The sequence below is a fragment of the Streptomyces beigongshangae genome, assembly GCF_019710745.1.
GTDB classification, from domain to species: domain Bacteria; phylum Actinomycetota; class Actinomycetes; order Streptomycetales; family Streptomycetaceae; genus Streptomyces; species Streptomyces beigongshangae.
The window spans coordinates 1-56,817 of record NZ_JAHKJW010000005.1 but is presented as its reverse complement, the minus strand read 5'-3'; the positions used below and the strand labels follow the sequence as shown (position 1 = coordinate 56,817).

General features: G+C 71.8%; 46 protein-coding genes, 9 tRNA genes and 1 riboswitch (1 of these 56 only partly in view). Of the genes, 26 read left to right on the top strand and 29 right to left on the bottom strand.

Annotation, left to right across the window (positions count from 1 at the left end; all coding sequences use genetic code 11):
* Both KM933_RS05380 and KM933_RS05375 read left to right on the top strand, forming a co-directional pair.
* On the top strand, positions 1-1,541 hold the 3' portion of the coding sequence (locus KM933_RS05380; RefSeq protein WP_260333086.1) for a N,N-dimethylformamidase beta subunit family domain-containing protein. Its footprint begins 46 nt before the window's first position; the window shows 1,541 of its 1,587 coding nt (coding positions 47-1,587); the start codon falls outside the window, past its left edge; its stop codon occupies positions 1,539-1,541.
* A 163-nt stretch (positions 1,542-1,704) separates the two neighbouring features.
* Entirely contained in the window at positions 1,705-2,604 is a 900-nt protein-coding gene (locus KM933_RS05375) for a phosphoribosylaminoimidazolesuccinocarboxamide synthase (protein ID WP_221348661.1), read from the top strand.
* A gap of 90 nt (positions 2,605-2,694) precedes the next feature.
* Here the strand turns inward: KM933_RS05375 and KM933_RS05370 are convergent.
* From KM933_RS05370 to KM933_RS05335, 8 genes are all read right to left on the bottom strand, one after another.
* A tRNA-Gly gene (locus tag KM933_RS05370) sits at positions 2,695-2,767 on the bottom strand.
* A 23-nt stretch (positions 2,768-2,790) separates the two neighbouring features.
* Positions 2,791-3,411, bottom strand: a complete 621-nt coding sequence (locus tag KM933_RS05365; RefSeq protein ID WP_221348659.1) for a response regulator transcription factor — start codon at positions 3,409-3,411, stop codon at positions 2,791-2,793.
* Between the two features lie 16 nt (positions 3,412-3,427).
* Positions 3,428-4,708: a sensor histidine kinase gene (locus tag KM933_RS05360; RefSeq protein ID WP_221348658.1), complete on the bottom strand. Its 1,281-nt coding sequence runs from the start codon at positions 4,706-4,708 to the stop codon at positions 3,428-3,430.
* 89 nt (positions 4,709-4,797) lie between these two features.
* Positions 4,798-5,610: an ABC transporter permease gene (locus KM933_RS05355; RefSeq protein WP_221348656.1), complete on the bottom strand. Its 813-nt coding sequence runs from the start codon at positions 5,608-5,610 to the stop codon at positions 4,798-4,800.
* Positions 5,607-6,647 (bottom strand): ABC transporter ATP-binding protein, encoded by a 1,041-nt coding sequence (locus KM933_RS05350; protein ID WP_221348654.1) that lies wholly within the window; start codon positions 6,645-6,647, stop codon positions 5,607-5,609. Before KM933_RS05350 ends, KM933_RS05355 begins: the two co-directional genes overlap by 4 nt.
* Positions 6,648-6,835: 188 nt before the next feature.
* Positions 6,836-6,911, bottom strand: a tRNA-Gly gene (locus tag KM933_RS05345).
* A 79-nt stretch (positions 6,912-6,990) separates the two neighbouring features.
* Positions 6,991-7,062, bottom strand: a tRNA-Gly gene (locus KM933_RS05340).
* 316 nt (positions 7,063-7,378) lie between these two features.
* Positions 7,379-7,696 (bottom strand): histone-like nucleoid-structuring protein Lsr2, encoded by a 318-nt coding sequence (locus tag KM933_RS05335; RefSeq protein WP_221348652.1) that lies wholly within the window; start codon positions 7,694-7,696, stop codon positions 7,379-7,381.
* Between the two features lie 382 nt (positions 7,697-8,078).
* Here KM933_RS05335 and purS point away from each other — a divergent pair, with 382 nt between their 5' ends.
* The 7 genes from purS to purM all read left to right on the top strand — a co-directional run bounded on the left by purS (position 8,079) and on the right by purM (position 15,942).
* Positions 8,079-8,342 (top strand): phosphoribosylformylglycinamidine synthase subunit PurS, encoded by a 264-nt coding sequence (gene purS, locus KM933_RS05330; RefSeq protein ID WP_005482678.1) that lies wholly within the window; start codon positions 8,079-8,081, stop codon positions 8,340-8,342.
* Entirely contained in the window at positions 8,339-9,043 is a 705-nt protein-coding gene (purQ, locus tag KM933_RS05325) for a phosphoribosylformylglycinamidine synthase subunit PurQ (protein WP_221348650.1), read from the top strand. The genes purS and purQ overlap by 4 nt, the downstream gene beginning before the upstream one ends.
* On the top strand, positions 9,040-11,298 hold the full coding sequence (gene purL, locus KM933_RS05320; RefSeq protein WP_221348648.1) for a phosphoribosylformylglycinamidine synthase subunit PurL: 2,259 nt from the start codon (positions 9,040-9,042) through the stop codon (positions 11,296-11,298). The genes purQ and purL overlap by 4 nt, the downstream gene beginning before the upstream one ends.
* A 121-nt stretch (positions 11,299-11,419) precedes the next feature.
* Entirely contained in the window at positions 11,420-12,217 is a 798-nt protein-coding gene (locus KM933_RS05315; protein ID WP_221348646.1) for a maleylpyruvate isomerase family mycothiol-dependent enzyme, read from the top strand.
* Positions 12,218-12,302: 85 nt separating this feature from the next.
* Positions 12,303-13,199, top strand: a complete 897-nt coding sequence (locus KM933_RS05310) for an META domain-containing protein (protein WP_221348644.1) — start codon at positions 12,303-12,305, stop codon at positions 13,197-13,199.
* A gap of 83 nt (positions 13,200-13,282) precedes the next feature.
* Entirely contained in the window at positions 13,283-14,809 is a 1,527-nt protein-coding gene (gene purF, locus KM933_RS05305; protein WP_221348642.1) for an amidophosphoribosyltransferase, read from the top strand.
* Positions 14,810-14,868: 59 nt separating this feature from the next.
* Complete coding sequence (gene purM, locus KM933_RS05300) at positions 14,869-15,942, top strand: phosphoribosylformylglycinamidine cyclo-ligase (protein WP_221348640.1); 1,074 nt, start codon at positions 14,869-14,871, stop codon at positions 15,940-15,942.
* Positions 15,943-16,132: 190 nt separating this feature from the next.
* On the opposite strand, the gene KM933_RS05295 is transcribed toward purM, so the two are convergent.
* Positions 16,133-16,384, bottom strand: a complete 252-nt coding sequence (locus KM933_RS05295; RefSeq protein WP_149512621.1) for a DUF3073 domain-containing protein — start codon at positions 16,382-16,384, stop codon at positions 16,133-16,135.
* A 357-nt stretch (positions 16,385-16,741) separates the two neighbouring features.
* The gene (locus KM933_RS05290; RefSeq protein ID WP_221348638.1) at positions 16,742-17,833 is read right to left on the bottom strand and encodes a Leu/Phe/Val dehydrogenase; all 1,092 of its coding nucleotides are present in this window, start codon (positions 17,831-17,833) and stop codon (positions 16,742-16,744) included.
* Positions 17,834-18,064: 231 nt separating this feature from the next.
* On the opposite strand from KM933_RS05290, the gene KM933_RS05285 reads away from it, so the two are divergent.
* Together KM933_RS05285 and bldC are read left to right on the top strand one after the other, a co-directional pair.
* Positions 18,065-18,931 carry a DUF8083 family protein gene (locus KM933_RS05285; RefSeq protein WP_221348636.1) on the top strand — a complete coding sequence of 289 codons (867 nt, stop codon included), beginning with the start codon at positions 18,065-18,067 and terminating at the stop codon, positions 18,929-18,931.
* A 520-nt stretch (positions 18,932-19,451) separates the two neighbouring features.
* Positions 19,452-19,658, top strand: a complete 207-nt coding sequence (bldC, locus tag KM933_RS05280; RefSeq protein WP_003949541.1) for a developmental transcriptional regulator BldC — start codon at positions 19,452-19,454, stop codon at positions 19,656-19,658.
* Positions 19,659-20,138: 480 nt separating this feature from the next.
* Here bldC and KM933_RS05275 read toward each other — a convergent pair whose 3' ends face one another.
* From KM933_RS05275 to hrpA, 3 genes are all read right to left on the bottom strand, one after another.
* Complete coding sequence (locus tag KM933_RS05275) at positions 20,139-20,360, bottom strand: DUF6274 family protein (protein WP_221348634.1); 222 nt, start codon at positions 20,358-20,360, stop codon at positions 20,139-20,141.
* A 285-nt stretch (positions 20,361-20,645) separates the two neighbouring features.
* Positions 20,646-20,720: transfer RNA gene (locus tag KM933_RS05270), tRNA-Asp, on the bottom strand.
* A 93-nt stretch (positions 20,721-20,813) separates the two neighbouring features.
* Positions 20,814-24,821, bottom strand: coding sequence for an ATP-dependent RNA helicase HrpA (gene hrpA, locus KM933_RS05265; protein WP_221348632.1), 4,008 nt, complete (start codon positions 24,819-24,821; stop codon positions 20,814-20,816).
* Between the two features lie 238 nt (positions 24,822-25,059).
* On the opposite strand from hrpA, the gene KM933_RS05260 reads away from it, so the two are divergent.
* A complete protein-coding gene (locus KM933_RS05260; protein WP_221348973.1) occupies positions 25,060-26,124 on the top strand; it encodes an ABC-2 transporter permease in 1,065 nt (354 codons plus the stop codon).
* Between the two features lie 218 nt (positions 26,125-26,342).
* On the opposite strand, the gene KM933_RS05255 is transcribed toward KM933_RS05260, so the two are convergent.
* The 4 genes from KM933_RS05255 to KM933_RS05240 all read right to left on the bottom strand — a co-directional run bounded on the left by KM933_RS05255 (position 26,343) and on the right by KM933_RS05240 (position 28,275).
* Positions 26,343-26,419: transfer RNA gene (locus KM933_RS05255), tRNA-Phe, on the bottom strand.
* Positions 26,420-26,443: 24 nt separating this feature from the next.
* Positions 26,444-26,518 (bottom strand) — tRNA-Asp (locus KM933_RS05250).
* Positions 26,519-26,568: 50 nt separating this feature from the next.
* Positions 26,569-26,641 (bottom strand) — tRNA-Glu (locus tag KM933_RS05245).
* Positions 26,642-26,721: 80 nt separating this feature from the next.
* The gene (locus KM933_RS05240; RefSeq protein ID WP_221348630.1) at positions 26,722-28,275 is read right to left on the bottom strand and encodes a metallophosphoesterase; all 1,554 of its coding nucleotides are present in this window, start codon (positions 28,273-28,275) and stop codon (positions 26,722-26,724) included.
* Positions 28,276-28,434: 159 nt separating this feature from the next.
* Here KM933_RS05240 and KM933_RS05235 point away from each other — a divergent pair, with 159 nt between their 5' ends.
* From KM933_RS05235 to KM933_RS05215, 5 genes are all read left to right on the top strand, one after another.
* A complete protein-coding gene (locus KM933_RS05235; protein ID WP_010352080.1) occupies positions 28,435-28,785 on the top strand; it encodes a metallopeptidase family protein in 351 nt (116 codons plus the stop codon).
* A gap of 195 nt (positions 28,786-28,980) precedes the next feature.
* On the top strand, positions 28,981-29,511 hold the full coding sequence (locus tag KM933_RS05230; RefSeq protein ID WP_221348628.1) for a hypothetical protein: 531 nt from the start codon (positions 28,981-28,983) through the stop codon (positions 29,509-29,511).
* A 252-nt stretch (positions 29,512-29,763) separates the two neighbouring features.
* The gene (locus tag KM933_RS05225) at positions 29,764-32,235 is read left to right on the top strand and encodes a DEAD/DEAH box helicase (protein ID WP_221348626.1); all 2,472 of its coding nucleotides are present in this window, start codon (positions 29,764-29,766) and stop codon (positions 32,233-32,235) included.
* A gap of 197 nt (positions 32,236-32,432) precedes the next feature.
* Positions 32,433-33,968 (top strand): amino acid permease, encoded by a 1,536-nt coding sequence (locus KM933_RS05220; RefSeq protein WP_221348624.1) that lies wholly within the window; start codon positions 32,433-32,435, stop codon positions 33,966-33,968.
* A 133-nt stretch (positions 33,969-34,101) separates the two neighbouring features.
* Positions 34,102-34,174, top strand: a tRNA-Lys gene (locus tag KM933_RS05215).
* A gap of 133 nt (positions 34,175-34,307) precedes the next feature.
* Here KM933_RS05215 and KM933_RS05210 read toward each other — a convergent pair.
* The 3 genes from KM933_RS05210 to KM933_RS40200 form a co-directional block, all read right to left on the bottom strand.
* Positions 34,308-34,517 carry a hypothetical protein gene (locus KM933_RS05210; protein WP_221348622.1) on the bottom strand — a complete coding sequence of 70 codons (210 nt, stop codon included), beginning with the start codon at positions 34,515-34,517 and terminating at the stop codon, positions 34,308-34,310.
* Positions 34,518-34,658: 141 nt separating this feature from the next.
* On the bottom strand, positions 34,659-35,108 hold the full coding sequence (locus tag KM933_RS05205) for a hypothetical protein (protein ID WP_221348620.1): 450 nt from the start codon (positions 35,106-35,108) through the stop codon (positions 34,659-34,661).
* Positions 35,109-35,130: 22 nt separating this feature from the next.
* Entirely contained in the window at positions 35,131-35,385 is a 255-nt protein-coding gene (locus KM933_RS40200) for a GntR family transcriptional regulator (protein WP_308013267.1), read from the bottom strand.
* Here KM933_RS40200 and KM933_RS39015 point away from each other — a divergent pair.
* Positions 35,348-35,530, top strand: coding sequence for a hypothetical protein (locus tag KM933_RS39015; protein WP_260333155.1), 183 nt, complete (start codon positions 35,348-35,350; stop codon positions 35,528-35,530). The two genes, KM933_RS40200 and KM933_RS39015, sit on opposite strands and share 38 nt — an antisense overlap.
* Positions 35,531-35,658: 128 nt before the next feature.
* Here the strand turns inward: KM933_RS39015 and KM933_RS05195 are convergent, their stop codons facing one another.
* The 3 genes from KM933_RS05195 to KM933_RS05185 form a co-directional block, all read right to left on the bottom strand.
* Positions 35,659-36,090, bottom strand: a complete 432-nt coding sequence (locus KM933_RS05195; RefSeq protein ID WP_221348618.1) for a RipA family octameric membrane protein — start codon at positions 36,088-36,090, stop codon at positions 35,659-35,661.
* Between the two features lie 72 nt (positions 36,091-36,162).
* A complete protein-coding gene (locus KM933_RS05190) occupies positions 36,163-36,792 on the bottom strand; it encodes a GTP cyclohydrolase II (RefSeq protein ID WP_221348616.1) in 630 nt (209 codons plus the stop codon).
* 172 nt (positions 36,793-36,964) lie between these two features.
* Positions 36,965-37,504, bottom strand: a complete 540-nt coding sequence (locus KM933_RS05185) for a MarR family winged helix-turn-helix transcriptional regulator (protein WP_221348614.1) — start codon at positions 37,502-37,504, stop codon at positions 36,965-36,967.
* Positions 37,505-37,593: 89 nt separating this feature from the next.
* On the opposite strand from KM933_RS05185, the gene KM933_RS05180 reads away from it, so the two are divergent.
* The 3 genes from KM933_RS05180 (at position 37,594) to KM933_RS05170 (ending at position 40,432) form a co-directional block, all read left to right on the top strand.
* Positions 37,594-38,733 (top strand): dihydrofolate reductase family protein, encoded by a 1,140-nt coding sequence (locus tag KM933_RS05180; RefSeq protein ID WP_221348612.1) that lies wholly within the window; start codon positions 37,594-37,596, stop codon positions 38,731-38,733.
* Between the two features lie 101 nt (positions 38,734-38,834).
* Positions 38,835-38,908, top strand: a tRNA-Met gene (locus KM933_RS05175).
* 305 nt (positions 38,909-39,213) lie between these two features.
* Positions 39,214-39,371, top strand: a riboswitch (cyclic di-AMP (ydaO/yuaA leader).
* 11 nt (positions 39,372-39,382) lie between these two features.
* A complete protein-coding gene (locus tag KM933_RS05170) occupies positions 39,383-40,432 on the top strand; it encodes a M23 family metallopeptidase (RefSeq protein ID WP_221348610.1) in 1,050 nt (349 codons plus the stop codon).
* 138 nt (positions 40,433-40,570) lie between these two features.
* Here KM933_RS05170 and KM933_RS05165 read toward each other — a convergent pair whose 3' ends face one another.
* From KM933_RS05165 to KM933_RS05150, 4 genes are all read right to left on the bottom strand, one after another.
* Positions 40,571-41,920 carry a PrsW family intramembrane metalloprotease gene (locus tag KM933_RS05165; RefSeq protein ID WP_221348608.1) on the bottom strand — a complete coding sequence of 450 codons (1,350 nt, stop codon included), beginning with the start codon at positions 41,918-41,920 and terminating at the stop codon, positions 40,571-40,573.
* Positions 41,921-41,977: 57 nt separating this feature from the next.
* Positions 41,978-42,808 (bottom strand): tRNA (guanosine(46)-N7)-methyltransferase TrmB, encoded by an 831-nt coding sequence (gene trmB / locus KM933_RS05160; protein WP_221348606.1) that lies wholly within the window; start codon positions 42,806-42,808, stop codon positions 41,978-41,980.
* A 91-nt stretch (positions 42,809-42,899) separates the two neighbouring features.
* Positions 42,900-44,114, bottom strand: coding sequence for an L-2-hydroxyglutarate oxidase (gene lhgO, locus KM933_RS05155; protein ID WP_221348971.1), 1,215 nt, complete (start codon positions 44,112-44,114; stop codon positions 42,900-42,902).
* A 282-nt stretch (positions 44,115-44,396) separates the two neighbouring features.
* Complete coding sequence (locus KM933_RS05150; protein WP_221348604.1) at positions 44,397-45,821, bottom strand: NsdA family TPR-like regulatory protein; 1,425 nt, start codon at positions 45,819-45,821, stop codon at positions 44,397-44,399.
* Between the two features lie 777 nt (positions 45,822-46,598).
* Between KM933_RS05150 and KM933_RS05145 the strand changes: the two genes are divergently transcribed.
* Complete coding sequence (locus KM933_RS05145; protein WP_221348602.1) at positions 46,599-48,689, top strand: asparagine synthase-related protein; 2,091 nt, start codon at positions 46,599-46,601, stop codon at positions 48,687-48,689.
* A gap of 314 nt (positions 48,690-49,003) precedes the next feature.
* Here the strand turns inward: KM933_RS05145 and KM933_RS05140 are convergent, their stop codons facing one another.
* On the bottom strand, positions 49,004-49,849 hold the full coding sequence (locus KM933_RS05140; protein ID WP_221348600.1) for a TetR/AcrR family transcriptional regulator: 846 nt from the start codon (positions 49,847-49,849) through the stop codon (positions 49,004-49,006).
* A gap of 388 nt (positions 49,850-50,237) precedes the next feature.
* Here KM933_RS05140 and KM933_RS05135 point away from each other — a divergent pair, with 388 nt between their 5' ends.
* The 3 genes from KM933_RS05135 to KM933_RS05125 all read left to right on the top strand — a co-directional run bounded on the left by KM933_RS05135 (position 50,238) and on the right by KM933_RS05125 (position 54,343).
* Complete coding sequence (locus tag KM933_RS05135; protein ID WP_221348598.1) at positions 50,238-51,602, top strand: NAD(P)/FAD-dependent oxidoreductase; 1,365 nt, start codon at positions 50,238-50,240, stop codon at positions 51,600-51,602.
* A 124-nt stretch (positions 51,603-51,726) separates the two neighbouring features.
* Positions 51,727-53,451 (top strand): ATP-binding SpoIIE family protein phosphatase, encoded by a 1,725-nt coding sequence (locus KM933_RS05130; protein ID WP_221348596.1) that lies wholly within the window; start codon positions 51,727-51,729, stop codon positions 53,449-53,451.
* A gap of 55 nt (positions 53,452-53,506) precedes the next feature.
* Complete coding sequence (locus KM933_RS05125) at positions 53,507-54,343, top strand: class I SAM-dependent methyltransferase (RefSeq protein ID WP_260333085.1); 837 nt, start codon at positions 53,507-53,509, stop codon at positions 54,341-54,343.
* A 99-nt stretch (positions 54,344-54,442) separates the two neighbouring features.
* On the opposite strand, the gene KM933_RS05120 is transcribed toward KM933_RS05125, so the two are convergent.
* Complete coding sequence (locus tag KM933_RS05120) at positions 54,443-55,714, bottom strand: MFS transporter (protein WP_221348966.1); 1,272 nt, start codon at positions 55,712-55,714, stop codon at positions 54,443-54,445.
* Positions 55,715-55,861: 147 nt separating this feature from the next.
* Here KM933_RS05120 and KM933_RS05115 point away from each other — a divergent pair, with 147 nt between their 5' ends.
* Positions 55,862-56,407, top strand: coding sequence for a MarR family winged helix-turn-helix transcriptional regulator (locus KM933_RS05115; RefSeq protein WP_221348594.1), 546 nt, complete (start codon positions 55,862-55,864; stop codon positions 56,405-56,407).
* Positions 56,408-56,817: the final 410 nt, after the last annotated feature.

Sequence of the window (56,817 nt, the reverse complement as noted above, 5' to 3'; positions counted from 1 at the left end):
GGCGGTCGGAACAGCCGGGGCCGTCGGAGCAGATCCGCCGGTGGGAGTCGGGAGCGCTGGCACACGCCGTCACGGATCCCTTCGGACAGGGTCCCCTCCCCTGGCTGCGCGGCAGCGAGCACTACTTCGACGACACCGGCCACGTCGTCCCCTGGTACGTCGATCCCGCCCCGCCCCCCGCCGCGACCACCACCGCGAACCGCCGCCGCGGCACCGGCGGCCCGGCCGTGCCCGCCCCCCGCGCCGGCGACGGCCGCCCCCGCTCCGCCGACGACGTCCGCCGGCAGATCAAGGGCTTCGCCTCCACCGGCGCCGTCGCCCCCGGCGAGGCCGTCGACTTCCACATCACCGTGGACCCGCCCCAGCGGTTCGGCGTCGACGTCTACCGCATCGGCCACTACGGGGGCGACGGCGCCAGCAAGATCACCACCAGCCCGTGCCTCTCCGGGATCGTCCAGCCGCCCCCGCTCACCGCGGAGCGCACGGTCTCCTGCCACCACTGGTGGCTCTCGTGGCGGCTGCAGATCCCCTCGTACTGGAGCGTCGGCGCGTACGTCGCCGTGCTCACCACCAGCGACGGGCACCGCTCCCACATCCCGTTCACGGTCCGCGACGACCACCCGGCCGACCTGCTGCTCCTCCTGCCGGACATCACCTGGCAGGCGTACAACCTCTACCCGGAGGACGGCCGTACGGGCGCGAGCCTCTACCACGCCTGGGACGAGAACGGCCGGCTGCTCGGCGAGGCCGACGCCGCGACGACGGTCTCCTTCGACCGGCCCTACGCGGGCGCGGGCCTGCCGCTGCACGTGGGTCACGCCTACGACTTCATCCGCTGGGCCGAGCGCTACGGCTACGACCTCGCGTACGCCGACGCCCGCGACCTGCACGCCGGCCGCGTCGACCCCACGCGCTACCGCGGCCTGGTCTTCCCGGGGCACGACGAGTACTGGTCCCCGGCCATGCGCCGTGCCGTGGACGTCGCCCGCGAGCAGGGCACCTCGCTCGTCTTCCTCTCCGCCAACACCATGTACTGGCAGGCGGAGCTGGCGCCCTCCGCGTCCGGCGTCCCCGACCGGCTGCTCACCTGCCTGAAGCGCCGCGGACCCGGAAAACCCGCCCTGTGGCGCGAGATCGACCGCCCGGAGCAGGAGGTGCTGGGCATCCAGTACGCGGGGCGGGTCCCCGAGGCCCGGCCGCTCATCGTCCGCAACGCCGACCACTGGCTGTGGGAGTCGACCGGGGCGTACGAGGGCGACGAGCTGGCGGGCCTGGTCGCGGGCGAGGCCGACCGCTACTTCCCGCGTGCCGCGCTCCCCGAGCACCAGGGCCGCATCCTGCTCTCCCACTCGCCGTACCGCGACGTTGAGGGAACGGTCCGCCACCAGGAGACGTCCCTGTACCGCGCGCACTCCGGTGCCCTCGTCTTCGCGTCCGGCACCTTCGCCTGGTCCCCCGCCCTGGACCGCCCGGGGCATGTGAACACCCGGGTCCAGCGCGCCACGGCCAACCTCCTCGACCGCATCTGCAAACGGGACTGAGGACCTGCGGCCGGGGCCGGGCCCGACGGCCGGAACCGACGGCCGGGTCCAGCGGCCGCAGCTCCGCGCCATCCCCGTCCGACCTCTGACCCGACCCCTGACCAGGCGCCGGTCTCCCGTACGGGAGAATCGAGCCATTCACCCAGAACCACGGGGAGGAACCGTGTCCGGATTCGTCGAAAAGCCCGAGGCCCCGGAGGTCCCGGGTCTGGTGCACCTGCACACCGGCAAGGTGCGCGACCTGTACCAGAACGAGGCGGGCGACCTCGTGATGGTCGCCAGCGACCGCATCTCCGCGTACGACTGGGTACTGCCCACCGAGATCCCCGACAAGGGCCGTGTCCTGACGCAGCTCTCGCTCTGGTGGTTCGACAAGATCGCCGACCTGCTGCCGAACCACGTCCTCGGCACCGAACCGCCGCCCGGCGCCCCCGCCGAGTGGCAGGGCCGCACCCTGGTCTGCAAGTCCCTGCGGATGGTCCCGGTCGAGTGCGTCGCCCGCGGCTATCTCACCGGCTCGGGCCTCGCGGAGTACAAGGAGACCCGTACCGTCTGCGGTCTCGGCCTCCCCGAAGGGCTGACCGACGGCTCGGAGCTGCCCGGCCCGATCTTCACCCCGGCCACCAAGGCCGCCGTCGGGGAGCACGACGAGAACGTCGCGTACGAGGAGGTCGCCCGCCAGGTCGGCGCCGAGACCGCGGCCCAGCTGCGGCAGGCGACGCTCGCCGTCTACAACCGGGGCCGTGACATCGCGCACGACCGGGGGATCATCCTGGCGGACACGAAGTTCGAGTTCGGCTTCGACGGCGAGACGCTGGTCGTCGCCGACGAGGTGCTGACTCCGGACTCGTCCCGCTTCTGGCCCGCCGACCAGTGGGAGCCGGGCCGCGCGCAGCCCTCGTTCGACAAGCAGTTCGTACGCGACTGGCTGACCTCCGCCGAGTCCGGCTGGGACCGCGGGAGCGAGCAGCCGCCGCCCGCCCTGCCCCAGCGGGTGGTGGACGCGACCCGCGCCAGGTACGTGGAGGCGTACGAGCGCCTGACGGGCACGACCTGGAGCTGAGCGCCCGCGGCCGCCGCACCGGCGGCCGCCACCGCCCGCAGCCAACGAGGAACCCCCGGTCGATGACCGGGGGTTCCTGTTCCTGCTCCGAGCGGACGACCAGGTTCGAACTGGCGACCTCAACCTTGGCAAGGTTGCGCTCTACCAACTGAGCTACGTCCGCGCTGCGCCGTGGCGCGAGAGCAACTATACCCAACCTCGCTCGCGTGCGAGACGCACCGCCGAATGACGGTTCTCGACCCCGAGTTTGGACACGGCCGACGACAGGTAGTTCCGTACGGTGCCCTGCGACAGCGCGGCCCGCTCCGCGATCTCCGCGACGGGCGCTCCGTCGGCGGCCAGCTCCAGGACCTCGGCCTCGCGCGTGGTCAGCGGCGAGTCCCCGGCGGAGATGGCGTCGGCGGCCAACTCGGGATCGACGTAGCGGTTTCCGGCGTGCACGGTACGGATGATCTCCGCGAGCCGCTGGGCGCTGACGGTCTTCGGGACGAAGCCGCGCACGCCCGCCGCCAGGGCCCGCTTGAGGTGTCCGGGGCGCCCGTGGCTGGTCACGATCAGCACCCGGCAGGCGGGCAGTTCGGTCCGCAGGGATGTGGCCACCCTCACACCGTCGGCGCCGGGCATCTGGAGATCGAGCACGGCCACCTCGGGTTCGTGCGCCCGTGCCATCGCGAGCGCCTCGGGCCCGTCGGCCGCCTGTGCCACCACGAGCAGGTCCTCCTCCAGTCCCAGCAGCGCGGCGAGCGCCCCCCGGATGAGGTGCTCGTCGTCGGCGAGCAGCAGCCGGATGGGTCGTACGGACGTCATGAAGCGACCTCTTCACTCACGGGGCGGGGACGGGAAGACGAGGGGACGGGGAGGGTGCGGGGGCGGACGGCGGCAGCGGCACCTCGGCCACGACCCGGAACAGGTCGCCGTCGACGGGGCCGGCCTCCAGCGTCCCGGCCACGGCGGCCAGCCGCTCCCGCAGTCCGGCGAGACCGGATCCGCCGGGTCCGCGGACCTGTCCGCCCGCCGGGGCACCGGAGGAGGCGTCCCCGGGGCGCTCCGCGCCGTCGTTCTCGACCGTGAGGACCACGTGGTCGCCCATCGGTTCCAGGGCCACGCGGCACCGCCGGGCGTCCCCGTGCCGCAGGACGTTCGTGGTGGCCTCCCGTACGACCCAGCCCAGCGCCGACTGGACCGCCGGGGGCAGGCCCGTCGCGGAGCCGCTCACCGTGCAGTCGACCCCGGCCGCGGTCAGGACGCCCTGCGCACCGGCGAGTTCGGCGCCGAGGTCGGCCTCCCGGTAGCCGCGTACGACTTCGCGGACCTCCCGCTGCGTCTCGTGGGCGATGCGCTGCACCTCGGTCATCTGGTCCACGGCCTCGGGGCGTTCGCGCCGTGCGAGCTGCACGGCGAGCTCGCTCTTCAGGGCGATCACCGCGAGGTTGCGGCCCACGACGTCGTGCAGGTCGCGCCCGAAGCGCAGCCGCTCCTCGGCGACGGCGAGCCGGGTACGGGTCTCGCGGGCCGCGTCGAGCTCGAACACGGCGTCGAGCAGCCAGACGGAGAAGATGGAGGTGAAGGCGAGGAAACCGCCGCCGAGCAGCACCGCGAACGCCGTACCCAGCGCGGCCGGACCGGCGAGACCGAGGACGAACGCCACGCCTCCCGCACCCGCGGCGAAACCCGCCACGACCGCGAGCACGCGCTGTCGGTCGCGTATGCCGAGCGCGATGGTGCCGGCGCCGAAGGCCAGCATGCCCACGTGGAGCGAGACCGCCGCCGAGAGGGCGTCGTCGGACCCGCGCCGTGCGAGTCCGACCGCGGCGGCCCCGAGCAGCCCCGAGACCACCCCGAGCGTGACGAGCAGGCGTACGGGCTGGTCACGGATGCCCCTGTGCCAGTCGAGGGCCCGGGACGCGGTCACCCCGCACAGCACGGCGTGCCCGCACAGCGGCAGGAACAGCCAGAGGGGGAACCGGCCCTCCACGTGCCGGAAGGCGGGAAGGCCGATCGCGGTGACCTCCACCACCCCGAAGAAGTGGAAGGACCAGCGGGTGTACGCCTCGACCTTCGCCGGCGTGCTCTTGCCCCGCCACCAGACACTCGGCCTGCGCATCCCCGGACTCCTCGTTCCCGTCGCCGACCGTCCTGCCGCCGACTGTCCTGCCGTCGGCCGTTCCCGCCGCCGGCCGCTTCCGTCCGAGGTCAGCGCCTCGGCTCCCAGCGGAACCACTTGCGTACAGCAAACACCGCGATCACGATCCAGGCCACCGCCGTCGCGACGGCGCCCAGGGCCTCGTACCCGGAGAGGTTCCCGGTCCAGCCACCGCGTATGAGGGTGATCACCGGGGACAGCGGCAGCAGCTCGCAGACGGAGGCGAGCCGGTCCGGCATGACCTCGAAGGGGACGACGGTGCCGGAAGCCATCATCGACACGAGCAGCAGGGGCATCGCCGCGACCTGGGCGCCCTCCACGCTCCTGCTGAAGCTCGCGGTCACCGCCGCGAGCGCCGGCCACATCGCGAGCCCCAGCAGCAGCCCCAGCACGGCGAGGAGGGGCGCCTCGGGCGTCCCGACGTCCATGAGCGCGGCGCAGACGGCCGTCAGCACCAGGCACTGCACCAGGCCGATGAGGACCGACGGCAGGGCGGCGCCCGTCAGGATCTCCGCGTCCCGCAGCTCGCCGGTGCGGAGCCGCTTGAGGACGAGCTCCTCGCGTCGGGCGGCGTAGACGCTCACCAGGGAGCTGTAGACGGCGAAGAGCAGGGAGAAGCCGATGGCGGAGGGCAGGATCACCGAGCCGACCGAGAGCCCGGTGGCCTTCAGGTCCATGTCCTCGACGGTCGAGCGGAAGCTGATCGGCAGGACCAGCGGCACGAACACCGCCGCGAAGAAGGTGGCCCTGCTGCGTGCGATCAGGGTGAGTTCGGCCCGGGCGAGCGAGGTCATCCGCCCGGCCGCGGTCACCGTGGGCCCCGCGGGGGCGAGGGGGGCGGGGGCAGCGGTTTCTGTGCTCATGCCACGTGCTCCTTCTTCGAGTGCTTCGGGTTCCGGCCGTCCTTGCCGTTCCTGCCGTCCCCACCGCTCTCGGAGCCGCCCGGGCGGGGCGGCTGCTCCGCCCGGGCGTCCCGCTCGGACACATCGCGCGCGATGCGCAGGAACGCCTCCTCCAGGGACCCGGACCGCACGTCGAGCCCCCGCAGCTCGACACCGGCCCGCTCGGCCCACACCAGCAGCCCGGTGGCGGCCCGCTGGAGCTCGTTCGTCCGCAGCCGGAGCACCCGCCCGACGACCTCGTGCCCGGTGACACCGAGGGAGTCGAGCGGCGGCAGGTCGCCGGGGAAGTAGCCGGCGGGCAGTTCGAAGGAGATCCGCGACGGCTGGGAGGCGGTCACCTCCGCCGGGGTGCCGGAGACCGCGATCTGCCCGGCGTGCAGGATCGCGAGCCGGTCGGCCAGGCCCTCCGCCTCCTCCAGGTAGTGGGTGGTGAGCAGCACGGTCGTGCCCGCCGCACGCAGTTCGCGCACCAACTCCCAGGTCTCCTGGCGCCCTTCGACGTCGAGGCCGGTGGTCGGCTCGTCCAGGAAGAGCACCTCGGGCCGCCCGAGCAGCGCGAGTGCCAGGTCCAGGCGGCGCTTCTCGCCCCCGGACAGCTGCTTGACCCGTACGCCGGCCCTGCGGGTGAGGCCGACCAGCGACAGCGCCTCGCTCTCGGGGCGGGCTCCGCTCGTGCAGCCGGCCCACATCCGTACCGTCTCCGAGACGGTCAGCTCGGACGGGAAGCCGCCCTCCTGGAGCATGAGGCCGATGCGCGGCCGCACCACGGAGCGCTCGGTGTACGGGTCGTGCCCGAGGACGCGCACCCGGCCGCCGGCGGGCGGCGCGAGGCCCTCGATGAGTTCGACGGTGGAGGTCTTGCCGGCGCCGTTGGTGCCGAGCAGCGCGAAGAGTTCGCCGCGGCCGACCTCGAAGGACACTCCCCGGACGGCTTCGTAGCCGCCGCGGTAGACGCGTCGCAGGTCTGTGACCTCAATCACGGGCTCATCCGTGTTCATGACTGCGTTCGTGACCGTGTTCATGACTCAAGCGTCCCGGCGGCGGGCGCCGTCCGGCAGTGCGAGCTGTCACTGGTGCACATGACAAATGTCAGACGGGCCGGACGGCCGGGAGCCGAGGCATGCCGGGTGCGCATACGAGAAAGGCCCCGGTCACTCGACCGGAGCCTTTGCTCACCTTCACTTACTGGAGCGGACGACCAGGTTCGAACTGGCGACCTCAACCTTGGCAAGGTTGCGCTCTACCAACTGAGCTACGTCCGCATTGCCTCCGACCGGCTTTCACCGATCGGCGCGAGCATCAGCCTACCTGATCCGAAGAGCGATCAGACCGGCGATGCGGAGCGGGTGACAGGAATTGCACACTGCGCCTTCCCCCTGGAAGGGGGATGTTCTACTACTGAACTACACCCGCGTGGCTCCGGAGCCGGGCCTTTCGGCCTTGCCCCTCGGCGTGCTCCAGACTCTAGCTGATCGACGGGGGTGCAACGCAAGTCGGCTCCCCCGGGCCTCCAATGACCGCTTTTCCAGGCCCGCCCCTCCAGGCCCGCCCCTCCAGGCCCGCCCCTGAAGAGGACGCCCCTTCAGGGGCGCGGGGAACTGCGCGCCCGGCCCCCACCGACCCGAGGCCGACGCACGACCCCTTGCCCTCCCCCAGGGGGAGGCCCCCAGGGGGAGGCCCCCAGGGGGAGGCCCCCCGGGCGGTGAGGCCCGAAGGGCCGGACCCCCACTCACTGAGCCGCGGCGAACGCCTCGTACACCTTCTTGGGAATCCGCCCCCGCGCCGGCACCTCCAGCCGGTTCGACTGCGCCCAGGCCCGCACGGCCGAGGGATCCGGCGCGACCGCCGTCTCCCGGTAGGCCCTGCCGGACCGCGACCGCTTGCGGCCCGCCTCCACGTAGGGCTCCAGGGCCCTGCGCAGCTTCTCGGCGTTGGCCGGATTGAGGTCGATCTCGTACGACGTGCCGTCCAGGCCGAAGGCGATCGTCTCCGTCGCTTTCGAGCCGTCGATGTCGTCGAAGAGAGTGACTACGACACGCTGCGCCACGAATATCGGTCCCTTCGTGCGGCGTCTCTCCGGCGACGCGCGATGACGTGCGGAGATGCCGACTGTCCGACTGCTTTTATGGGTGATTGCTGGGTGCTTGATGGTTGATCGGGCAAAGTATCTGCTATTGCCAATTCATTTGTACAGTGCCCGGCAATCCCTTGGGAAGCCCGACTAAATCCCCCGGAGCACACCCGGGGCAATAGCGGGCCGGGTGCTGATCCGAATCTTTCCCAGGATTTTTCGCGAAGGCGGGCCGACCATAGCCCCTCGATGCGTAATCGTGATGGCCGTCACGTAGATTCCTACGAATCTACCCGCGTAGAAATTTTGTACGGGTAGTCTGAAGGGACCTGCTCAGCACCACACACCGGGAGTGCCAGTGGCACGCGTCGTAGTCGACGTCATGCTCAAGCCGGAGATCCTCGACCCCCAGGGCCAGGCGGTGCAGCGTGCACTGCCGCGTCTCGGTTTCGAAGGCGTCTCCGACGTACGTCAGGGAAAGCGATTCGAACTGGAAGTTGACGGACCGGTGGACGACGCCGCGCTCGCCCGCATCCACGAACTCGCCGAATCCTTCCTCGCCAACACCGTGATCGAGGACTTCACCGTCAAGGTCGAGGAAGTCGCGGAGGCCGGGAAGTGACCGCTCGTATTGGCGTCGTCACTTTCCCGGGAAGCCTCGACGACCGGGACACCCGGCGTGCGATCAAGCTCGCCGGCGCCGAGCCCGTCGCCCTCTGGCACAAGGACAAGGACCTCCGGCAGGTCGACGCGGTGGTGCTGTGCGGCGGATTCTCGTACGGCGACTATCTGCGTGCCGGTGCCATCGCGCGCTTCTCGCCGGTGATGGAGACCCTCATCGAGCAGGCGAAGTCGGGAATGCCGGTGCTCGGCATCTGCAACGGCTTCCAGATCCTCACCGAGGCCCACCTCCTTCCCGGCGGGATGCTCGGCAACGACCACCTCCACTTCATCTGCCGCGACCAGAAGCTGAGGGTGGAGAACGCGTCGACCGCCTGGACCGCCGACTACGAGGCCGGCCAGGAGATCCACATCCCGCTGAAGAACATGGACGGGCGGTACGTCGCCGACGAGCGCACCCTCGACATGCTGGAGGCGGAGGGCCGGGTCGCCTTCCGCTACGTGACCGGCGGCGACGCGGCCGAGGGCCACGGCAACCCCAACGGCTCCCTGCGGGACATCGCCGGCATCTCGAACGAGGCGGGCAACGTCGTCGGCCTGATGCCGCACCCGGAGCACGCCGTCGAGCCCCTCGTCGGGTCCGGCCGCACGGACGGCCTCCCCTTCTTCACGTCGATCCTCAAGAAGCTGGTCACCGCATGAGCCGCACTCCTCTGGACACGGTCGAGCACGCGGCCGAGACGCCCGACGTCGACCTCCCCTGGGCCGAACTGGGCCTGAAGAAGGACGAGTACGAGCGGGTCGTGGAGATCCTCGGCCGCCGGCCCACCGGCGCCGAGCTCGCCATGTACTCCGTCATGTGGTCCGAGCACTGCTCGTACAAGTCCTCCAAGGTGCACCTGCGCCAGTTCGGCGAGAAGGCCCCGCAGTCCGACGCCCTGCTGGTCGGCATCGGCGAGAACGCCGGCGTCGTGGACGTCGGCCAGGGCTACGCGGTCACCTTCAAGGTCGAGTCGCACAACCACCCGTCGTACGTCGAGCCCTACCAGGGCGCGGCCACCGGCGTCGGCGGCATCGTGCGCGACATCATCGCGATGGGCGCCCGCCCGGTCGCGGTCGTGGACCCGCTGCGCTTCGGCGCGGCCGACCACCCCGACACCAAGCGCGTGCTGCCCGGTGTCGTCGCCGGCATCGGCGGCTACGGCAACTGCCTGGGCCTGCCCAACATCGGCGGCGAGGTCGTCTTCGACGCCTGCTACCAGGGCAACCCGCTGGTCAACGCCGGTGCCATCGGTGTCATGCGGCACGAGGACATCCACCTCGCGAAGGCGTCCGGCGCCGGCAACAAGGTCATCCTCTACGGGGCCCGCACGGGCGGCGACGGCATCGGCGGCGCATCCATCCTGGCCTCCGAGACCTTCGACGACGCCAAGCCCTCCAAGCGCCCCGCCGTCCAGGTCGGCGACCCCTTCCAGGAGAAGCTCCTCATCGAGTGCACCCTGGAGGCGTTCGCCGAGAAGCTGGTCGTCGGCATCCAGGACCTGGGAGCCGCGGGCCTGTCCTGCGCGACCAGCGAGCTCGCCTCCAACGGCTCCGGCGGCATGCGCGTCACGCTGGACGACGTACCGCTGCGCGACTCCACGCTCTCGCCCGAGGAGATCCTCATGAGCGAGTCGCAGGAACGGATGTGCGCGGTCGTCGAACCGTCGAAGGTCGACCGCTTCCTGGAGATCTGCGACAAGTGGGACGTCATCGCCACCGTCATCGGTGAGGTGACCGACGGCGACCGCCTGGAGATCTACTGGCACGGCGGCAAGATCGTCGACGTCGACCCGCGCACGGTCGCGCACGACGGCCCGGTCTACGAGCGCCCGTACGCCCGCCCGGAGTGGCAGGACGCGCTCCAGGCGGACGACGCGAACAAGCTGCCCAGGCCCGCCACCCCGGAAGAACTGCGCGACCAGGTCCTCCGGCTGGTCTCCTCGCCGAACCAGGCGTCCAAGTCCTGGATCACCTCCCAGTACGACCGCTTCGTGCAGGGCAACACGGTGCTGGCGCAGCCCGAGGACTCGGGCATGATCCGCATCGACGAGGAGTCGGGCCTCGGGGTCGCCATCGCCACGGACGGCAACGGCCGGTACGCCAAGCTGGACCCGTACCACGGCGCCCAGCTGGCCCTGGCCGAGGCGTACCGGAACGTCGCGACGACCGGCGCCAGGCCGCTCGCCGTCTCCGACTGCCTGAACTTCGGCTCGCCCGAGGACCCGGCCGTCATGTGGCAGTTCGCGGAGGCGGTCCGCGGTCTGGCCGACGCCTGCCAGCAGCTGGGCACCCCGGTGACCGGCGGCAACGTCTCGCTCTACAACCAGACCGGCGAGGCGGCCATCCACCCGACCCCGGTGGTGGCCGTGCTGGGCGTCATCGACGACGTCGCCCGCCGCACCCCGGTCGCCTTCAGGGAGGAGGGCCAGCTCCTCTACCTGCTCGGCGACACCCGTGAGGAGTTCGGCGGTTCGGCCTGGTCGCAGGTCGTCCACGACCACCTCGGCGGACTGCCGCCGGCCGTGGACCTGGAGCGGGAACGCCTGCTGGCCGAGATCCTGATCTCCGCCTCCCGCGACGGCATGGTCGACGCCGCGCACGACCTGTCCGACGGCGGTCTGGTCCAGGCCGTCGTCGAGTCGGCCCTGCTCGGTGGCAAGGGCGCACGGCTGGTCGTGCCCGACGGGCTCGACGCCTTCACGTTCCTCTTCTCCGAGTCCGCGGGCCGCGCCGTCGTCGCGGTCCCGCGCTCCGAGGAACTGCGCTTCACCGACATGTGCGGGGCGCGGGGGCTGCCCGTCACCCGCATCGGTGTCGTCGACGGCGACGCGGTGGAGGTGCAGGGCGAGTTCACACTCCCCCTGACCGAACTGCGCGCGGCCCACGAGGCCACGATCCCGGCGCTCCTGGCGTAGCGTGCGCCCCCACCGGGCGGAGGTTCGACCTCCGCCCGGCGGGGAACCGCGCGCTCAGCCCTCACCGGGCCGCACCCGACGTACGAGCGCGACCCCGCGGGGACATCGCTACGCTCACCCCATGCCCCCGGCCAGGAAACGCCCCCGCACCTACGACCCGGTCAGGACCCGCACCGCGGTCCTCGCCCAGTTCGGGAACGTACGGGCGGCCGTACGCACCCTGACCCCCGAGCAGCTCGCCGCGCCGACCGCCCTCGGCGACTGGACCGTACGGGAGCTGGCCGCGCACCTCACCATGGCGCTGGAGGCCGTCAGCCGCGGCCTGGACGGGGACGAGCCCGCCGGACCCGCGCTGCCCCTGCTCGACTGGCCGTCGGCCACGGCACCGCGGGCGGCCGAGGTCGACGACGACGTACGGACGCTCGCCGCCGCCGAGCCGGACCTCGACGCGCTGTACGGACGCACGGAGGCCCGCTTCACCGAGCGCCTGCCGGACGCCCCGGGCGGCCGGCTGCTGGCGACCCGCGTGGGAGCCATGACCCTGGCCGACTACCTGGTCACCCGCACCGTGGAGCTGGTCGTCCACACCGACGACCTCAACGCGGCCGTGCCGGGCCTCGACGTCCCGTACGACCGCCAGGCCCTCGCCGCCTGCACCCGCCTCCTCGCCGACGCGCTCGCCGCGAAGGCGCCCGGTGCCTCCACCGAGGTGCGCGTACCGCCGTACGCGGTCGTGCAGTGCGTGGAGGGCCCGCGCCACACGCGCGGCACCCCGCCCAACGTCGTCGAGACGGATCCGCTGACCTGGCTCCGCCTGGCGAGCGGCCGTACGCGGTGGCGGGCGGCCCTGGACGACGCGAAGGTCAGCGCGAGCGGGGAACGCGCCGACCTGGGCGGACTGCTTCCGCTCATGCGCTGACCCGACGGCGGACGCGAAGGACCGCCGTCGGGCGGCCGTTACGCGGTGGGGGAACCAATCACCCCACCCGTCCCGTCAAAGCGGCATGCACACGCAGCGACGCACTTTCAGCGCCTTCAGCGCCCTCGGTACCCGGGCCGGCCTCAGCGCCCTGGCGGTCACCGGACTGCTCGCCACGGCCGCCTGCGGCACCGGGAGCGGGGACGAGGAATCCGGTTCCCGTTCCGTCGGCACCCGGCAGGCGGCCGCCGAGATCACCGGCAAGCAGTGGAACGTGGACAGCGTGACCGTCGGCGGCGAGAAACACGCGGCCCCGGCCGGAGCGCACATCGAGTTCGCCGAGGACGGCACGGTGGGCGGCAACTACGGCTGCAACCACTTCGGGGCGAGCGCCGAGATCGAGGGCGACACGATCACCGTCGGCGACGACACCTTCAAGACCGAGATGGCCTGCACGGCGAAGGGGGCGATGGACTTCGAGTCGCAGCTCGGCGACGTCATCTCCGGCAGCACCATCAGGGCCGAGGTCGACGACGACGGACTGACGCTCACCACCGAGGACGGCCACACCGTGGAACTCACCGCCGAGAAGCCGGCCGCCCTCCACGGAACGAAGTGGAACGTCACCGGCACGGTGAAGGGCGACGCCGAGGGAGGCACGGAGGGAGGCACGGAGGGCGGCTCCGCCGTCGCCCTGCCCACCGGGGCCGAGGGCAGGGTCCACCTGACCTTCGACGGGAAGGGCACCGTCACCGGTCAGCTCGGCTGCAACCGGGTCACGGCGAAGGCCACCGTCGGCGACGGCGTTATCACCCTGGGCACCCCCGGCACCACCCGGAAGATGTGCTCCGACTCACTCATGGACACCGAACGCACCCTGCTGAAGCTCTTCGGCGGCACGGTGAAGTATCGGCTGAAGGGCAGCGACCTCACGCTGACCAGCGAAAACGGAGCGGGTCTGGAAGCCGTCGCCGCGAAGTGACCCCCGGCGGGCGGCGTCCGTCGGCGCCGCCCGGGCCCTTCCCCAATTCGGACCAGTGGTCGATCTCGCCTACACTCGGTTGCGTGCCACGTGGTGACGGTCGACTCAGTCATGATCTGCTCCCCGGCGAGAAAGGACCCCAGGACGCTTGCGGCGTCTTCGGAGTCTGGGCTCCCGGTGAAGAGGTCGCCAAGCTCACTTACTTCGGGCTCTACGCCCTCCAGCATCGAGGCCAGGAATCCGCGGGGATCGCGGTGAGCAACGGCTCCCAGATCCTCGTCTTCAGAGACATGGGCCTCGTGTCCCAGGTCTTCGACGAGGCATCCCTCGGCTCCCTGCTCGGTCATATCGCGGTCGGTCACGCCCGCTACTCGACCACCGGCGCCTCCACCTGGGAGAACGCCCAGCCGACCTTCCGTGCCACCGGGCACGGCTCGATCGCGCTCGGTCACAACGGCAACCTGGTCAACACGGCGGAGCTCGCCGGGATGGTCGCCGACCTCCCCAAGCAGGAGGGCCGCACCCCGCGGGTCGCGGCGACCAACGACACCGACCTGCTCACGGCCCTGCTGGCCTCCCAGGTCGACGACGACGGCAAGGCGCTGACCGTGGAGGAGGCGTCCGCCAAGGTCCTCCCGCAGGTCAGGGGCGCCTTCTCGCTCGTCTTCATGGACGAGCACACCCTCTACGCCGCCCGTGACCCGCAGGGCATCCGCCCGCTGGTCCTCGGCCGCCTGGAGCGCGGCTGGGTCGTCGCCTCCGAGTCCGCCGCCCTCGACATCTGCGGCGCGTCCTACGTCCGCGAGATCGAGCCGGGCGAGTTCGTCGCCATCGACGAGAACGGCCTGCGCACCTCGCGATTCGCGGAAGCGAAGCCCAAGGGCTGTGTCTTCGAGTACGTGTACCTGGCCCGCCCGGACACCGACATCGCCGGCCGGAACGTGTACCTCTCCCGCGTGGAGATGGGCCGTCGCCTCGCGAAGGAGGCCCCGGTCGAGGCCGATCTGGTCATAGCGACCCCGGAGTCCGGCACGCCCGCCGCGATCGGGTACGCGGAGGCGTCCGGCATCCCGTTCGGCGCCGGTCTGGTGAAGAACGCGTACGTCGGCCGGACCTTCATCCAGCCCTCGCAGACCATCCGCCAGCTGGGCATCCGGCTGAAGCTGAACCCGCTCAAGGAAGTCATCAAGGGCAAGCGCCTGGTCGTCGTCGACGACTCGATCGTGCGCGGCAACACCCAGCGCGCCCTGGTCCGCATGCTCCGCGAGGCGGGCGCGGCGGAGATCCACATCCGGATCTCCTCGCCCCCCGTGAAGTGGCCCTGCTTCTTCGGCATCGACTTCGCGACCCGCGCCGAGCTGATCGCCAACGGCATGACCATCGAGGAGATCGGCACCTCGCTCGGCGCCGACTCCCTCTCGTACATCTCCATCGACGGCATGATCGAGGCCACCACCATCGACAAGCCGAACCTCTGCCGCGCCTGCTTCGACGGCGAGTACCCGATGGACCTCCCGGACCCCGAGCTGCTGGGCAAGCAGCTCCTGGAGACCGAGCTGGCCGCGGGTCCCGCGGCCACGGCCGCGGCCGACGCGATCCGCCGCCCGTAAGACCCCGCAGCAACAGACCCCGCAGCAACACCGCTGTACGACACGAAAGTCCTCACCTCATGTCTGAGACAACCGGTGCCAGCTACGCAGCCGCGGGCGTCGACATCGAAGCGGGCGACCGCGCCGTCGAACTGATGAAGGAGTGGGTGAAGAAGACGCAGCGCGCTGAAGTCGCGGGCCTTGGCGGCCTGGGCGGTTTCGCCGGCCTCTTCGACGCCTCCGCCCTCAAGCGGTACGAGCGCCCGCTGCTCGCCTCCGCCACGGACGGCGTGGGCACGAAGGTCGACCTGGCCCGGCGGCTGGGCGTGTACGACACCATCGGCCACGACCTGGTCGCGATGGTCATGGACGACATCGTGGTGTGCGGCGCCGAGCCGCTCTTCATGACCGACTACATCTGTGTCGGCAAGGTCCACCCGGAGCGCGTGGCCGCCATCGTGAAGGGCATCGCCGAAGGCTGTGTCCTGGCGGGCTGCGCCCTGGTGGGCGGCGAGACGGCCGAACACCCCGGTCTGCTGGGCCCGGACGACTTCGACGTCGCCGGCGCCGGTACGGGCGTCGTGGAGGCCGACCGGCTCCTGGGCGCGGACCGTATCCGTACGGGTGACGCGGTGATCGCCATGGCGTCCTCCGGTCTTCACTCGAACGGGTACTCGCTCGTCCGGCACGTCCTCTTCGACCGCGCGGGGCTGAAGCTCGACCAGCACGTCGCGGAGTTCGGGCGGACGCTCGGCGAGGAACTCCTGGAGCCCACGAAGATCTACTCGCTGGACTGCCTGGCGCTGACCCGTACGACCGACGTGCACGCGTACTCGCACATCACGGGCGGCGGTCTCGCGGCCAACCTGGCCCGGGTGGTCCCGGACCACCTCCACGCGACCGTCGACCGCGCCACCTGGACCCCGGCCCCGGTCTTCGACCTCGTCGGCACCACGGGCCGGGTGGAGCGCCTGGAGCTGGAAAAGACCCTCAACATGGGCGTGGGCATGATCGCGATCGTCCCGGCGGACTCCACGGACACGGCCCTGGCCACACTGGCGGACCGCGGCGTGGAGGCATGGGTGGCAGGAGAGATCACGGACCGCGGCACCCACGGGACGGGCGCGACCCTGACCGGCGACTACGCGGCCTAGGAGGACGCCCGCCCCGTCAGGAGGGCGGGGCCCCGTCAGGGGCGCGGGGGACTGCGCGACCCGCCCGCGCCCGACCGGACCGCAGCAAGTAAGCCGGCGCTCCCCGCGGAGCGGCATGCACAAAACCCGGTCCGGCAAAAAACCCCGGACCGGGTGAAGCGCAGCTAGAACGACGAGCGCAGCTGGTGCGTCAAGCCCCGCGGCGTTGCGACGCAGGACCGGACTCGTCGTCCTCGTCCTCGTCGTCGTTGTAGAGATCCGCGTACTGGGCGTACGGGTCGTCTTCCTCGTCGTCGTCCTCGAACGGCTCGCCATTCGGCGGCTGTTGCGAAGTCGAAGCGCCCAGCTCATTGGCCAGACGCGACAGATCTGTCCCGCCGCTGCTGTACTTCAGCTGGCGGGCGACCTTCGTCTGCTTGGCCTTTGCCCGGCCGCGCCCCATGGCTCGACCCCCTTGGATATGGGGCTCGACGGCCCCAGAGTCTTGACACGCGTTCATGATCTGGAACGGACTCTCCGTGGAGAGACCGGTCCGTAGGGCTTCCACGGTACCTGAGCCCACGCCCATACGGTACGTCGCCCGCAGGACGTGCGTGTGCCCAGGACCTGCGAGGTGCCCTGTCCCCGCTGGTCAACCGCGATTTTAGCCTCTTCTGGGCGGGCGACCCGCCGACGGACGTGAGAGTTCTCTCCCACGCCCGCCGACAGGTACCCCGCGAGGCCGCGCGAACGCCTCCGGGACTCCTCCCGGACCCCTCCGGGAGGAGTCCGGACGAAGCCCGGCCCGGCCTTCCGGACGTCAGGCGCGGCGGGCCTCCGCCATGCGGTGCTCGGCGATCCGGTCGGCCGCGGCGGCCGGCGGAATCCCGTCCTCCTTCGCACGAGCGAATATGGCCAGCGTGGTGTCGAAGATCTTCGCGGCCTTCTCCCTGCACCGGTCGAAGTCGAAGCCGTGGAGCTCGTCGGCGACCTGGATGACACCGCCCGCGTTCACCACGTAGTCCGGCGCGTAGAGGATCCCGCGGTCGGCCAGGTCCTTCTCCACGCCCGGGTGCGCCAGCTGGTTGTTGGCGGCGCCGCAGACGATCCCCGCGGTCAGCTCCGCCACGGAGTCGTCGTTCAGGGCGCCGCCGAGCGCGCAGGGGGCGTAGACGTCGAGTCCCTCGGTCCGGATCAGCCGCTCGGTGTCGGCGGCGACCTCCACGGAGGGGTACCTGTCGACGATGCGGCCCACGGCGTCCTGGCGCACGTCCGCGATCACGACCCGGGCGCCGTCCTCCAGCAGGTGCTCCACCAGGTGGCGGCCCACCTTGCCGACGCCCGCGATCCCGACCGCGCGGCCGCGCAACGAGGGATCGCCCCACAGGTGCTGCGCGGAGGCCCGCATGCCCTGGAAGACCCCGAAGGCGGTGAGGACGGAGGAGTCGCCCGCGCCGCCGTTCTCGGGGGAGCGCCCGGTCGTCCAGCGGCACTCGCGCGCCACGACGTCCATGTCGGCCACGTAGGTGCCGACGTCGCACGCGGTCACGTACCGCCCGCCCAGGGAGGCCACGAAACGGCCGTAGGCGAGGAGCAGTTCCTCGGTCTTGACCTGCTCGGGGTCACCGATGATCACGGCCTTGCCGCCGCCGTGGTCGAGACCGGCCATGGCGTTCTTGTACGACATCCCGCGCGAGAGGTTCAGCGCGTCCGCGACGGCCGCCTCCTCGCTCGCGTACGGGTAGAAGCGGGTGCCGCCGAGGGCGGGGCCCAGGGCGGTCGAGTGGAGGGCGATGACGGCCTTGAGGCCGGTGGCGCGGTCCTGGCAGAGCACGACCTGCTCATGGCCTCCCTGGTCCGACCGGAACAGGGTGTGCAGCACGTCGTCGGGGCTGCCGGTTACGTCGGTCACGGTGGTGACTCCCAGGTAAAGAGCGGCGGGCGGGGCGGCCCTCGTACGGGTGGCGGGGGTCCGTGTGGCACGAGATTAGGGCCTGCGCGCGACCGCCATCGGCGCAGTGGTCGGGATCACCCCCTCCCGGAGTACGGTCGCGGGGGGCGTGGGACGATTTGCCGTGATTTCCCGCGCGCCCGCGGGCGTGGCCCGCGGTTTTCCACCGGACCGGCTGGGGAGGGAGCAAGCGTGCCCAAGGTGTCCTCGTTGATCGTCCCGTACGCGTCCTACCTCCGGGTGTACGAGCCCCTCGCGGCCTTCCCGGAGCCGGAGCGCGGCCACTGGGCCCGCTACGCGCGCCGGTCCGGCCGTCCCTCGTACCAGGACGAGCTGCGCCGTTCGCTGGCCGACCTGCTGCCCGTGCCGCCGGTCCCGGTGCCGGTGCACGAGAGCGGCGACGCGTTCGTCACGGAGGTGGACGGCGTGCTGTGCGTGTGTCCCTGGCGGACCCGGCTGCGCGGCTGGGAGGCACTGGGCGACCTCGCGCAGGAGCTGCCGGCGCCCGTCCTGGACGCGGCGCTGCCGGAGCTCGTGCGCCGTCAGGCGGCCCAGGACTACGAGCGCTGGCTGAGCCGCAACCCCGACGCCCGGCCCTGGATCCGCACCTCGACGTGGCAGGTTCCGCTGAACTGGTTCGTGCTCGTCTCGGACGAGGAGCGGGAGTTCGACAAGGGGGCGGGCTCCGGGGGCGGTTCACGGGCCGGGGAGGACGCTCCCGTGCTCCGCTACCGCACGCCGATGGTGCAGGCGCGGCGGCGGGTGGCGCGGGCCCTGCGGACGCTGCGGGACACCCTCGACGAGGGGCCGCTCATCGACGGCCTGGTGGACGTGGGCCGTTGGCTGGAGGAGTTCCACCCGCGCTCGCTCGTGGAACTGGACTACGGCGGCCTCGTGCACGTCCTGCCCGTCGGGGAGCTCGACGGCGACCACTCCGCCGCGGACGTCGCCGCGGGCATCGAGGCGCTGCGCACGGGCGACGGGGCCGGCGCGGGCGAGGCGTACGGCCGGCTCGTGGAACGCTGGCGGTCGGTCAGGGACCGCCGCTCGGCGAACTGAGGCCGTACACACCGCCCTTGGGACGCCGCACGCCCCGTTCTTGAGATGATGACTCCGCTGCGTCATGCCGTGCCCAGGACGTAAGTCCCGATCCGGGTCGTACGGGGTAAGCGTGACGGACAGCACTAACACGGACCTTGCGCCCAACGCCCCTCCTCATGCCAAAATAGGACAAGGAGTCCGGGGAGGGCTCCCTCTGCCTGCGTATGGGTGGAATCTCGGCATTGCGTGCTTTAGGGGGTCTCGTGACTCCTGAACGCCAGTGTGACTGATCGTCACAGTGGCGTGACTGTCCGCTATGGCATGGTCCATCGGCTTCCGTCGCTGATGAACACCTGGGAGGGCAATTCCATCGGTTTGGCCGACGTGGCTGGACGGATGGTGTAGTTGTAGTGCCGAGGACAAGCCGTTCGTCCTATAACCGACTCGACCCGCATCCGCCATTTCGGGCAACGCGGGTCAAGGTGCAGAATTTAGAGGAAAGAACCGAGAAGGTTCGGTTCTCCCGAGGAGGCCGCTCATGACCGCTCGCACCCCTGATGCCGAGCCGCTGCTGACCCCGGCTGAGGTCGCCACGATGTTCCGCGTGGACCCGAAGACGGTCACGCGGTGGGCGAAGGCCGGCAAGCTCACGTCGATCCGCACGCTCGGCGGGCATCGCCGTTACCGCGAAGCCGAGGTCCGCGCTCTGCTTGCGGGCATCCCGCAGCAGCGCAGCGAAGCCTGAACAACAACTCCATAGCTCCATAGCAGGGCATTCCGGCGGTTCCCCCAACTTGTCGGCAGGCCCTGGCCCAAGCTTCACGCGACGCGGATCCCGCCCCAACGGGGTCCACGCCCGACCGGGAACCATCAGCGCCATGGGTGCGTCGTGGATCGCGCCGGACTCCGCCGAGTCCGGCGCGATCTTTTTTGTGCGCTGGTCATCGGGTGTGCGTGCCTGGTGTGCACCTACCGGACCGGTCTGTGAGCGGTCTTGCCGCAGTCCGGGCGGAGCTGTCGGATCGGCTGGGGGACACTCCGGGGCAGAGTGCAATTGCACATATTAAATTGACCTGTTGTAGGTGGGGGGTAAATTCCGCAGGTTTGAAAACTTATGCGGTGACACCCGTCACATGTCCCGGTCCTTGTTGCCCGTGGTGCACCTGCGCTAAGGGAGACCGATCATCTGGGCTGTCCCGAGGGGGAGTTGGCGTGGGCGGGCCGCTCACGCCGGGGCGGGGCTGCCGTCCTCCGGGACGCCTTCGGCGCCCTGTGCGCCCTCTGTGCCTCCCGTGCCTCCCGTTCCCCGGGTGTCCTCCGAGGCCGAGGCCAGGCGCAGGAGGCGGTGGCAGACGGGGCAGTGCTTCGTTCTGTGGGGATGGCCGGAGGCGGCCGACAGGTGGGCGCGGAGGAGTGCTCGCGTCTCATGCCGGGCTGTCGCCGCCATGGTCACCTCCGGTGAGGGCTGGAGTCCTGTTCTTGTTTCTGAGTACGTGCGGAATGTGACGGCGTCAAGACCGTGTGTTGCCGGGCGGGGTTCAGGGGGTCCGTGGTGCGGATGTTGCTCGGTCACGGCCCGGAGAGGGCAGGTCGCGCCGTCCTCCGCGCCTCTTGTGAGCCATGCCGTTCGCCGCGCGTCCGCAGGACCCGAGCCCGGAGGGCCCGAGCCCGCGCGGGCGCATGCAGAAGGCCCCGCATCCTGGTGGATACGGGGCCTTCTGTTCTTCTTCTGCGGTCCTGACGGGATTTGAACCCGCGGCCTCCACCTTGACAGGGTGGCGAGCACTCCAAACTGCTCCACAGGACCTTGTTTCGCAGTGCGATCTTGCGTTGCGCTGCGAGACAGGACTCTACAGGAGGGTTGGCCCCCTGGGCGAACTCACCCGGTGTGCGGACGCCGTCACGGTGCGGCCGCGTCGATCGCCTTCACGATGCGCTTGTCGGAGACGGGGTACGCCGTGCCCAGCGCGTGCGCGAAGTAGCTGACCCGCAGCTCCTCGATCATCCAGCGGATGTCCAGGACGGAGGAGGGGACGGGCCGGCCCTGCGGCAGCTGCTCAAGCAGCCAGGCGTACTCGTCCTGCATCTCGTGGACCTTCTCCATGCGGCTGGTGTCCCGCTGGGCGTTGGCCGGCATCTGCTGGAGCCGGCGGTCCGCCGCGACCAGGTAGCGCATCAGGTCCGGCAGCCGCCGCAGGCCCGTCGCCGTGACGAAGCCGGGCCGTACGAGGGCGTCCAGCTGCGTCCGTACGTCCGCCAGGTTCGCGAGCAGCACAGGACTCCGTACGCCCTTCAGGCGGCGCTCGCAGGCGTGCCAGGCGGCCAGCACCTGTTCGACCTGACCGACCGTGCGGACCGTCGTGTCGACGATCTCCGCGCGCACCCTCTCGTACAGCTTCCGGTACGACTCCTCGTCCCAGGCCGGGCCCCCGAAATCACCGATCAGCTTGTCCGCGGCGGCCGTGGCGCAGTCGTCGAACAGGGCCTGGACCGACCCGTGCGGGTTCGCGGACAGGGCGAGCTTCTGGGCGTTCGTCAGCTTGTCCGACGCGAACTTCGCCGGATTCACCGGGATGTTGCGCAGGATGAGCCGCCGGGTGCCCTTCCACATCGCCTGCTGCTGTTCGGCCTCGGTGTCGAAGAGGCGTACGGAGACGGTGTCCGCCTCCGGTCCGTCGTCCACGAGGGCCGGGTACGCCTTCACCGGCTGGCCGGCCCGGCGCGTCTCGAAGACGCGGGTCAGGGAGCCGATGGTCCAGTCGGTCAGCCCCGAACGCTCCAGGGACTCCCCGCCGTGGCGCTCGGCGGTCGCCGCGGCGGCCTGCGAGATCGCCTGGCGCGCCTTCGGCCTCAGCCGCAGTTTCAGGGCTTCCAGGTCCTTGTCCTCGGCCAGCTTGCGGCGCCGCTCGTCGACGATCCGGAAGGTGATCTTCAGGTGGTCGTCGAGCCGCGACCAGTCGAAGTCGTCCGCGGTGAGCGGTACTCCGACCATGCGCTTCAGCTCGCGCGCCATCGCCGCCGTCAGGGGCTCCTGCAACGGCACCGTTTGCGCGAGGAACCGTTGCGCGAAGTCGGGCGCGGGCACGTAGTTGCGGCGGATCGGCTTCGGCAGGGAGCGGATCAGCTCGGTGACGACCTGCTCGCGCAGCCCCGGGATCTGCCACTCGAAGCCCTCGTCGGTGACCTGGTTCAGCACCTGGAGCGGGATGTGGACGGTCACGCCGTCCGCGTCGGCGCCCGGCTCGAACTGGTACGTGACCCGGAACTTCAGCCGCCCCTGCCGCCAGGCGTCCGGATAGTCGTCCTTGGTGACCGCCCCGGCCGACTCCCGGATGAGCATCGAGCGCTCGAAGTCGAGGAGCTCGGGCTCCTCCTTGCGCTTGTGCTTCCACCAGGAGTCGAAGTGGGCGCCGGAGACGACGTGTGCGGGCACCCGCTCCTCGTAGAAGTCGAAGAGCGTGTCGTCGTCGACCAGGATGTCCCGGCGCCTCGCCCGGTGCTCCAGCTCCTCGACCTCGGTCAGGAGCCGGCGGTTGTCGGCGAAGAACTTGTGGTGCGTACGCCAGTCGCCCTCGACCAGGGCGTTGCGGATGAACAGCTCGCGGCTGGTCTCCGGGTCGATGCGCCCGTAGTTGACCTTCCGCTGCACGACGATCGGCACGCCGTACAGCGTGACCTTCTCGTACGCCATCACCGCCGCCTGGTCCTTCTCCCAGTGCGGTTCGCTGTACGTGCGCTTCAGCAGGTGCTCCGCCAGCGGCTCGATCCACTCGGGCTCGATGCGCGCGTTCACCCGGGCCCACAGCCGGGACGTCTCGACGAGCTCGGCGGACATCACGAAGCGCGGGGGCTTCTTGAAGAGCGCCGAGCCGGGGAAGATCGCGAACTTGGCGTTGCGGGCGCCCACGTACTCGTTCTTCGAGGAGCTCCTGCCGCCCTCGCGCCCGCCGTCCTTGCCGGTCCCCGTCCCGCCGCCGCTCTCCTTCACGTCCTTCATGCCGATGTGGGAGAGCAGCCCGGCGAGGAGGGACAGATGGATCTGCTTCTCGGGCGCGTCGTCCTCGTTGAGGTGGATGCCCATCTGCTTGGCGACGGTCCGCAGCTGCGTGTAGATGTCCTGCCACTCGCGGATGCGCAGGAAGTTCAGGTACTCCTGCTTGCACATGCGCCGGAACGACGACGAGCCGCGCTCCTTCTGCTGCTCGCGCACGTACCGCCAGAGGTTCAGGTACGCCAGGAAGTCGGACGTCTCGTCCTTGAAGCGGGCGTGCTGCTGGTCGGCCTGCGTCTGCTTGTCGGCGGGCCGCTCGCGCGGGTCCTGGATGGAGAGCGCGGCCGCGATCACCATGACCTCGCGCACGCACCCGTTCCTGTCGGCCTCCAGGACCATGCGGGCGAGGCGCGGGTCGACGGGGAGCTGGGAGAGCTTGCGGCCGGTCTCGGTGAGGCGCTTGCGCGGGTCCTTCTCCGCCGGGTCGAGGGCGTTGAGCTCCTGGAGGAGCTGGACGCCGTCGCGGATGTTGCGGTGGTCCGGCGGGTCGATGAAGGGGAACTTCTCGATCTCGCCGAGCCCGGCCGCGGTCATCTGGAGGATGACGGACGCCAGGTTCGTCCGCAGGATCTCGGCGTCGGTGAACTCCGGACGGGAGAGGAAGTCGTCCTCGGAGTAGAGCCGGATGCAGATGCCGTCGCTGGTACGGCCGCAGCGGCCCTTGCGCTGGTTGGCGCTGGCCTGCGAGATCGCCTCGATGGGCAGCCGCTGGACCTTGGTGCGGTGGCTGTACCGGGAGATGCGGGCGGTGCCCGGGTCGATCACGTACTTGATGCCGGGGACGGTGAGGGAGGTCTCGGCGACGTTGGTCGCCAGAACGATCCTGCGGCCGGTGTGGGGCTGGAAGACGCGGTGCTGCTCGGCGTGCGAGAGACGCGCGTAGAGGGGGAGCACCTCGGTGAACCGGTAGTTCTTCTTGGTGAGGGCGTCGGCCGTGTCGCGGATCTCCCGCTCGCCGGACAGGAAGACGAGGATGTCGCCCTTGCCCTCGCCCTGCAGCTCCTCGACGGCGTCGCAGATCGCGGTGATCTGGTCGCGGTCGGCATCGTCGCCCTCCTCCTCCAGGAGCGGGCGGTAGCGCACCTCGACGGGGTACGTGCGTCCGCTGACCTCGACGATCGGGGCGTCCCCGAAGTGCCGGGAGAACCGCTCGGGGTCGATGGTCGCGGAGGTGATGACGACCTTGAGGTCCGGCCGCTTCGGCAGCAGCTGGGCCAGGTAGCCGAGCAGGAAGTCGATGTTCAGGGACCGCTCGTGGGCCTCGTCGATGATGATCGTGTCGTAGGCGCGCAGCTCGCGGTCCGTCTGGACCTCGGCGAGCAGGATGCCGTCCGTCATCAGCTTGACGAAGGTGCCCTGCGGGTTCACCTGGTCGGTGAAGCGGACCTTCCAGCCGACGGCCTCGCCCAGCGGGGTGTCCAGCTCCTCGGCGACGCGCTCGGCGACGGTGCGGGCGGCGATGCGGCGGGGCTGGGTGTGCCCGATCATGCCGCGGACGCCACGACCCAGTTCGAGGCAGATCTTGGGGATCTGGGTCGTCTTGCCGGAGCCGGTCTCGCCCGCGACGATCACGACCTGGTGATCACGGATGGCGGCCGCGATCTCGTCCTTCTTCTGGCTGACGGGCAGCTGCTCGGGATACGTGACGGCGGGCACACGGCCGCGCCGCTCGGCCATACGGGCCTCGCCCTTCGCCACCTCCGCCTCGATCTCGGCGGTGACGGCGGCGCGGGCCTCGGGTTTGCGGATCCGGCGCGCGCCCTCCAGCCTGCGCCCGAGCCGGTGCGCGTCGCGCAGGGACAGCTCGGCCAGACGGGGGGCGAGATCGCCGAGGGCGGGGGCAGGGTGCGTAGACATACGCGGTCCAGGATCGCACCTCGGGCAAACGAGGGGCGAACGCTTTTGCGCTGCGCGGCCGGTCGGTCCCGCACCGCGCGGGCGGGCGGCCCTGCGCCGTACGGGCGGGCGGCCCCGAGCCACGTGAGCGGACGGCCCGCGCCGCGCGGACGGACGACCGCCGCGGCTCCGATACGGCCAAAGCGGCCACCGTAGAGAAATATCCCTTACGCACCTTTAGCGTGGGCATATGTCCGAGATGCCGCACGGTGCACATGGCAGACCGCCCACGCGCCGGGAGCGCTGGAACTCCTTCAAGGAGTCCCCCTTCCTCCCCGCGACGGTGCTGGCGCTGATCCTCGCCGCCGCGGCGGGCCTCTTCGCCGGTTCGTACACGTACTCCATGGCGGATCCGACCCCGCGCCATGTGCCGACCGCGGCGGTGGGCGCGTACGACGAGGGGCGGGGCGGGACGTTCCTCGCGGGGATGGAGAAGGCGCTCGACGCGTCCTTGAAGATCCGCGCGTACGACAGCCGGACGGCGGCCCTCGAAGCGATGGACGACCAGGAGGTCTTCGCGGTCCTCGACGTACGGGACTCGGGCCGGTCGGTGGTCCTGGACGTGTCCGGGGCGTCCGGGGCCTCGGTCGCGGAGGTGCTGGGGAAGGCCGCGCCGGCCGTCGGCGAGGAGACCGGGGTGGCGGTCACGGTCCGCGACGTCAAGCCCTTGCAGGAGGGGGACCCGCGCGGTCTCGTGATCTTCTACATCTCCCTGGCGGCCGTGATCATCGGGTTCGTCGGGGCGATCCAGCTCAGCGTGCACGCGCGGGCGCTGAACCCGCTGGAGCGCATCGCGTTCACGGCCGCGTACGCCCTGCTCGGCGGGTTCGTGATCGCGGCGGTGGTCGACTGGGTGCTGGGCGCCCTGGAGCTGCCGTTCGTCGAGTCGTGGCTGATCCTGGCGCTGACCATGTTCACGTCGGGCATGGTCTTCACGATGTTCAACACCCTGTTCGGACGCTGGGCGATGCTGCCCACCTGGGGGCTGATGGTCCTGCTCGGCAACCCCTCGTCGGGCGGCGCCGTCTCCTGGCCCCTGCTGCCGTCGCCGCTCGGCGTCATCGGCCGCTGGCTGCCGCCGGGGGCTTCGGTCAACGCCCAGCACACGGCGGTCTACTTCCCCGGCCACCAGCACGTGTTCCCGTTCCTGGTCCTCGGGGGCTGGGCACTGGTCTCCTGCGCGGTCTTCTGGACCTGGCGCCACCGGCACCCGGGCGGCAGGGAAGGGGGCCCGTCCCACGCGGCGGGCGGGGCGGCGGCGTGAATCCCGCCCCCTTTCGGGGACGCGGGGCGGATACGGTCCGGCACCGGCGCTTCCGAGAGGCGCGGGGAACCCGCGCGACCAGCCCCCACGCACCAGCCCCCACGCACCCGCGCCCGAACGAACCGGCGCGGACGGGGACCCCGCGGACCCGGCCCCGGCGGGGTGGCCGACGCCGGGCGCACGGCGAAGGCCCCGTCCGGGTGGACGGGGCCTTCGGGTGGTGGCTGGGGCCGGGATCGAACCGGCGACCTATCGCTTTTCAGGCGATCGCTCGTACCAACTGAGCTACCCAGCCACGCGATCCACGAGAGAATCGCAGCGGTCCTGACGGGATTTGAACCCGCGGCCTCCACCTTGACAGGGTGGCGAGCACTCCAAACTGCTCCACAGGACCCAGCTTTTGTGCGCGAGCGCAGACGAATCAGTCTCGCACACCGTGTTGCGTGCCCCCAACGGGATTCGAACCCGTGCTACCGCCTTGAAAGGGCGGCGTCCTAGGCCGCTAGACGATGAGGGCTATCGGCCCGCCTGGGCGCTTCGCAGCGCGTCGGGGACGTGAGAAGCATATGGGATGTCGGGAGGGATCGCCAAAACGGTTTACGGGGCGGGGGCGGAGGGGGACGTGGCGGACGGCGCCCCGGGCCGGTTCTCCTTGGGGAGATGGCGGCTGACCTCGGCCGTCGTCAGTCCGAGACCTCCCAGTTCGATCTCGTCCCAGGCCTGGAGCCGGCGGGTGTCGCGGTCGAGGTAGAGGATCGACGTCTCGATCGGGGCGGGACCCTCGCCCTCCAGCGCGCGCAGCCCGCCGCCGCCCGTGGAACCCTCGATGCGCAGCCGCGTGCCGTACTCCATGACCTCCATCTCCTGGTGGTGGACATGACCGGCCAGCACCAGGGGCACGTCGCCGTCCGTCTCGCGTGCGGCCGTCGGGTTGTGCGCCACCGCGACGTCGACCGGGGTGCCCGCGGCCTCCTGGTCGCGCAGCGCGGAGGCGAGCCGGGCACCGGCCAGCTCCTCCGAGCGCCGACCGGCCGGCGGGTTCGAGCGGTCCGGGGTGTACTGCGGGTCGCCGATGCCCGCGAAGCGCAGGCCGGCGACCGACACGGCCCGGCCGTCGTCGAGCACGTGCACGTTCTCCATGCGTTCCAGGTACCGCTGGGTGTCCCGGCCGTCGTGGTTGCCGCGTACCCAGACGTAGGGCGCGCCGAGGTCGGCGACCGGGTCCAGGAAGCCGTTCTCCGCCGCCGTCCCGTGGTCCATGGTGTCGCCCGAGTCCACGATGACGTCGATCTCGTACTGCTCCACCAGCGACGCGACGATCTTCCAGCTCGCCGGGTTGAGATGGATGTCGGAGACGTGCAGGACCCGGATGGTGGAGGGGTCGGGCGTGTACGCGGGAAGCGTGGACGTGGCGTCGTACAGCTTCGTCACGTTCGTCACCAGGCGGGCCAGCTCCTTCTGGTACACGTCGAACTCGCTGACGATGCTGCGGGCGTTGCCGACCACCGAGGGCGCGGAGGAGAGCAGCCCGGAGAACCTCGGCTCCAGGACCGACTTGGGGTTCCAGGTGGCGAAGGCGGTCGCCCCGCAGGCGGCCAGCAGGGCCAGTGCCAGGCCGCCCGCCGCGAGGGCCCGGCGGGGCCGGCGGTAGACCGCGAGGCCGAGGGCGGTCGCGCCGGACACGACGGCGACGACGGAGCGCACGGCCAGGTCGAGCGTGCCGGCGCCGACGTCCCGGGCGACCTCGTCCTGGAGGCCGGAGAGCCGCTCGGGGTGGTCGACCAGGGCCTGGGAGCGGACCGGGTCGAGCTGGTCGACGGCCACGTCGAGGCGCAGGGGGGCCGTGTGGCTGCGCAGTTCGAGGGCGCCGAGCGGAGAGACGTTGATCTTCGTGCCGCCCGTGAGGGAGGGGCGCAGGGTCATCGTGGTGTCCATGGGGCCGACCGGAGTGCGGACGTTCCCCACGATCAGCAGGCCCAGCCACGCGCCGAGCAGGACGACGGCGACGAGACCGAGCGCACGGGTGTACGGGTGCGGCTGGGCGACGAGTTCGACGACCGGGTGGGTGCGGCGGGAGCTGTAGTGGCGTACGAGGACGCGGGGGGCTTTTCGCACGCGGTGCAGAGCGGCGGCAGCGGGGACGCGGGCCATTGGGGCCGTATGCCCAAGGGGTGGGGCGGCTATGCGGCGCGGACCGGGCACCCGCGGCGGGCGCCTGCCCACCGCGGGCGCCTGCCCATCGCGTGCGCCCGCTGCCGCGTACGGCCGTCCGTGCTTCTGTCCGTCGTGTCCGTACCGGACAATGGTCACGTGCTGGAGATGACGCGCGAGGAGTTCGAGGAACTGGTCGCCGAGGCGCTGGACCGGATCCCGCCGGAGCTGACGCGGCTGATGGACAACGTGGCGGTGTTCGTCGAGGACGAGCCGCCCGCCGACGATCCCGAGCTGCTCGGGCTCTACGAGGGGACGCCGCTGACGGATCGCGGCGAGTGGTACGCGGGGGTGCTGCCGGACCGGATCACCATCTACCGGGGTCCCACGCTGCGGATGTGCGGCACGCGCGAGGAGGTCGTGGCCGAGACCGAGGTGACCGTGGTGCACGAGATCGCCCACCACTTCGGCATCGACGACGAACGGCTGCACGCGCTGGGGTACGGCTGACGACGGGTGCCCGCGCCGCGCACGGCCGGCGTCCGCTCGGCGTCCGCTCGGCGTTCGTCGCGTGCGGTCGCGTGTCCTCCCGCGGGCGGCGGGAGTTGGGCAGGGGGACTCCTCGTATCCTTCCCCGCGCTCCCGGCACCGGCACCGTTACTGGTACCCGCCGAGCAGGGGGACCCCTTTCGGAGGTAGCTGCCCGTGCGCGCCATGTACGTACCCGTCCGTCTGGCCGCCGCGGCGCTGGCCGTCGCCACCTCCGCCGGCTGCATGAGCGTCGGTGACGACGGGGGGAGCCGGGCCGAACCCTCCCACTCGGCGGCGCGGCAGGGCGGTGAGGCGCCCGACGGCGGGGCGGCAGTGAGCGGCGCCCGCCCCGGCCGGCAGGGGGCGAGTGACGGAAAACACGCCAGGGCGAAGCCGGGCAGGTCCGCGTCGGGACCGGCGTCGCCGTCGGCCCGCAGGAGCGGGGCGAGCCGGTCGGCCGCGCCGGAGAAGCCCGGCAAGGACCACGACGACGACGGGAAGAAGCCCAGGCCACGGGTGTCCTCGCCGACCAAGGCGCCCTCCACGCCGACCCGCCCGGCGCCGGAGCCGACGCCCACGAAGGAGACGCCTGTGCCGTCACCGGACCCGACCACCGCCGAGCCGTCGTCCTCGGCACACCCGGAGCCCGAGCCGCAGCTCTTCGAGTTCCGCGAGCCGGCACCGAAAGCCGGCTTCGAGGCCTGAGCAGGCTTCGGACCGGGACGCGGGAAGCGTGCGCACCCCCTCTGACCTGGGAAATCGGATTCGGTTTGCCTTAGACGGCAGAGGGTGCGTATGGTAGTAGATCGTTTGATACCAATTGCCCGGCGCCATCACAGAGCGCCGCGTGGCGCGTACTCTCCCCTTACCGTGGCTGACCGCATTGAGGCGGTCGTTTGCGAAATCACGGAGTTGACGGGCGCGTGCCGACGAGACTCCGGAAGGTTTCGCATTCGCATGTCCATTTCCAGTACTGATCACATCGTCGTGCCCGAGAACGAGGCGGCCGACGCGGCCCCCGCGACCGGCACGGCCCCGGCGATCCCCGCCACCGACGCGGTCCGCACCGTCGACGGGACTCCCGTCACCGACGAGGTCCCCGCCGTCGACGAGATCCCTGCCGTCGGCGAGACCCCCGCCGTCGACGAGGTCCCTGCGACCCCCGAGGTCACGTTCGGCACCCTCGGTCTCCCCGAGGGCGTCGTGCGCAAGCTCGCGCAGAACGGTGTGACCAGCCCCTTCCCGATCCAGGCCGCGACCATCCCGGACGCCCTGGCCGGCAAGGACATCCTCGGCCGCGGCCGTACCGGCTCCGGCAAGACCCTCTCCTTCGGTCTGCCGCTGCTCGCGCAGCTCTCCGGCGGCCACACCGAGAAGAAGAAGCCCCGCGGCATCATCCTCACGCCGACGCGTGAGCTCGCGATGCAGGTCGCGGACGCCCTCCAGCCGTACGGCGACGTCCTCGGCCTGAAGATGAAGGTCGTCTGCGGCGGTACGTCGATGAGCAACCAGATCTACGCCCTGGAGCGCGGCGTCGACGTCCTCGTCGCCACCCCGGGCCGGCTGCGCGACATCATCAACCGCGGCGCCTGCTCGCTGGAGAACGTCCAGGTCGCCGTGCTCGACGAGGCCGACCAGATGTCCGACCTGGGCTTCCTGCCCGAGGTCACCGAGCTGCTCGACCAGATCCCCGGCGGCGGCCAGCGCATGCTGTTCTCGGCCACCATGGAGAACGAGATCTCCACGCTGGTCAAGCGCTACCTGACCAACCCGGTGACGCACGAGGTCGACAGCGCCCAGGGCAACGTCACGACCATGTCGCACCACATCCTCATCGTGAAGCCCAAGGACAAGGCGCCGGTCACCGCCGCGATCGCCTCCCGCAAGGGCCGCACGATCATCTTCGTCCGCACCCAGCTGGGCGCCGACCGCATCGCCGAGCAGCTCTGCGACTCCGGTGTGAAGGCCGACGCGCTGCACGGGGGCATGACGCAGGGCGCCCGCACCCGGGTGCTCGAAGACTTCAAGAAGGGCTACGTCAACGCGCTCGTCGCGACCGACGTCGCCGCCCGCGGCATCCACGTCGACGGCATCGACCTGGTCCTGAACGTGGACCCGGCCGGTGACCACAAGGACTACCTGCACCGCTCCGGCCGTACGGCCCGCGCGGGGCGCAGCGGCACGGTCGTGTCGCTCTCCCTGCCGCACCAGCGCCGGCAGCTCTTCCGCCAGATGGAGGACGCGGGCGTGGACGCCTCGCGCCACATCATCCAGGGCGGCGCCGCCTTCGACCCGGAGGTCGCGGAGATCACGGGTGCCCGGTCGATGACCGAGGTCCAGGCCGAGTCCGCGGGCAACGCGGCGCAGCAGGCCGAGCGCGAGGTCTCGCAGCTCACCAAGGAGCTGGAGCGCGCGCAGCGGCGCGCCGCCGAACTGCGCGAGGAGGCCGACCGGCTGATCGCGCGGTCCGCGCGGGAGCGGGGCGAGGACCCGGAGACCGCGCTCGCCGAGGCGGCCGCCGTCGTCGAGGCCGCCGCGGCGGCCGTGGCGCAGGAGCCGGCGGCGCAGTCCGCCGACGCCGAGCCGGTGCGCGAGGAGCCGCGTCAGCGTCGTGACGACCGCGGCAACTACGAGCGCCGTGACCGTCGTGACGAGCGTCCGTCGGGTGGCTCCGGTGGTTTCCGCCGGGACGACCGTCGTGACGACCGTTCGTCGGGTGGCGGCTTCAACCGTGACCGTCGTGACGAGCGTCCGTCGGGCGGCTTCAGCCGTGACCGCCGCGACGGCGACCGTCCCTCGGGCGGTTTCCGCCGGGACGACGAGCGCTGCGGCCGGGCCTTCGACCTTCGTGACGAGCCTCCGTCGGGCGGTTCCGGTCGTTTCCGCCGCGACGACCGTCGTGACGACCGTTCGTCGGGTGGCGGCTTCAACCGCGACCGCCGTGACGAGCGTCCGTCGGGCGGCTTCAGCCGTGACCGCCGCGACGGCGACCGTCCCTCGGGCGGTTTCCGCCGGGACGACGAGCGCGGCGGCCGTTCCTTCGACCGTCGTGACGAGCGTCCGTCGGGCGGTTCCGGTGGTTTCCGCCGGGACGACCGTCGTGACGACCGTTCGTCGGGTGGCGGCTTCAACCGCGACCGCCGTGACGACCGTCCCTCGGGCGGCTTCAACCGTGACCGCCGCGACGGCGACCGTCCCTCGGGCGGTTTCCGCCGGGACGACCGTCCGTCCGGCCACCGGGGCAGCGACCGCCCGTTCAACCGTGACCGTCGTGACGACCGCCCCACGGGCGGCGGTGGCTTCCGCTCCGGCGGCCACGACCGTCCCTACGGCCGCCGTGACGACCACCGCGGCGCCGGCTCCGGTTCGGGCTCCGGCTCCTCCTTCGGCCGCCGCGACGACAAGCCCCGCTGGAAGCGCAACGGCTGACGGCGGGCCCGGCCCCTGACGGGCCGCGGCACAGCACACGAAGGGCCCGGACGACCTCGGTCGGCCGGGCCCTTCGGCGTCGTCGGCGCCGCCCCGGGCACCACCCCGGGCGCGGGCCCGAGCCGCGCCGGTGTTTCCGGCCGAGCCGACACTCCTGTGACGCATGTCATACCTCCGGCGAGGGCATTGCTGGGGGCATGACAGATGACGCCAGAGCGAGTGGGCTGTCGGACGAAGAGCGGCTGGCCCAGCTCGGCTACACCCAGGTTCTCGCCCGCCGCATGTCGGCGTTCTCCAACTACGCGGTCTCCTTCACGATCATCTCCGTCCTGTCGGGCTGCCTGACGCTCTACCTGTTCGGCATGAACACCGGCGGCCCCGCGGTGATCACCTGGGGCTGGGTCGCGGTCGGTCTCATGACCCTGTTCGTCGGGCTCGCGATGGCCGAGATCTGCTCGGCGTACCCGACCTCCGCGGGCCTGTACTTCTGGGCGCACCGCCTCGCCCCACCGCGTACGGCCGCGGCCTGGGCGTGGTTCACCGGCTGGTTCAACGTCCTCGGCCAGGTCGCGGTGACGGCGGGCATCGACTTCGGCGCGGCCTCGTTCCTGGGCGCGTACCTGAACCTGCAGTTCGACTTCGAGGTGACCCCCGGCCGCACGATCCTGCTCTTCGCGGCGATCCTCGTCCTGCACGGCCTGCTGAACACCTTCGGCGTACGCATCGTCGGCCTCCTCAACAACGTCAGCGTGTGGTGGCACGTCGTGGGCGTCGCGGTCATCGTGGGCGCGCTGACCTTCGCGCCCGACCACCATCGGTCGGCGTCCTTCGTCTTCACCGAGTTCGTCAACAACACGGGCTGGGGCAGCGGCTTCTACGTCGTCCTGCTCGGCCTGCTGATGGCGCAGTACACCTTCACCGGGTACGACGCCTCGGCGCACATGACGGAGGAGACGCGCGACGCGGCCACGGCCGGACCGAAGGGCATCGTCCAGTCCATCTGGACGTCGTGGATAGCGGGCTTCGTCCTCCTCCTCGGCTTCACCTTCGCGATCCAGTCGTACGACGGCGCCCGTGAGTCCCCGACGGGCGTGCCGCCGGCCCAGATCCTGCTGGACGCGCTGGGCGCCACCGCGGGCAAGCTCCTGCTGCTGGTGGTGATCGGCGCGCAGCTGTTCTGCGGCATGGCGTCGGTGACCGCCAACTCCCGCATGATCTACGCCTTCTCGCGGGACGGGGCGCTCCCGTTCTCCCACGTGTGGCACACGGTGAACCCGCGCACGCGCACCCCCGTCGCGGCGGTGTGGCTCGCGGCGCTGGGCGCGCTGGCCCTGGGTCTGCCGTACCTGATCAACGTGACCGCGTACGCGGCGGTGACGTCCATCGCGGTGATCGGCCTCTACATCGCGTACGTCATGCCGACGCTGCTGCGGGTGCGCAGGGGCGAGGACTTCGAACGGGGCCCGTGGCACCTGGGCCGCTGGTCCCGCCCGATCGGCGTCGTGGCGGTCGTCTGGGTCTGCGTGATCACGGTCCTCTTCATGCTCCCGCAGGTCTCGCCGGTCACCTGGGAGACCTTCAACTACGCCCCGGTCGCCGTCCTGGCCGTCCTCGGCTTCGCCGCGGCGTGGTGGTTCGCCTCGGCCCGGCGCTGGTTCCTCAACCCGGACCACGAACGGACCCGCGCCCGCGAGGCGGCCCGCGCCGGCGCGCCTGAACCACTCGATCCGTGACGCCCGGAACCCTTCGACACCCTTCGACGCGGCCGGTACACCGATACCCGATCGGAGTCCCGGCCGCGTCCGGCTATGCTCGTTCCTGCACCGGCGCGAGGTCGGTGCGCGCACCGGCTTCGGCCCGGTGCGCGGACCCTTAGCTCAATTGGCAGAGCAGTGGACTTTTAATCCATTGGTTGTCGGTTCGAGTCCGACAGGGTCTACGCGAGTTGGGAGGTCCGATCCGGGATCGCCCAGCACGAACACCCCCCGACAGGCTTCGGCCTCTCGGGGGGTGTCGTCGTCTTCGAAGGTTCGGCGCGGGCCGCACCGCGGCCGGAAAGGCCGGGCGTCGCCTCACTTGCCGACGAGGCCCGCCGGGAGCAGCGTCGAGGGCGACGCGACCGGGTTCCCCACCTCCAGCGACCCGAGGAGGCCGTTGAGGAGACCGGCGCCGGGCGCGCCGGCGGGCGGGACGGGTGCGGCCGCGGCTGCCGCCTGGGCGGTCGGAGCGGTTGCCAGGAGGGTGCCGGCCAGGACGGAGACACAGGCAATCTTCTTGATCATGCCTGCCCCAACGACCCGCTTCCCGCCGGGCAACGCTCCTGTCACCCGCTTGCCCCGTGCGCGGTGTGTCCTGTTCCCGGTGAACACCTGCGCCCCGAAACTGTCACCGGCGGTCAGTACGACCAGGTCGTGCGCAGTCCCTCATACGGCCAGCGCGCATCCCGACAGGACGGCCCCCGTCAGGGCGACTCCGGCGTGCAACAGCGCCCACAGGACATAGAGCCGGATTCTGAAGAGCCTCGGGTACCTGGGAAGATGCCGCGCGAAGGCGAGAGGCCAGGCCGCTTGGACGTTCAGCTCGGGGTGCAGGGCGGTCAGCTGGTCCCGCAACTGCCGAGCCACGGTGTTGTGGTACTCGAAGCGCTCCCGGAATTTGAGGCAGGCCAGCGCGCCGTAGAGGCCCAGAAGAGTCATCGGCACCGAGATCACCAGCGTCGACATGTGTATGCCTCTCTGCGATATGAGCCCCAGGCCCGCGGCGACGACCAGGATGACGATGTTGGAAAGCGTCGCCCGCTGGTTCTCCGACTGGACCGCCGCCTGGCGTTGGTCACGCCAGATCTCCAGAAGAACATCGCTGTCGTCAGCCATGCGGCCACCCCCTGCCAGTGACCTACTCCTGTGCCGCGCCGAGCGCCACAGGCACGCACGGACGTGTACGGAGTCCCGGTGCCTGACGGAGCTCGCCCCCGGCGGGCTCGTCGCCGGAGGGCCGCGGCACTTCGATGACGTACGTCCCCTTCGCGGGCAGGGTCGCTACGAGTCCGCGTCTGCGGAGTTCGACGACGGCACGGCGCACGGTGCCGATGCTCACGCTGTACAGGTCCGTCATGGCCCGCTCACCGGGCAGTGCGGCCCCCTGCGGCAACTTGCCGGACGCGATGTCCGCCTCGATCGATGGAACACGTGAACGGCGCCCCCGTGCCCGCGCCCCGCCTGCCGCCCCGGCCGTCACCCTCGTCCGGCGTACCGAGGACCCCCAGATCGTCGTCGAGGAGATCTTCTGGCAGTGACCTCGGTCGTCGGTGCGCGCAACGGGATCCATACCCGAGTCGAGATCCAAGGGACCATGCGCAGGCCCCTGCTTCGGCATGATCCGAGGCGAGGGTCCGTTCCTGACCCGGGCCGGCGGCCGGTCGGCTCAGCTGATCAGCAGCAGCGCCGTCCACATCACCGCCGCCAGCGACGGCAGCAGGTAGGCGATCAGTACGATCGAGCGGCCCCGGGCGCGGCCCTGTCTTCGCTCCGCCCAGCTTGTCCACGTGGCCGCGTACTCGGGCAGGCGTTGCAGTGCGCGGCGCTGTACGTGCTGGTAGTAGAGCCGGTGCCGGTGGCCGACGTACAGCCAGGTCAGGGCCAGTACGAGGCCGAAGGCCGCCAGGACGCGCGCCGCCACCAGGTGCTGCTCCGCGCCGAGGAGCGTCGTGTGGGCCACGGCGAAGAGGGACTGGCCCACCAGGAAGAGGTTGCCCCGCTGGAACAGCATGGTGTTCTCGTGCAGCGTGTGCTGCCAGAGTCGGCCGTCCTGCGCGATGCGCTGCGCCTCGCTCTCGTCCCCCGTGTCGTCCCCCATGCCGTCGTTCTGCCCGGGAGACGCCGCGGAGCCACCGCTTCCGCCGCGGCCTGTCGGGACACCGGAGCCGCGTCAGCCCGCCGTGAGTTCCGCCAGCGGCAGCGTGTGCTGGGTCCGGAGGACCTTCGCGCGGAGGTAGAGGACGTTGTGGGCCGTGGTGAACACGCCCGTCGGGATGCGGTGCCGCACGTCCACGCCCAGGGTGCGGAGCTGCTCCGCCTTGTCCGGGTTGTTGGACAGGAGGTCCAGCTCCCCGATGCCGAGGGCGGTGAGCATCTGGGCCGCCGCCGTGTAGTCGCGGGCGTCCTCGGGCAGGCCGAGGGCCGTGTTGGCGGCGTACGTGTCGAGACCCTGGTCCTGGAGGGCGTACGCGTCGAGCTTGTTGTAGAGGCCGATGCCGCGGCCCTCCTGGCGCAGGTAGAGGAGGACGCCGCCGTGCTCCGCGATCCGCTCGACGGCCTCGCGCAGCTGAGGGCCGCAGTCGCAGCGGGACGAGCCGAAGGCGTCGCCCGTCAGGCACTCCGAGTGCAGACGGACCAGGGGCGTGGCGCCGGCGGGGTCGCCGAGGACCATCGCCACGTGTTCCCGGCCGTCGGTCAGGCCGTGGAAGGTGACCAGTTCGGCGTCGACGCCGTAGCCGTCGTGGAAGCGCAGGGGCACCCGGACGCGCGAGCGCTGGGTGGCGGCGGGGTAGTCGGGCATGCGGCTCTCCGGTCCACGTTCCTCATCTGCTTCAGATTTGAAGCAGATCCTCGATTCGGGACCCTATCCATGTTTTAAAGTTAAAGCAATGGTTGGTCGATCCCGCTCGCCGCCGTGGTCCCACTCACCCCCGTGGTCCCGCTCGCCGCCGTGGTCACGGTCACCGCCGTGGTCACGGCCACGACTGCGGCTGCGAGGAGGTGCAAGGCCCCGACGAGCGCCGGCGCCACGGCACGTCCTCCGCGACGGTCCCCGGCTCGTCGCCCTGAAGGTTCCGTGCGACCCCCGCGCAGATCTCCTCCAACTGCCCGACCTGTTCCGGGGTGAGGTGGTCGAAGAGGGCCGCGCGTACCGTCTCCACATGGCCCGGAGCCGTGCGTTCCAGCAGTGTCATCCCCTCGTCGGTCAGGGCCGCGACGCTGCCCCGCCGGTCCGTGGGGCATCCTTCGCGGCGTACGGCCCCGTCCTTCTCCAGCCGCCCCACCGCGTACGTCAGCCGACTGCGGGTGATCTTCGTCCGCTCGGCCAGGTCGGTCATCCGCAGGCGGCGCTCCGGCGCCTCGGAGAGGTTGGCCAGGATGGAGTAGTACAGGTGGGGCATGCCGGCCTCCTGCTGGAGCTGCCGGTCGATCGCGTCCTCCAGGAGGTGGGAGGCGGCGATGTAGGCGCGCCAGGCGCGCTGCTCGTCGGGAGTGAGCCAGCGGGTCGTCATGTCTCCAGTGTAAGTTTGCTTCAAGTTTGAACCAATGTCGGGCCTTCCTGCGAACGAGTCAGGTCCCGCCCGCGAAAGGGAGCGCGCCCATGCCCCACCCCTACGTCCTGTTGTCCGCCGCCGTCTCCCTCGACGGTCGCCTGGACGACACCGGCCCCGAACGGCTGCTGCTCTCCGGCCCCGCCGACTTCGACCGGGTCGACGAGGTACGGGCCGACTCCGACGCCATCCTGGTCGGCGCGGGCACGCTGCGCGCCGACAACCCCCGGCTCCTCGTCAACTCCGCCGTGCGGCGGGCGGTCCGCGTCGACGCCGGCCGCCCCGAGTACCCGCTGAAGGTCACCGTCAGCGGCACCGGCGACCTGGATCCGCAGGCCAACTTCTGGTCCACCGGCGGCGAGAAGGTCGTCTACACCTCCGACGAGGGCGCCCCGAAGGCCGCCGGGGCCCTGCGCGGGCTGGGCGTCGACGTCGTCCCCGTGGGGCCCGTCCTGGACTGGCGTGCCGTGCTCACCCACCTGCACGACGTACGGGGCGTACGGCGGCTCATGGTCGAGGGCGGCGGACGCGTCCACACCCAGCTCCTCCAGCAGGGGCTCGCCGACGAACTGCAGCTCGCCCTCGCGCCGCTCCTGGTGGGGCAGCCGGACGCACCCCGTCTGTTCGGGCCCGGCGAGTACCCCGGCGGTCCCCGCAGCCGGCTGCGGCTGGTCGAGACGCGGCCCGTGGGGGACGTGGTGCTCATGCGGTACGTGCCCACCGCGCCCGGCACCGGGTCCGCACCCTCGGCCGCCGACCACCGGTGGCTGGAGCTCGCCTGCGAACTGGCCGCGGAGTGTCCGCCCTCGCGGACCGCGTTCAGTGTGGGAGCGGTCGTCGTCGCGGCCGACGGCACGGAGCTGGCCCGCGGGTACTCCCGTGAGTCCGACCCCGTCTCGCACGCCGAGGAGGCCGCGCTCGCCAAGATCGACCCGGCCGATCCCGGGCTCGCGGCCGCCACGGTCTACAGCAGCCTGGAGCCCTGCGCCCACCGTGCCTCGCGGCCCGCGCCCTGCGCCCGGCTGATCCTCGACGCGGGCGTGCGCCGGGTCGTCACCGCCTGGCGCGAGCCCGACACGTTCGTGACGGCGGCCGACGGGAACGGCCTGCTGGCCGCGGCGGGCGTCGACGTCCTCGTGCTCCCGGAGTACGAGGACGCGGCGAAGGCACCGAACCGGCATCTCGGCTGAGCCGCCACTCACCTGCGTGCCTCGGCTGCCACCCGCCGGCGGGCCTCGGCACTTACCCGCGTGCCTCGGGTCCCGCGGATGGCGTACACTGGTCATAACGACGCGGGGTGGAGCAGCTCGGTAGCTCGCTGGGCTCATAACCCAGAGGTCGCAGGTTCAAATCCTGTCCCCGCTACTGAAGACCTGAGGCCGGAATCCAATGGATTCCGGCCTCAGGTGTCTTCCGGGACGATCGCGGGCCGTTCGGCGTCCTATCACTTTCAGTAGTCATGTGGCACCCCTGCGCACAACGGCAGATCCGCCCCTGACGAAAGTCACATCTTCAGAACGAGGGCAACTCGCCCGTTTGATCCGCTCAAGACCCGTTGGTCCAGGCCGGAAGCCTTAACGATCACCAAGAACAGCTTGGAATCAGGTGCCCGGGTCTATTAACGTTCGATAACGCAGCGCGGTTGTCCCAGCCGTCACAAGAGACGGCTCCGTGCGCACGCGCCGAATCCCGCAAGGGAACCGGGGAACCACCTACATGGGGTGAATCGCACGTCTTTCGCGGTGGAGCACACCGCGGTTGACGCGCGTAGGAGACCTTCCTGCTCCGAACCCGTCAGCTAACCCGGTAGGCGAGAAGGAAGGAAAGGAGCGCGCCCACGTGGCGTCCAACAGGCCTGCCCCCATGCCCTCGTTCGTACCGGATGAGGTGACGGGTGAGTCGTCGGGTGAGAAGAAGCCCGACACCTTCGCTTACGGCGCGCGCAGGGACGAGGAGACCTGGGAGGTCTGGAATCCCAGCGCGGACACCGTCCTTCCCGTCCGCGGCCGGCACCGTGTCTCCAAGCAGCGCGGCGGAGGACTCGCCCGCAGCTCGACCGTTCTGGGCGTCGGTGTCATAGCCGCCGTCGGCGCGGGCGGCATGGCCACCGCGCAGACCGGCAAGCCGCCGGTGTCGATCTCGATCCCCGACCTGCCGAACGTGGGCTCGCTGATCTCCGACGAGGAGACCCCCGAGGGCTCCAGCACGCCGCTCACCGACGCCGGTCTCACCACCGCCGACGCCGAGCAGGGCAACGCGGACGCGGGTGAGGCGCTGCGCGCCCGCATCATGCTCCAGGCCGAGCTCCAGCAGGACCAGGTGGACCGCGAGGCCCAGGCGGCCGCCGAGGCCGCCGCCGCGAAGAAGGCCGCCGAGGCGGCGGCCAAGGAGCGGGACGAGGCGAAGGCCAAGGCCGTCGCCGCCGAGAAGAAGAAGAAGGCGGAGGCCGCGGCGAAGGTCGAGGCCGCGCGCCTCGCCACGCTCGCCAAGCAGTACACGCTGCCCACCTCCTCGTACACGATCACCTCGACCTACGGTCAGGCCGGCGCGCTGTGGTCCTCCGGTCAGCACACGGGTCTGGACTTCGCCGCTCCCACGGGTACCCCGCTCAAGGCGGTTCACAGCGGCACCATCACCGAGGCGGGCTGGAGCGGCTCGTACGGCTACCGCACGGTCCTCACGCTCGACGACGGTACGGAGGTCTGGTACGCCCACCAGTCGTCGATCGGCGTCAGCGTCGGGCAGAAGGTCAGCACCGGCGACGTCATCGGCCGCGTGGGCGCGACCGGCAACGTCACGGGGGCGCACCTCCACCTGGAGGTCTACACCAGCGGTGGCGCCCCGGTGGACCCGATGGCCTGGCTGCGGGGCAACGGGCTCAACCCGTAGGTTCCGCCGCCTTCCCGCGACCACGACCGAGACCGCGACTTCCGACGCGTCGAGCTTCACCGCTTTCGCGGTGACCGGCTCGGCGCGTCGCGCCGTGTCGGCTCCGGAGGGAGCGGGACGGGCTGAGAGCGGCACGGGTTAAGAGCGGTACGGGTTGTACGCCGGGTACTGGGGTGCCGGGTATCCGTAACATCCCTGCGGATGTCCGTACAGTCCGTACTGTCCGTGCGGGTACCCGCACGCCGCCGGCCAGGGGGACGGTGCCGGAGGCGGGGCCGTGGCCCTCGCCGCGTACGCCAGGGCCGGGCGGGCCGGTTCCCGGCGGGCCCACAGCTCGTGGAGCAACTCCCGCTCGCGCACCGCGAAGTCCGCCCCCGCACGGCCCCGGCGGCCCCGGTGGCGCAGGAACGCCAGCGACGTCGCGTACGCCTCGTACTCCGCCACCGCCCGGCCCGCGTCCCGGCCGCCGTGCCGTGCGGCGTACTTCCGGGCCAGCCGCCGTGCCCTCATCGAGCCGAGGGCGAAGGGCTCGGGCGGGGCCAGCCAGCCGGCCATGGCGTACGACGGCAGTTCGGCGCGGACCGTGCCCAGTTCGCGCTGGCGGGTCCAGACGGCCAGCCAGGTCAGCAGTCCGAAGACCGGGACCATGAAGACCGCGTAGACCGCGAAGAAGCCGTACTCGCCGAAGGTCGACGAGCCGTTCCACACCGCGTGCATGCCCATCGCGAGCAGCAGCCCGGTGACGGGGAGGAGCACACGGCGCACCTGCTGGCGGTCCGCCGAGAGCGCCGCGACGCCGAAGCCGATGCCCGTCAGCACGGTGAACAGCGGATGCGCGAACGGCGACATGATCACGCGTACGAAGAAGGTGGCCGCCGTGACGGAGAAGATGCCGGTGTCGCCGGTGACCTGGTCCGTGCCGAACGCCGTGCCCAGATAGAGGATGTTCTCGGTGAACGCGAAGCCGGTCGCCGTGACGCCGGCTATCACCACGCCGTCGACTATCCCGGTGAAGTCCCGTCTGCGGAACAGGAAGACGAGCAGGACCGCCGCGGCCTTCGCCGACTCCTCAACGACCGGCGCTATCACCGTCGCGCCGAGGGTGTCCGCGTGGGACGGGTCCGCGGTGGCCGTCGCTATCCACTGCGTCGCGAAGCTGTTCGCGACGATGGCTATCAGCGCGGCCGCGCAGGCGCCCCAGGCGAAGGAGAAGAGCAGGTTCCGCCAGGGGCCCGGATCGACCCGGTCCAGCCAGCGGAACGCGGCGACGAGCAGCGGGACGGGCAGGACGGCGAGGCCGAGGCCCACCAGGAAGCCCTCCGTGCCGGTCTGCCTGCGGACCAGGGCCAGGATGACGAGGCCGGACAGGGTGAGGAGGGTGGTCAGCGCGGCGTAGCGCAGCCAGGTGCGCTGCCACCAGTGGGCGCGCCGACGGGGGCCTCCGGCGGGGAAACCGGGGGGTGTCGGGGGTGGGAGGCTGGTGGCCATGACAAAAACCCTAACGAGGGAGGGGCTTCGCCCGCGAGAGCGCCCCGTCAGGGGTGCTCAGGTGCCCGTGCTGTCCGTGCTGCCTGTGTTGCCCGTGCTGTCCGTATGAAGCGGTACGCGGCGGAACAGGAGATCGTTCACCACGTGGCCCTTGTCCAGGCCCTGGCCCTCGAAGCGGGTCAGGGGACGGAAGTCCGGGCGTGGCGCGTAGCCGCCGCCGGGCTGGGTGTTCTCGAAGTCGGGGTGTGCCGTGAGGACCTCCAGCATGACCTCCGCGTACTCCTCCCAGTCCGTCGCGCAGTGCAGCAGGGCGCCCGGGCGCAGGCGGGAGGCGGCGAGCGTGAGGAACTCCGGCTGGATCAGGCGCCGCTTGTGGTGGCGCTTCTTGGGCCAGGGGTCCGGGAAGTAGACGCGCAGGCCGGCGAGGGCGCTCGGTGCGAGCATCTCGCGGAGCAGGATGATCGCGTCACCGTTGGCCACCCGGAGGTTGGACAGGCCGGCCTTGTCCGCGAGGTTCAGCAGGTTGCCCTGGCCCGGGGTGTGGACGTCCACGGCGAGGATTCCGGTGCCGGGGTCCTCGGCGGCCATCTGCGCCGTCGCCTCGCCCATGCCGAAGCCGATCTCCAGTACGACCGGGATGTCGGCGCCGAACAGGTCCGGCAGGTCGAGGATCCGCTTCCCGTCGATGTCCAGGCCCCACTTGGGCCACAGGCGGTGCAGCGCGTCCGCCTGCCCGGGGGTCACCCGGCTGCGGCGGGGCTGGAAGCTGCGGATCCTGCGCTCGTGGTGGGAGCCGGCCGGGTCGGGCCGGGGGCCGTCCGGGAAGCGGGGCTCGCTTCTCGGGGGGCGGGGGGAGCGGGGCTCGGGGGTGCGGGATGAGTCAGACACAGTGCGTCGATTTTACGTCCGCCGGGACCGGGGTCGGGGCCGCCGGTCGTCCGTATGAGTCTGCATGCGTCTGCATGCGTCTGCGTTGCGTTCAGAGGGCCGCCAGGGCCCTGAGCGCTCTTCGGGCCACCTCTCTGCCGATCGGGAGGGACGCGGTGGCCGCGGGGGAGGGGGCGTTCAGGACGTGGACCGTGCGGGGGCCCTCCTGGATCAGGAAGTCGTCCACGAGGGTGCCGTCGCGGAGGACCGCCTGGGCGCGGACGCCCGCGGGGGAGGGGACGAGGTCGTCCGGGGTCGCCGCGGGGAGCAGGCGGCGGACCGCCCGGGTGAAGGCGGCCTTCGAGAGGGAGCGGTGCAGTTCCCCGCCGCCGTAGCGCCAGTGGCGCCGGGCCAGGTGCCAGGAGCCGGGCCAGGCGAGGGTCGCGCCCAGTTCGCGGGGGCGGACCGTTCGCCAGTCGTAACCCTCGCGGGCCAGGGCCGGGACCGCGTTCGGGCCGATGTGGACGCTGCCGTCGATGCCGCGGGTCAGATGGACGCCGAGGAAGGGGAAGGCCGGGTCGGGGACCGGGTAGACGAGGCCGCGGACCAGCTCGGGGCGGGCGAGGGTGTAGTACTCGCCGCGGAACGGGATGATCCGCACCCGGGGTTCGTCGCCGGTGAGGCGGGCGATCCCGTCGCAGTGGAGGCCGGCGCAGTTGACGAGGACGCGGGCGCGGACGACCGTGCCGTCGTCCGTGCGGACCGCCACGCCGAGGTCGGGGCGGCGGTCGATGGACACGGCCTTCGTGCCGTAGCGGATGCGGGCGCCGGATGCCTCCGCGAGCCGGCGGGTCACGGCCGAGAAGTCGCACACCCCGGTCGTGGCCACGTGGATCGCGGCGAGACCTCGCACCTCGGGCTCGTACGCGCCGATCTGGGCGGCGCCCAGCTCCCGTACCGGTATGCCGTTCTCCCGGCCCCGCTGGACGAGCGCGTGCAGTCTGGGGAGCTCGTCGCGCTCCGTGGCGACGATCAGCTTGCCGGTCACCGCGTGCGGGATGTCGTACTCGGCGCAGAACTTGACCATCTCGGCGGCGCCCCGCACCGCGAACCGTGCCTTCAGGGAGCCCGGGCGGTAGTAGACCCCGCTGTGGATGACCCCGCTGTTGCGGCCCGTCTGGTGCCGGGCGGGGCCGGGTTCCTTCTCCAGTACCGTCACCCGGGTGCCCGGGGCGGCGTGCGTGATCGCGTACGCCGTCGACAGGCCGACGATCCCGCCACCGATCACCAGCACGTCGCAGTCGTAGGAGACCGCCGCCCGCACCATCCGCCCGCCCACCCCCACTGTCGCGCACTTCCGGTTGCCGATCCCGATAGTGCCTTGCGCCACTGACAACGGCCTCAAACCAGAAGCCGGGAACGGGGTGGCGCGGGAGTACGAGGTCACCCGTCGTCCGCACCCGTGCCGGCGGCGGCCGTGTCGCGCCCTTCAGGGGCGCGGGGAACCGCGCGACCGGCCACGGAGCACCCGCACCTTTCGCCGGGCAGCGGCCGTCCGGACGCGACGGGAGCCGGCCCCGGCGGGAGCCGCCCCCGGCGGAGGCCGGCCCTAGGCCGGCGCCATCAGCAGCGGCCTGGCGCGTTCGCGCAGTTCGACGACCCGCGGCTCGTCCCCGTACGGCTCCAGCCGGTGCAGCAGGTCCTTCACGTACTCCGTCGTGCGGGCCGAGGAGATGCGCCCGGCGACCTCCACCGCCCGCACCCCCTGCTCGCACGCCGCGTCCAGGTTGCCCGACTCCAGTTCCGCGACCGCGGACACCACCAGGCGCAGCCCGTGGGAGCGGACGAACTCCTCCGTCGGCCTCGACAGGGCCTGTTCCGTGAAGCGGCGCACCTGCCGCGGGGCCTTCAGGTCGCGGTAGCACTCCGCCGCGTCCGCCGCGAAGCGGTCGTACGAGTAGAAGCCCAGCCAGGACGGGTCCTGGTCGCCGTCGCGGGCCCGCTCCAGCCAGCCCTCGGCGGCCTTCAGGGCGCCGCCGGCCGCGTGGGCGTCGCCCGCGCGCGCGTGGGCCCGCGCCTCGACCAGGCGGAAGAAACTCATCGTGCGGGCGGTGGCCAGGCCCCGGTTGCGTTCGAGGGCGGCCTGCGCGAGGTCCACGCCCTCGTCGCCGAAGCCGCGGTAGGTCGCCTGGAGGGACATGGAGGCCAGTACGTAACCCCCGAGGGGCACGTCCGCCGCCGCGCGGGCCAGGCGCAGCGCCTGGATGTAGTAGCGCTGGGCCGCCTCCTGCTGGCCGGTGTCGAAGGCCATCCAGCCGGCTAGGCGGGTGAGTTCGGCGCTCGCCCCGAAGAGGGAGCGGCCGACCTCGTCGGAGTACGAGCCGAGGAGCAGCGGCGCCGCCTCGACGCGCAGGCACTCCGGCACCATGGAAGAACGCCAGTCGCCGCCTCCGTACTTGGAGTCCCAGCGCCTGGCGTCCTCGGCGGCCTCCCGCAGCTTCACCACGTCGCTGTGGCCGACTTTCAGCGGCGCGGCGGAGCCCTCCAGCGGGCCGGCGTCCCGTGCCACCGAACTGTCGGCCGGGGTTATCAGCCACCGCGAGGCGGGGGTCGCGTAGGCGCTCACCGCGAAGGAGCCGGCGAGCGACTGCCAGATGCCGCCGGAGCCGGCCCGGCGCCCCGCGAGATCGAGGCGGTAGAGGTCGGTCGCCGAGCGCACGGCCTGTCCCACGTCGCGGGGGAAGGCGAGACCCACCTCCGGCGCGGGGTCCGCGTCCGCCAGGCCGATCTCGTGCAGCGGCACCGGGCGGCCGAGCTTCTGGCCGATGGCGGCGGCGATGAGGTGCGGCGCGGCACCCTGCGGCACCATGCCCTTCGACACCCAGCGCGCCACCGACGTCTTGTCGTAGCGAAGAGTCAACCCGCGTTGGGCGCCGAGGTCGTTGACGCGACGCGCGAGTCCTGCGTTGCTGATTCCCGCGAGGGCGAGAACGGCGCCGAGTTTTTCGTTCGGCCCGCGTTGCTCCCTGGACATTGCGCCACCCCTCGACACAGACGGCTGCCGCAATGGGTGTCGCCCCGCGGCATTCGTGCTGTGTCCCCCCGAGCGCCGACCCCTGGAACCCCACCCGCACACGCACGTGGCTGAGCCCTCAGGAATATGCCTCCCGCGAAAACACAGGCAAACACAGGGTAGTTCGCCGCATCCCAAGCGTTAAGGGGCATTGTTCCGGATGGCGGGATTGTGGTCCGGGGGCGAGCACGGAGCGTCGTGGCGTGCTCCCGTTGTGTGGCAGTGCGCCCGTCCGTGCGCTCTTCTCCGGCCACCGGGGGAGCGCTTCGATGGATGGTGCGTGGGTCGGCCCGCTGTACTGGATCCGGTGGGCTGGGGGACACCGCCGCCTACATCCCCGCGGGCGGCGGACCGGTCCGGGAGGCGGAGTCCGCCTCCCGGACCGTGCGATGCGCACAGCCTGTACGGAGAGTGTGCAACGCTGTTCGTCCATTCTCGATTTGGCTGAATACAGCCCCCCTCCTTCTGAGGTCAAATACCGCTTCCACCACGGTACTTGCGGGCGCGTTGGATGTTCTGGGGGAGCGTTTCGGGGGCGCATTCACGTCGCAGGCCGTGGGTCGATTCCCCGCTTCCGCCCTTCGACGCGCGTGAGTTCACCGCTGAGGGGGCATCTCCACAGGGGCGCACTCCGGGGAGCGCAAGCGGCCCCGCCGACCCTCCGGCGCTCTCTCTTCGTGGCAGCATGGTGTCCGGTTCGTGCGGTGCCCTGGTTGTCCACAGCCTGTGGAGGCGGCGATGCGGTGGTTGGTGGGATGGAGCAGTACCGCCGCTCGTGCGCCTGAGTTCGGTTCGGCGGGCGCGACCGGCAGCGACGGGGAGACGGTCCACCCGGTCGGGTCCCAGCTCCTGTGGGGCGACCCCGACCCGCTCTGGGCGGTCGGCGACTGGCGCCCCGACGAGGTGCGTGTCGTCAGGGCCGACGACCGGAACCGCATGGCGGTGCTCGGCACCTGCGGCGCCTCCGACGAGGAGCTGCGCCTCGGTCTGATCGCCGCGCGCGGCGGGGCCCTGCGGCACCTGACGGCCTGGTCCGGCAGTTACACGGCTGTCGTCCAGGTGGGCCGCCGGGTCATGGTCTGCGGCGATCTCGCGGGTGTGAGACCGGTGTTCTACACCCCCTGGGCGAGCGGCACGGCCTACGCGACCGCCGCCCTGCCCCTCGCCGACCTCATCGAGGCCAACCTCGACTTCGGGCACCTGGCCGCCCTGCTCGCCGCTCCCGACGTACCGGCGGCCCTGCACGACTCCACCCCTTACGAGGGAGTGCGACGCATTCCGCCCGGGCACGCGCTGATCCTGCGCGCCGGCGCACGGGAGATCGCGGGGTACGAGCCGGTGGCCTCCCTCGCCGTCGCGGCCCCCGCCGCCGACGCCGACAGCGCGGTGGACGGGGTCCGGGACGCCCTGGTGGAGGCCGTGCGCGCCCGGCTCGCCGCGCCCCGGCACGTACCGGGGGTCGACATGGATCCCGGACCCGTGCCGGGGATGGGGCCCGCCGAGCGGCGCGCCGCACGCGGCATGCCCGTGCCCGGCATCGGGGCCGACCTCTCCGGAGGACCCGCCTCCGGCACGCTCGCCCTGCTCGCCGCCGGTCTGCCCGGCGCCCCCGGCACCGTCCTCGGACACGGCACGGGCGCCGGTGAACGCCTCCTGGCCGTCACCTTCAACGACCTGGCGGTCAAGGGCCGGGAGGCCGAGCTGGAACGGGCCGGGACCCTCGCCGCCAACCCGCGCCTGCACCACGTGGTGGTGACCGGGGGCGAGGAGATGCTCCCCTACGCCGAGCTGGAGGGCCCGCTGACCGACGAGCCGGGCCCGTCCCTGGTGACCGCCGCCCGCCACCGCGCGCGCCTGGCCGCGGGCAGCGCCGACCACTTCACGGGGTACGGCGCCCGGCAGGTCCTGGACGCACACCCGGCCCGCCTCGCGGACCTGCTCATGGACCGCAAGCGGCGCCATCTGCTGCGTCCCGTCAAGGCGCTGGCGAAGACCGACGGCTCCGTCATGGTCCCCGCGCGCGTGTACGGCGCGGCCCGCAAACTGTCCCGCACGCCCTACCCCGCCGGTGTCGAAGGACTGGCCGACCGGCTGCTGAGCAGGCGGTTCGAGGAGCCGGCCGGTGCCGCGGGGGCCTCCCTGGCCGCGCTCACCTGGGCCAGGCCCGGCCCCGCCGCGCGCTGGCTGACCGGTGAGGCGCTGGCTGAAGTATCGGTTCGCCTGACGGGTGGGACCACCCGCGCGAACGTCGGCCCCGGGCAGCGGCCGGGCGACTTCCGGGCGCGCTCGGCGCTGGCCCGGCACGCCTCCGACCTGCGCGTCCTGGAACAGGCCGCCGAGGTCCGGTTCCAGCGGCTGCACGCACCCTTCCTCGACAACCAGGTCGTACGGGCCTGCCGCGCCCTCCCCGAGGCGCTGCGCGTCCAGCCCGGGGCGCGGGCCGCGATCCTCCGTACGGTGCTCGAAGGCGCCGGTGTCACCGACCTCCCGGCGGGCTGGGGCGCCGCCTCCCCCGGAACCTCGGCCGCGGCGCGCACCGGGCTGCGGGTCGCCGCGGACGAACTGGTGGCGCTCTTCGACACGCCCCTGCTCGCCCAGGCGGGACTGGTGGAGGCACGCGTCGTCCGCAAGGCCCTGCGGGCGGCGGCCGAAGGTGAACCGCTGCCGCTGGAAGGACTGGCGGACCTGGTCTCGCTGGAACTGTGGCTACGGCGGCTCCTGGACCGCCGGGGAACGTGCTGGACGGGCACCCCCGCCCGTCAACGGGCCGTCCCGGCAGGAATCCGCCCACAGCGCGGCGCCCTGGGAGCGGGAGCGCGCAGGGCCTAGAAGCGCAGGCAACCGCCCCGCCCCCGTCAGGGGCGCGGGGAACGGCGCGCCCAGCCCTCACGCGCCTGCACCCGGCCGAAGAACGCGCACGGCTTGAGGGCAACCGGCCGTGGCGCCGCGACCGGAGCCCCGTCAGGGACGCGGGGAACGGCGCGACGAGCCCCCACGCACCCGCACCCGACCGAAGAACGCGCACCGGCCGGAGGCAACCCACCTCCGGCCGGAAAACCGGCCCCGCCGGAGCCGACCCGCACCCCCGCCGGAGCCGACCCGCACCCCCGCCGGAGGCAACCCGCACCCCCCGGAGGCAACGTTCAGGCCCGGGCGTCCGACGCCGGACGTGACCGCAGCCCTTCCAGCAGGATGTCCAGCAGCCGCGCCGACGCGGCCGCCTGCTGCGCCGCGTCCGGCAGCGACGGCGCCGCCGTGGCGATCACCAGCAGCACGTCCGACACCGTCACGTCCGTACGCAGCTCGCCCGCCGCCCGCGCCCGCTCCACGAGCCGGCCCACGACCTCCAGCAGCTGGGCCGCCCCGGCGTCGTCCTCGTCCGGGCCCCCCAGGGAGGCCGGACGCTGCTCCACGAGCCGCAGTTCGGGCCCGCCAGACCCGCCAGACCCGCCAGGCCCACCGTGTCCGCCCGGCTGGCCGGACTGGTACCGCTGCTGCGGCACCCGCGCCCCGTCGAGGAGCGAGGTCCCGTCAGGGACCGGACCTTCGTCGGCGACCCCCACCCGCAACACCTGTGGCGGCAATAACCGCCCGGCGCCCGAGGCCACCGACGTCCGCAGGAAGCGCGAGAGCGCCGACCACGGCTCGTCCTCCTGCCCGAGCGCGGACTGCGCCTGGTCGGTCAGCCGGGAGGTCTCCTCCTCGGCTATGCGCCGGACCAGGACGTCCTTGCTCGGGAAGCGCCGGTACACCGTGCCGACGCCGACCCGCGCGCGCCGCGCCACGTCCTCCATCGGAGCGCCGTACCCCAGCTCACCGAAGACCTCGCGCGCCGCACGCAGTACGTGCTCCAGATTGCGCTGTGCGTCCACCCGCAGCGGCGTGGTGCGCGATACGTCCCCCGCGCGTCCGTTGCCCGCCGCCGCACTGGCCGCGCCACCCGTCGCGAGGGCGGACGCGGATGTCCAATGAGTGTCCTGCGTATGCATATGTGTTCCCCCGGTAATGACGTCTCCCCCCGGAGACTCTCCCCGCCATCGACTGCCGGAGTCAGCGGAACGGCCTTGGAACGGCCTTCGCCGTAGGGCCCGTCGTACGGACCCGTCGAGCGCGTCCCCCCACACCCCGATGACATACGAACATAGTTGAGTGGGAGTCAATTCAGAAGGGGGAGGTTCCGCACGGAGCGCCCCCCGATCGGAGTACGGACCGCTTACGTCCCGGTTGCGCCCCCTAATGCCACCCCGCTCACACCTGCTGACCTGCGAATCCCTTCCACGCCCGGACGGATCGGCCCCGGCCAGGCTTCTTCGGCGTCCGGTCACACAAATTGACGGGCCTGTGGACAAACGCCGGTAGGCGTTGCGTCATGGGTGAGTGAAGGAACGCGCGCGCATTCTCGTTGTCGGCGGCGGCTACGTCGGGATGTACACCGCTCTGCGTCTGCAGCGGAAGCTCAGACCGGAGCTGAGGCGGGGCGACGTGGAGATCACCGTGGTCACGCCCGACCCGTACATGACCTACCAGCCGTTCCTCCCCGAGGCCGCCGCGGGCTCGATCTCCCCGCGCCACGTCGTCGTGCCGCTGCGCCGCGTCCTGGACGGCTGCCGGGTCGTCATCGGCGAGGCCACGTCCGTCGACCACGCGAAGCGCACCGCGACCGTCGCCACCCTCGCCACCGAGGAGGAGGGCACGGGCCCCGACCAGCTCTCGTACGACGAGCTGGTCCTGGCCCCCGGCTCCGTCTCGCGCACCCTGCCGATCCCCGGTCTCGCCGAGTACGGCATCGGCTTCAAGACCGTGGAGGAGGCCATCGGCCTGCGCAACCACGTCATCGAGCAGATGGACATCGCCTCCTCCACCCGCGACCCCGCGATCCGCGACGCCGCCCTGACCTTCGTCTTCGTGGGCGGCGGCTACGCCGGGGTGGAGGCGCTCGGCGAACTGGAGGACATGGCCCGCTACGCCTCCCGCTACTACCACAACATCAAGTCCGACGACATGAAGTGGATCCTCGTCGAGGCATCGGACCGCATCCTCCCCGAGGTCGGTGAGGAGATGGGCAAGTACACCGTCACCCAGCTGCGCCGCCGCAACATCGACGTGCGCCTGCGGACCCGCCTCGACTCGTGCTCCGACCGCGTCGCCGTTCTCAGCGACGGGGCCCGTTTCCCGACCCGCACGGTCGTGTGGACGGCGGGCGTGAAGCCCCACCCGGTCCTCGCGGCCACCGACCTGCCGCTGAACGAACGCGGCCGGCTGAAGTGCACCGCACAGCTGACCGTGGACGGCGCCCCGCACGCGTGGGCGGCGGGGGACGCCGCCGCCGTACCCGACGTGACCGCCCCGGAGCCCGGCCGGGAGACGGCCCCGAACGCCCAGCACGCCGTACGCCAGGCCGCCGTCCTCGGCGACAACATCGTCCGCTCCCTGCGCGGCGAACCGCTGGAGACGTACTCCCACAAGTACGTGGGCTCGGTCGCCTCCCTGGGACTGCACAAGGGCGTCGCGCACGTCTACGGACGCAGGCTGAAGGGGTACCCCGCCTGGTTCATGCACCGCCTCTACCACCTGAGCCGGGTGCCCACCTTCAACCGCAAGGCCCGCGTGCTCGCCGAATGGACCCTCTCGGGCCTCTTCAAGAGAGAGATCGTCTCTCTCGGCTCGCTCGAACATCCCCGTGCGGAGTTCGAACTGGCGGCCGGTGGAAAACCCCCCCGGGACCCGAAGGGGTCGTCCTGACCGGATCCAGGAACTCCGCCCGCGCGACAGGCGTCTGACGGATGTCGGTCCGGTCGGACACACTGGTCCACGACCATGGGCGGGCCGACCGCTCGCCCTTCGATCCCACGAGGCCTGTCCCACAGTGAACTTCACGCGCTGGAGCGCCCGGCTCCCCGGAACGCAGCGCCGCGCGGCGGCGCGGGCCGACGGACTGCCGACGGCACTCCCTTCGGAGGGCTCCGTGCCCACGGCACGCGCCGATCGGCCGGCCGCCACCGAGGACGCCCCGGTCGCGCTCACCCCCGCCGTGGACGAGCTGCCGGTCCGCGAGGTCCTGGACCGCATCCCGGCCCTGGTCGCCCTCGTGCACGGCCCGGACCACCGCCTCGCGTACGTGAACGACGCCTATGTGGCGGCCTTCGGCGACCGCCCGCCCGGTGAACCCGCGCGCGCCGCGCTGCCGGAGCTCGCCGGGATCGGCCTGCTGCCGCTCCTCGACCAGGTCCTGCGCAGCTCCAGGCCGCGCACGGTCAAGTCCCGCAAGGTGCCCGGCGGCCGCTCGTACACGTTCACGTGCACCCCCGTCCCCGTCGAGGCGCCGGTCGTCCCGGAGGACGGCGGAAAGGGAGACGGAAGCGGAAAGGGGAACGGGAGCGGCGGAAGCGGTGGTGGTGGCGGCGTGCTGATCTTCGCCGCGGACGTCACCGACCACGCCGAGGCCGCCGAGCGGCTGCGCGCCAGCGAGCGCCGTCAGCGCGAGACCGCCGTCACCCTCCAGCGCTCCCTGCTGCCCCAGGAACTGGAGGAACCGGACGACCTGCGCGTCGCCGCGACCTACCACCCCGGCGGCACGGAGACCGCTGTCGGCGGCGACTGGTACGACGTGATCACCCTCGGCGGCGGCCGCACCGCCCTCGTCATCGGCGACGTCATGGGCCGCGGGGTCCGCGCGGCGGCCGTCATGGGCCAGCTCCGCACGGCCGTCCGCGCGTACGCCCGTCTCGACCTGCCCCCGCACGAGGTGCTCCAGCTCCTCGACGGCCTCGCCATGGAGATCGACGCCAACCAGATCGCCACCTGCGTGTACGCGGTCCACGACCCGAACGAGGGCCGGCTGGTGTACGCCTCCGCGGGCCACCTCCCCATCCTCGTACGGGACGAGAGCGGTACGGTCCTGCGCGCCGACGAGCCCACCGGCCCTCCGCTCGGCACCGGCGGCTGGATGCACGCCTCCGGCTCGGTGCCCCTCGGCCCCGGCTCCACCGCCGTGCTCTACACCGACGGCCTGGTCGAGCGCCGGGACGCGGACCTCGACGAGGGCATCACCTCCCTGGCGGGCGCCCTCGCCGGCGCCACGGGCAGCCCCCAGGTGGTCTGCGACCGCCTGGTCCGCTCGGCGGGCGTGACGGCCGACCACGACGACGACGTGGCCGTCCTGGTCCTCCAGCACCCCGCGCGTACGGGCCCGGACGGCGACCTCTTCCGCAACGCGGCCCTGGAACTGCTCGGCGGCGTGGAGGCGGCCCCACGCGCGCGTGCCTTCGCCTCCGGCGTCCTCACCAGCTGGCGCTTCCCGCCCGACCTGCACGACCTCGGCGTCCTGGCCGCCAGCGAACTCGTCGCCAACTCCCTCCAGCACGGCACCCCGCCGATGCGTCTGCGCCTGCGCCGCACCGACCGCCGCCTGATCGTCGAGGTCACCGACGGCGACGACCACCTCCCGCGCCGCCGCCGCGCCGAACCGGCCGACGAGTCCGGCCGCGGCATCGCGATCATCGCCGCCATCGCCTCGAACTGGGGCTCCCGCCGCGCCCCCGGCGGCGGCAAGGCGGTCTGGTGCGAGTTCGCGCTCGCCCGCACCACCTGACCCAGGGGTCGCGCGGCATCTGGTCAGCCCCGCCCGTCGGTGCTAGTAGCTCACCATGTCCACTTCCAGCTCACCCCAGGCAGACGAAAAGGACTCCCCGTTCGAAGGCAGCGCTCCCGAGCGCTACGAGCAGTACAGCGCACCCGTCATGGCGCCGTTCGTGGCGGCGCTCCTGGACGCCGTGGACCTGTGCCCGGGCCACCAGGTCCTCGACCTCGCCGCCGGCACCGGCTTCGTGGCCCGCGCGGCGGCCGCCCGGGTCGGCCCGACGGGCCACGTCGTGGCCGCCGACCCCAGCGGGCCGATGCTGAAGGTGGCCGCCGCCAAGGCGCCCCGCATGTACCCGGACATCGAGTTCACGGTGGCACCCGCCGACCGCCTCCCCCAGCCGGACGACGCCTTCGACACCGTTCTCTGCCAGCAGGGCGTCCAGTGCTTCCCCGACCTCGGCGCGGCCCTCGCCGAGGTGTCCAGGGTCCTGCGTCCCGGCGGGCGGTTCGCCGCCACCGTCTGGGCCGCCTGGGACCGCTCCCCGTACTTCGCCGCCCAGCGCCGGGTCCTCACCGAGCACGGCGGCCCGTCGGCGGAGGCGTACTTCGCGGCGGCCTTCTCCTGTCCCGCCGACCGGCTCGCGGGCGCCCTCACCGACGCGGGCTTCCACGGGGTGACGGTCCGCGAGGTCACCCCGGACATCACCCTGCCGCCGCTCGCCGCCTTCGTCCGCGGGTACCTCTCGGCCGTCCCGTGGGGCCAGGCGATCGAGGACGCCGCAGGACCCGACGGCCTCACCGCGGCGGCCGAGGCCGTCACCGCGGCCCTGGCCGACCGCACGGATCCCGACGGCACGGCGACCGTCCCGTTCACGGCCACCCTGGTGACGGCGATCCGCTGAAACCCTCCCGCACCGCGGCGGACACGGCGACGGCCGCCACCACATCAGTGGTGACGGCCGTCGTACGCCGTGGCGCGGTCCGGTCAGGCGGCGGTCCGGTCAGGCCGCGGTCCGGACCTGCTCGGCAGGCGTCCCGCCCCGGACGACCACCCGGCTCTTCGCCAGCGAGGGCTGATCCTGCACGGGAGTGAGCTGCCGCCCCAGCCGCACCGCCAGGACCGTGATTCCCAGCGAGAACAGCAGGAACGTCACGATGTACGGGGCGTGCAACGAGGCGCCCATCGGCCCGCCCACCGCCGGACCGACCGCGAGGGCCAGCTGCTTGACCAGGGCGAAGGCCGAGTTGTACTGCCCGGCCAGGCCGCTCGGCGCCAGGTCCGCGACCAGCGGCGCCACGGTCGGTGACAGCATCGCCTCACCCAGCCCGAAGAGCGCGTACGTCGACACGAACGCGGCCGTCGCCATGGCCTGGCTGCCGTGCCCGAGCCCCGCGTACCCGGCGGCGACCCAGGCGAGGGCCCAGATCAGCCCCACCGCGGCGATCACCCGGGACCGCCTGCGCCGCTCGACGAACCGCAGCACGGCGAACTGCGCGACGACGATCACCGCGGTGTTCGCGGCGAGAGCCGTGCCGAGCGCGGAGGTGGAGATACCGGCCGCCTCGACGCCGTACGCGCTGAGCCCCGACTCGAACTGGCCGTAGCAGGCGAAGAACAGCACGAAGCCCAGGACGCACAGCTGCACCATGGCCCGGTTGCCGAGCAGCTGCTTCCAGCTGCCCCCGGTCTGTGCCGGCGCACCCTCGACCTTGGGCGCCCGCGGCATCCGCACAGTCGCCATGACCACCACGAGCAGCAGGAACATCGCCGCCTCGATCGCGAAGAGCAGGGTGAACGAGCTCACCCGGGAGGCGTCGACGAGATGGCCGCCGATGAGCCCGCCGACACCGAGTCCGAGGTTCTGCAGGAAGAACTGGGTGGCGAAGGCACGCGAGCGGGTCTCGGCGGTCGAGCAGTCGACGATCATCGTCGCCAGCGCGGGCTGCATCACGGCCTGTCCGGCACCGAGCGCGGCCGCGGACATCAGTACGGCCGTCGAGCCGGCCGCCAGTCCCAGGCTCAGCGCTCCGGCCGCGGCGGTGACCAGGGCGAGGAGCAGCACCGGCAGCGGGCCCCGCCGGACGATGGCCCGTCCGGCGAACGGCAGCACCACGAGCGCGGCCACGGCGAAGACGGCGAGCACGAGACCCGCCGTCATGGCACCGAGGTCCCGTACCTGCGCCACGTAGACGTACAGATAGGGGACGGTGAAGCCGAGCCCGAACGCGCTGAGCGCGTTGCCCACATGGATCCGGCGCATCTCCGCGCCCATCGCCCTGGTCACTTTCACCTGCCTTGAGAGAGAAGTCCTACGCCTGCCTCACAATGCAGGCATGAAGACTTCGAAGCTAAAGTTCGAAGTTGAACAGTACATCTCGAAGGACTTCGATGCCAAGCGAGGGCGTGCCATACTGCGCCCATGGGCGACACCCCCGTGAACGAGCCGACGCTGGACGAGCAGATCGCCGCCTACCAGCGCGAGTTCCAGGACCTCGACCCCCAGGTCGAGAAGATCGTCTCGGCGCTGGGCCGCCTCAACCGCCGTATGAACGTCGCGTACGGCCGCCAGACCGCCGCCCTCGGTATCAGCAATGCCGAGTGGGAGGTCCTCAAGGCACTCGTCCTGTCCGGAGCGCCCTACTGCCTGGGCCCGAGCGATCTGGCGAAGCGGCTCGGCCTCACCCCGGCGGCCATGACGCACCGGATCGACCGGATGGTGACGGAAGGACTCGTCACCCGGGAGCGGGACGAGTCCAACCGGGTCCGGGTGATCGTGGAGCTCACGCCCGAAGGCCGCGACAAGTGGCTGGAGGCCATGCGCCTCGCCACCGTCTTCGAGGAGGACCTGCTCCAGGACCTCTCCCAGGACGAGCGCGGCGTCCTCGGGGAAGTGCTGACCCGGCTGCTGCGCCGCGTGGAGGACGCCCAGCCGGACGCCGGCGGCCGGCTCACCGACCTGGACTGACGCCGGGGCCTGGGGCCTGGGGCCGGGGACCGGATCCGCGGTTTGCCGAACGGTCACCTGGGGCAGACTTGACACTCCCCTCGCAGATCCGTAAGGTACTTCGAGTTGCCGCGGCCGTAACGGTTCTGCGACAGCACCTCCGCCGCGGATGCGGCACACCAAACCACCAGCACGATCCCCCAACGGGATTGAATTCGGCACGCCTGAATTCATTTCGACGGGACCCGGTAGCTCCGATTAGGAACTGCCGAGAGGATCCGCTACCGTTTGGGACGTCGGAACGGCCCAACAGCCGCAAAGACAAACCTGGTTGACTGAAAGGCAGGCCCGAGAGGATCTGCTAGAGTCGACACCGCCGGAAAGGGAAACGCGAGAGCGGGAACCTGGAAAGCACCGAGGAAATCGGAACC

Excerpts from the sequence above, each read along its gene's own strand:
- KM933_RS05365 (WP_221348659.1), bottom strand. The coding sequence starts at position 3,411 with ATGACGTCCGTACGACCCATCCGGCTGCTGCTCGCCGACGACGAGCAC.
- KM933_RS05360 (WP_221348658.1), bottom strand. The coding sequence starts at position 4,708 with ATGCGCAGGCCGAGTGTCTGGTGGCGGGGCAAGAGCACGCCGGCGAAG.
- KM933_RS05355 (WP_221348656.1), bottom strand. The coding sequence starts at position 5,610 with ATGAGCACAGAAACCGCTGCCCCCGCCCCCCTCGCCCCCGCGGGGCCC.
- KM933_RS05350 (WP_221348654.1), bottom strand. The coding sequence starts at position 6,647 with ATGAACACGGATGAGCCCGTGATTGAGGTCACAGACCTGCGACGCGTC.
- purL (WP_221348648.1), top strand. The coding sequence starts at position 9,040 with ATGAGCCGCACTCCTCTGGACACGGTCGAGCACGCGGCCGAGACGCCC.
- KM933_RS05315 (WP_221348646.1), top strand. The coding sequence starts at position 11,420 with ATGCCCCCGGCCAGGAAACGCCCCCGCACCTACGACCCGGTCAGGACC.
- KM933_RS05310 (WP_221348644.1), top strand. The coding sequence starts at position 12,303 with ATGCACACGCAGCGACGCACTTTCAGCGCCTTCAGCGCCCTCGGTACC.
- purM (WP_221348640.1), top strand. The coding sequence starts at position 14,869 with ATGTCTGAGACAACCGGTGCCAGCTACGCAGCCGCGGGCGTCGACATC.
- KM933_RS05295 (WP_149512621.1), bottom strand. The coding sequence starts at position 16,384 with ATGGGGCGCGGCCGGGCAAAGGCCAAGCAGACGAAGGTCGCCCGCCAG.
- bldC (WP_003949541.1), top strand. The coding sequence starts at position 19,452 with ATGACCGCTCGCACCCCTGATGCCGAGCCGCTGCTGACCCCGGCTGAG.
- KM933_RS05275 (WP_221348634.1), bottom strand. The coding sequence starts at position 20,360 with ATGGCGGCGACAGCCCGGCATGAGACGCGAGCACTCCTCCGCGCCCAC.
- hrpA (WP_221348632.1), bottom strand. The coding sequence starts at position 24,821 with ATGTCTACGCACCCTGCCCCCGCCCTCGGCGATCTCGCCCCCCGTCTG.
- KM933_RS05260 (WP_221348973.1), top strand. The coding sequence starts at position 25,060 with ATGCCGCACGGTGCACATGGCAGACCGCCCACGCGCCGGGAGCGCTGG.
- KM933_RS05240 (WP_221348630.1), bottom strand. The coding sequence starts at position 28,275 with ATGGCCCGCGTCCCCGCTGCCGCCGCTCTGCACCGCGTGCGAAAAGCC.
- KM933_RS05225 (WP_221348626.1), top strand. The coding sequence starts at position 29,764 with ATGTCCATTTCCAGTACTGATCACATCGTCGTGCCCGAGAACGAGGCG.
- KM933_RS05220 (WP_221348624.1), top strand. The coding sequence starts at position 32,433 with ATGACAGATGACGCCAGAGCGAGTGGGCTGTCGGACGAAGAGCGGCTG.
- KM933_RS05210 (WP_221348622.1), bottom strand. The coding sequence starts at position 34,517 with ATGATCAAGAAGATTGCCTGTGTCTCCGTCCTGGCCGGCACCCTCCTG.
- KM933_RS05205 (WP_221348620.1), bottom strand. The coding sequence starts at position 35,108 with ATGGCTGACGACAGCGATGTTCTTCTGGAGATCTGGCGTGACCAACGC.
- KM933_RS39015 (WP_260333155.1), top strand. The coding sequence starts at position 35,348 with ATGGCCCGCTCACCGGGCAGTGCGGCCCCCTGCGGCAACTTGCCGGAC.
- KM933_RS05195 (WP_221348618.1), bottom strand. The coding sequence starts at position 36,090 with ATGGGGGACGACACGGGGGACGAGAGCGAGGCGCAGCGCATCGCGCAG.
- KM933_RS05190 (WP_221348616.1), bottom strand. The coding sequence starts at position 36,792 with ATGCCCGACTACCCCGCCGCCACCCAGCGCTCGCGCGTCCGGGTGCCC.
- KM933_RS05185 (WP_221348614.1), bottom strand. The coding sequence starts at position 37,504 with ATGACGACCCGCTGGCTCACTCCCGACGAGCAGCGCGCCTGGCGCGCC.
- KM933_RS05180 (WP_221348612.1), top strand. The coding sequence starts at position 37,594 with ATGCCCCACCCCTACGTCCTGTTGTCCGCCGCCGTCTCCCTCGACGGT.
- KM933_RS05165 (WP_221348608.1), bottom strand. The coding sequence starts at position 41,920 with ATGGCCACCAGCCTCCCACCCCCGACACCCCCCGGTTTCCCCGCCGGA.
- lhgO (WP_221348971.1), bottom strand. The coding sequence starts at position 44,114 with ATGGTGCGGGCGGCGGTCTCCTACGACTGCGACGTGCTGGTGATCGGT.
- KM933_RS05150 (WP_221348604.1), bottom strand. The coding sequence starts at position 45,821 with ATGTCCAGGGAGCAACGCGGGCCGAACGAAAAACTCGGCGCCGTTCTC.
- KM933_RS05145 (WP_221348602.1), top strand. The coding sequence starts at position 46,599 with ATGCGGTGGTTGGTGGGATGGAGCAGTACCGCCGCTCGTGCGCCTGAG.
- KM933_RS05140 (WP_221348600.1), bottom strand. The coding sequence starts at position 49,849 with ATGCATACGCAGGACACTCATTGGACATCCGCGTCCGCCCTCGCGACG.
- KM933_RS05125 (WP_260333085.1), top strand. The coding sequence starts at position 53,507 with ATGTCCACTTCCAGCTCACCCCAGGCAGACGAAAAGGACTCCCCGTTC.
- KM933_RS05120 (WP_221348966.1), bottom strand. The coding sequence starts at position 55,714 with ATGGGCGCGGAGATGCGCCGGATCCATGTGGGCAACGCGCTCAGCGCG.
- KM933_RS05115 (WP_221348594.1), top strand. The coding sequence starts at position 55,862 with ATGGGCGACACCCCCGTGAACGAGCCGACGCTGGACGAGCAGATCGCC.